At 69.2% G+C, this 54,485-nt stretch carries 49 protein-coding genes; 28 read left to right on the plus strand and 21 right to left on the minus strand.

The window, feature by feature from the left end; all coding sequences use genetic code 11:
• Window positions 1-746 (plus strand): SDR family oxidoreductase (locus tag ON21_RS10030; RefSeq protein ID WP_039797405.1); only part of this gene is annotated, 746 nt, incomplete at its 5' end.
• Window positions 747-756: 10 nt separating this feature from the next.
• On the opposite strand, the gene ON21_RS10035 is transcribed toward ON21_RS10030, so the two are convergent.
• The 4 genes from ON21_RS10035 to ON21_RS10050 form a co-directional block, all read right to left on the minus strand.
• Window positions 757-2,001 (minus strand): RNA polymerase sigma factor, encoded by a 1,245-nt coding sequence (locus ON21_RS10035; protein ID WP_174372157.1) that lies wholly within the window; start codon window positions 1,999-2,001, stop codon window positions 757-759.
• Window positions 2,002-2,340: a YciI family protein gene (locus tag ON21_RS10040; protein ID WP_039797447.1), complete on the minus strand. Its 339-nt coding sequence runs from the start codon at window positions 2,338-2,340 to the stop codon at window positions 2,002-2,004.
• A 14-nt stretch (window positions 2,341-2,354) separates the two neighbouring features.
• Window positions 2,355-2,939 (minus strand): dihydrofolate reductase family protein, encoded by a 585-nt coding sequence (locus tag ON21_RS10045; RefSeq protein ID WP_039797448.1) that lies wholly within the window; start codon window positions 2,937-2,939, stop codon window positions 2,355-2,357.
• A gap of 123 nt (window positions 2,940-3,062) precedes the next feature.
• Window positions 3,063-3,878 (minus strand): isocitrate lyase/PEP mutase family protein, encoded by an 816-nt coding sequence (locus ON21_RS10050; protein ID WP_051020628.1) that lies wholly within the window; start codon window positions 3,876-3,878, stop codon window positions 3,063-3,065.
• 64 nt (window positions 3,879-3,942) lie between these two features.
• Here ON21_RS10050 and ON21_RS10055 point away from each other — a divergent pair, with 64 nt between their 5' ends.
• The 7 genes from ON21_RS10055 (at window position 3,943) to ON21_RS10085 (ending at window position 10,688) form a co-directional block, all read left to right on the plus strand.
• Window positions 3,943-4,650, plus strand: a complete 708-nt coding sequence (locus tag ON21_RS10055) for an ArsR/SmtB family transcription factor (RefSeq protein ID WP_039797452.1) — start codon at window positions 3,943-3,945, stop codon at window positions 4,648-4,650.
• A gap of 137 nt (window positions 4,651-4,787) precedes the next feature.
• Window positions 4,788-5,846, plus strand: coding sequence for an N-acetyl-gamma-glutamyl-phosphate reductase (argC, locus tag ON21_RS10060; protein WP_039797407.1), 1,059 nt, complete (start codon window positions 4,788-4,790; stop codon window positions 5,844-5,846).
• Window positions 5,843-7,060 carry a bifunctional glutamate N-acetyltransferase/amino-acid acetyltransferase ArgJ gene (argJ, locus tag ON21_RS10065; protein WP_039797408.1) on the plus strand — a complete coding sequence of 406 codons (1,218 nt, stop codon included), beginning with the start codon at window positions 5,843-5,845 and terminating at the stop codon, window positions 7,058-7,060. Before argC ends, argJ begins: the two co-directional genes overlap by 4 nt.
• Complete coding sequence (argB, locus tag ON21_RS10070) at window positions 7,057-7,992, plus strand: acetylglutamate kinase (protein WP_039797409.1); 936 nt, start codon at window positions 7,057-7,059, stop codon at window positions 7,990-7,992. Before argJ ends, argB begins: the two co-directional genes overlap by 4 nt.
• A complete protein-coding gene (locus ON21_RS10075; RefSeq protein WP_039797410.1) occupies window positions 7,989-9,191 on the plus strand; it encodes an acetylornithine transaminase in 1,203 nt (400 codons plus the stop codon). The genes argB and ON21_RS10075 overlap by 4 nt, the downstream gene beginning before the upstream one ends.
• Window positions 9,188-10,132, plus strand: a complete 945-nt coding sequence (argF, locus tag ON21_RS10080; protein WP_039797411.1) for an ornithine carbamoyltransferase — start codon at window positions 9,188-9,190, stop codon at window positions 10,130-10,132. Before ON21_RS10075 ends, argF begins: the two co-directional genes overlap by 4 nt.
• 40 nt (window positions 10,133-10,172) lie before the next feature.
• The gene (locus tag ON21_RS10085; RefSeq protein ID WP_051020632.1) at window positions 10,173-10,688 is read left to right on the plus strand and encodes an arginine repressor; all 516 of its coding nucleotides are present in this window, start codon (window positions 10,173-10,175) and stop codon (window positions 10,686-10,688) included.
• 40 nt (window positions 10,689-10,728) lie between these two features.
• Here ON21_RS10085 and ON21_RS10090 read toward each other — a convergent pair whose 3' ends face one another.
• Window positions 10,729-12,633, minus strand: coding sequence for a glycoside hydrolase family 15 protein (locus ON21_RS10090; RefSeq protein WP_174372158.1), 1,905 nt, complete (start codon window positions 12,631-12,633; stop codon window positions 10,729-10,731).
• A gap of 154 nt (window positions 12,634-12,787) precedes the next feature.
• A complete protein-coding gene (locus tag ON21_RS35715; protein WP_051020634.1) occupies window positions 12,788-13,219 on the minus strand; it encodes a hypothetical protein in 432 nt (143 codons plus the stop codon).
• A gap of 456 nt (window positions 13,220-13,675) precedes the next feature.
• On the opposite strand from ON21_RS35715, the gene ON21_RS10100 reads away from it, so the two are divergent.
• Window positions 13,676-14,596, plus strand: coding sequence for a diacylglycerol/lipid kinase family protein (locus tag ON21_RS10100; protein ID WP_157170777.1), 921 nt, complete (start codon window positions 13,676-13,678; stop codon window positions 14,594-14,596).
• On the opposite strand, the gene ON21_RS10105 is transcribed toward ON21_RS10100, so the two are convergent.
• Window positions 14,564-15,259: a phosphatase PAP2 family protein gene (locus ON21_RS10105; protein WP_083880521.1), complete on the minus strand. Its 696-nt coding sequence runs from the start codon at window positions 15,257-15,259 to the stop codon at window positions 14,564-14,566. The genes ON21_RS10100 and ON21_RS10105 overlap by 33 nt on opposite strands.
• A gap of 284 nt (window positions 15,260-15,543) precedes the next feature.
• Between ON21_RS10105 and ON21_RS10110 the strand changes: the two genes are divergently transcribed.
• Window positions 15,544-16,746, plus strand: a complete 1,203-nt coding sequence (locus ON21_RS10110) for an argininosuccinate synthase (RefSeq protein ID WP_039797412.1) — start codon at window positions 15,544-15,546, stop codon at window positions 16,744-16,746.
• Between the two features lie 567 nt (window positions 16,747-17,313).
• Window positions 17,314-18,723 carry an argininosuccinate lyase gene (gene argH, locus ON21_RS10115; protein ID WP_039797413.1) on the plus strand — a complete coding sequence of 470 codons (1,410 nt, stop codon included), beginning with the start codon at window positions 17,314-17,316 and terminating at the stop codon, window positions 18,721-18,723.
• Between the two features lie 33 nt (window positions 18,724-18,756).
• Here the strand turns inward: argH and ON21_RS10120 are convergent, their stop codons facing one another.
• The gene (locus ON21_RS10120) at window positions 18,757-20,022 is read right to left on the minus strand and encodes a cytochrome P450 family protein (protein ID WP_157170778.1); all 1,266 of its coding nucleotides are present in this window, start codon (window positions 20,020-20,022) and stop codon (window positions 18,757-18,759) included.
• A 121-nt stretch (window positions 20,023-20,143) separates the two neighbouring features.
• Here ON21_RS10120 and ON21_RS10125 point away from each other — a divergent pair, with 121 nt between their 5' ends.
• The gene (locus ON21_RS10125; protein WP_039797416.1) at window positions 20,144-20,467 is read left to right on the plus strand and encodes a DMT family transporter; all 324 of its coding nucleotides are present in this window, start codon (window positions 20,144-20,146) and stop codon (window positions 20,465-20,467) included.
• Window positions 20,468-20,491: 24 nt separating this feature from the next.
• Here the strand turns inward: ON21_RS10125 and ilvA are convergent, their stop codons facing one another.
• Window positions 20,492-21,712: a threonine ammonia-lyase gene (ilvA, locus tag ON21_RS10130; RefSeq protein ID WP_039797417.1), complete on the minus strand. Its 1,221-nt coding sequence runs from the start codon at window positions 21,710-21,712 to the stop codon at window positions 20,492-20,494.
• A 30-nt stretch (window positions 21,713-21,742) separates the two neighbouring features.
• Window positions 21,743-22,912, minus strand: coding sequence for a serine hydrolase domain-containing protein (locus ON21_RS10135; RefSeq protein ID WP_039797419.1), 1,170 nt, complete (start codon window positions 22,910-22,912; stop codon window positions 21,743-21,745).
• A 186-nt stretch (window positions 22,913-23,098) separates the two neighbouring features.
• Here ON21_RS10135 and ON21_RS10140 point away from each other — a divergent pair, with 186 nt between their 5' ends.
• The 3 genes from ON21_RS10140 (at window position 23,099) to ON21_RS10150 (ending at window position 26,126) form a co-directional block, all read left to right on the plus strand.
• A complete protein-coding gene (locus tag ON21_RS10140; protein WP_039797421.1) occupies window positions 23,099-23,821 on the plus strand; it encodes a GntR family transcriptional regulator in 723 nt (240 codons plus the stop codon).
• 86 nt (window positions 23,822-23,907) lie between these two features.
• Window positions 23,908-25,398, plus strand: a complete 1,491-nt coding sequence (locus ON21_RS10145; RefSeq protein ID WP_039797460.1) for an NCS1 family nucleobase:cation symporter-1 — start codon at window positions 23,908-23,910, stop codon at window positions 25,396-25,398.
• On the plus strand, window positions 25,398-26,126 hold the full coding sequence (locus ON21_RS10150) for an aspartate/glutamate racemase family protein (RefSeq protein WP_039797422.1): 729 nt from the start codon (window positions 25,398-25,400) through the stop codon (window positions 26,124-26,126). Before ON21_RS10145 ends, ON21_RS10150 begins: the two co-directional genes overlap by 1 nt.
• 8 nt (window positions 26,127-26,134) lie before the next feature.
• Here the strand turns inward: ON21_RS10150 and ON21_RS10155 are convergent, their stop codons facing one another.
• The 5 genes from ON21_RS10155 to ON21_RS10175 all read right to left on the minus strand — a co-directional run bounded on the left by ON21_RS10155 (window position 26,135) and on the right by ON21_RS10175 (window position 31,221).
• Complete coding sequence (locus ON21_RS10155; RefSeq protein ID WP_039797461.1) at window positions 26,135-26,485, minus strand: hypothetical protein; 351 nt, start codon at window positions 26,483-26,485, stop codon at window positions 26,135-26,137.
• A 291-nt stretch (window positions 26,486-26,776) separates the two neighbouring features.
• Complete coding sequence (gene idi / locus ON21_RS10160) at window positions 26,777-27,352, minus strand: isopentenyl-diphosphate Delta-isomerase (RefSeq protein WP_039797425.1); 576 nt, start codon at window positions 27,350-27,352, stop codon at window positions 26,777-26,779.
• Window positions 27,349-28,221, minus strand: a complete 873-nt coding sequence (locus ON21_RS10165) for a geranyl diphosphate 2-C-methyltransferase (protein WP_039797426.1) — start codon at window positions 28,219-28,221, stop codon at window positions 27,349-27,351. The genes idi and ON21_RS10165 overlap by 4 nt, the downstream gene beginning before the upstream one ends.
• 43 nt (window positions 28,222-28,264) lie before the next feature.
• Window positions 28,265-29,836 (minus strand): family 2 encapsulin nanocompartment cargo protein terpene cyclase, encoded by a 1,572-nt coding sequence (locus ON21_RS10170; RefSeq protein ID WP_039797462.1) that lies wholly within the window; start codon window positions 29,834-29,836, stop codon window positions 28,265-28,267.
• Window positions 29,837-29,850: 14 nt separating this feature from the next.
• Window positions 29,851-31,221, minus strand: coding sequence for a family 2B encapsulin nanocompartment shell protein (locus ON21_RS10175; RefSeq protein WP_245562529.1), 1,371 nt, complete (start codon window positions 31,219-31,221; stop codon window positions 29,851-29,853).
• An 823-nt stretch (window positions 31,222-32,044) separates the two neighbouring features.
• Between ON21_RS10175 and ON21_RS10180 the strand changes: the two genes are divergently transcribed.
• Together ON21_RS10180 and ON21_RS10185 are read left to right on the plus strand one after the other, a co-directional pair.
• The gene (locus tag ON21_RS10180) at window positions 32,045-34,996 is read left to right on the plus strand and encodes an acyl-CoA synthetase (RefSeq protein WP_039797430.1); all 2,952 of its coding nucleotides are present in this window, start codon (window positions 32,045-32,047) and stop codon (window positions 34,994-34,996) included.
• A gap of 56 nt (window positions 34,997-35,052) precedes the next feature.
• Entirely contained in the window at window positions 35,053-35,652 is a 600-nt protein-coding gene (locus tag ON21_RS10185; protein WP_039797432.1) for a class I SAM-dependent methyltransferase, read from the plus strand.
• A gap of 18 nt (window positions 35,653-35,670) precedes the next feature.
• On the opposite strand, the gene rffA is transcribed toward ON21_RS10185, so the two are convergent.
• Both rffA and ON21_RS10195 read right to left on the minus strand, forming a co-directional pair.
• A complete protein-coding gene (gene rffA / locus ON21_RS10190) occupies window positions 35,671-36,810 on the minus strand; it encodes a dTDP-4-amino-4,6-dideoxygalactose transaminase (RefSeq protein ID WP_039797434.1) in 1,140 nt (379 codons plus the stop codon).
• A complete protein-coding gene (locus tag ON21_RS10195) occupies window positions 36,800-37,900 on the minus strand; it encodes a glycosyltransferase family 2 protein (protein ID WP_051020639.1) in 1,101 nt (366 codons plus the stop codon). The genes rffA and ON21_RS10195 overlap by 11 nt, the downstream gene beginning before the upstream one ends.
• A gap of 269 nt (window positions 37,901-38,169) precedes the next feature.
• On the opposite strand from ON21_RS10195, the gene ON21_RS10200 reads away from it, so the two are divergent.
• From ON21_RS10200 to ON21_RS10225, 6 genes are all read left to right on the plus strand, one after another.
• A complete protein-coding gene (locus ON21_RS10200) occupies window positions 38,170-40,341 on the plus strand; it encodes a YfhO family protein (protein WP_063821044.1) in 2,172 nt (723 codons plus the stop codon).
• Window positions 40,338-40,826, plus strand: coding sequence for a GtrA family protein (locus tag ON21_RS10205; protein ID WP_245562530.1), 489 nt, complete (start codon window positions 40,338-40,340; stop codon window positions 40,824-40,826). The genes ON21_RS10200 and ON21_RS10205 overlap by 4 nt, the downstream gene beginning before the upstream one ends.
• 71 nt (window positions 40,827-40,897) lie before the next feature.
• Window positions 40,898-43,150, plus strand: a complete 2,253-nt coding sequence (locus ON21_RS10210; protein ID WP_051020640.1) for a hypothetical protein — start codon at window positions 40,898-40,900, stop codon at window positions 43,148-43,150.
• On the plus strand, window positions 43,147-43,704 hold the full coding sequence (locus tag ON21_RS10215) for a GtrA family protein (RefSeq protein ID WP_083880520.1): 558 nt from the start codon (window positions 43,147-43,149) through the stop codon (window positions 43,702-43,704). Before ON21_RS10210 ends, ON21_RS10215 begins: the two co-directional genes overlap by 4 nt.
• A gap of 9 nt (window positions 43,705-43,713) precedes the next feature.
• Window positions 43,714-43,944, plus strand: coding sequence for a Trm112 family protein (locus tag ON21_RS10220; RefSeq protein WP_039797435.1), 231 nt, complete (start codon window positions 43,714-43,716; stop codon window positions 43,942-43,944).
• A 267-nt stretch (window positions 43,945-44,211) separates the two neighbouring features.
• Window positions 44,212-44,673 (plus strand): L,D-transpeptidase, encoded by a 462-nt coding sequence (locus ON21_RS10225; protein WP_245562531.1) that lies wholly within the window; start codon window positions 44,212-44,214, stop codon window positions 44,671-44,673.
• Between the two features lie 31 nt (window positions 44,674-44,704).
• On the opposite strand, the gene ON21_RS10230 is transcribed toward ON21_RS10225, so the two are convergent.
• Genes ON21_RS10230 through ON21_RS10245 form a run of 4 tightly spaced genes read right to left on the minus strand, consistent with a single transcriptional unit; the run spans window position 44,705 to window position 48,468 of the window.
• Complete coding sequence (locus ON21_RS10230) at window positions 44,705-45,340, minus strand: TetR/AcrR family transcriptional regulator (RefSeq protein WP_039797437.1); 636 nt, start codon at window positions 45,338-45,340, stop codon at window positions 44,705-44,707.
• Window positions 45,337-46,131 (minus strand): ABC transporter permease, encoded by a 795-nt coding sequence (locus tag ON21_RS10235; protein WP_051020641.1) that lies wholly within the window; start codon window positions 46,129-46,131, stop codon window positions 45,337-45,339. The genes ON21_RS10230 and ON21_RS10235 overlap by 4 nt, the downstream gene beginning before the upstream one ends.
• Window positions 46,128-46,859, minus strand: a complete 732-nt coding sequence (locus ON21_RS10240; RefSeq protein ID WP_039797439.1) for an ABC transporter ATP-binding protein — start codon at window positions 46,857-46,859, stop codon at window positions 46,128-46,130. Before ON21_RS10240 ends, ON21_RS10235 begins: the two co-directional genes overlap by 4 nt.
• Window positions 46,860-46,887: 28 nt before the next feature.
• Window positions 46,888-48,468, minus strand: a complete 1,581-nt coding sequence (locus ON21_RS10245; protein WP_245562532.1) for a multicopper oxidase family protein — start codon at window positions 48,466-48,468, stop codon at window positions 46,888-46,890.
• A 243-nt stretch (window positions 48,469-48,711) separates the two neighbouring features.
• On the opposite strand from ON21_RS10245, the gene ON21_RS10250 reads away from it, so the two are divergent.
• From ON21_RS10250 to tyrS, 5 genes are all read left to right on the plus strand, one after another.
• Entirely contained in the window at window positions 48,712-49,884 is a 1,173-nt protein-coding gene (locus ON21_RS10250; protein ID WP_039797440.1) for an NAD(P)/FAD-dependent oxidoreductase, read from the plus strand.
• A 2-nt stretch (window positions 49,885-49,886) separates the two neighbouring features.
• Window positions 49,887-50,777: an RNA polymerase sigma-70 factor gene (locus ON21_RS10255; RefSeq protein WP_039797441.1), complete on the plus strand. Its 891-nt coding sequence runs from the start codon at window positions 49,887-49,889 to the stop codon at window positions 50,775-50,777.
• A gap of 23 nt (window positions 50,778-50,800) precedes the next feature.
• On the plus strand, window positions 50,801-51,946 hold the full coding sequence (locus tag ON21_RS10260) for a low temperature requirement protein A (protein ID WP_039797442.1): 1,146 nt from the start codon (window positions 50,801-50,803) through the stop codon (window positions 51,944-51,946).
• A gap of 179 nt (window positions 51,947-52,125) precedes the next feature.
• Entirely contained in the window at window positions 52,126-52,767 is a 642-nt protein-coding gene (locus ON21_RS10265; RefSeq protein ID WP_039797443.1) for a DNA-3-methyladenine glycosylase, read from the plus strand.
• A 102-nt stretch (window positions 52,768-52,869) separates the two neighbouring features.
• On the plus strand, window positions 52,870-54,159 hold the full coding sequence (gene tyrS / locus ON21_RS10270) for a tyrosine--tRNA ligase (protein WP_039797444.1): 1,290 nt from the start codon (window positions 52,870-52,872) through the stop codon (window positions 54,157-54,159).
• Window positions 54,160-54,485: the final 326 nt, after the last annotated feature.

Raw genomic sequence — 54,485 nt, forward strand, 5'->3', positions numbered from 1 at the left:
TGCAGCCGGGCGGCGGCTTCGGTCACCGCAAGAAGCTCGTCGTCGTCGGCGGCGCGTCGGGCATCGCGCGACAGATCGCGCGGGACGCCGCCGCCGAGGGCGCGGACGTGGTGCTCGCGGGCCGGGACGAGCAGGCCATCGCCGCCGCGCGGCGGCAAGTACTGGAAGAGACTCGCGGTCGCGCGGCGGTCGAAGCTCGGCGCATCGATCTCGGCGACGAAGGCTCCATCCGCCGGGCAGCCGAGGAAATCGGTGAACTGGACTATCTGGTGTCGGTGGCGGCGGCACACGCGAACGGTCCCGTGCCCGAGCTGGATCGGGCCGCGGTCGTGCGGGCCTTCGACGCCAAGGTGATCGGTCCGATCCTGCTCGGCAAGCACTTCGGCGCGCGGTTCCGGGCGGGCGGTGCGTTCCTGCTGTTCTCCGGGGTGGCCGCGTGGCGACCGGTGCCGGGTCGGACGGTGATGGCCGCGGCCAATGGCGCGGTGAGTTTCCTCGCCGAGGCGCTTGCGGTGGAGCTGGCGCCGGTGCGGGTGAACGCGCTGTCGCCGGGCATCGTCGACTCGGGCGCCTGGGACGGTTTGGGCGAGCGGAAAGATCGCTTCCTCGCGGAGGTCGCGGCCCGCAATCCGGCGCGCCGGGTGGGCAGCACCGGCGATATCTCGGCCGCGGCGCTGCTGGCATTGACCAACCCGTTCCTGACCGGGACGACCCTGCACGTCGACGGCGGAGGTCGCCTGGCGTGAGTGGAGGCGGTCAATCGCTCCGGCGTGGCTCCCCGCCGAGTTCGTCGCGGCGGCGCGTCAGGAAATCGTGTTCGGCCGCGTTCTCGGTGCGGACGATGGCGGCGTCGTAGGCGGCCGCGGCCTCGTCGGTGCGGCCGAGGCGGGTCAGCAAGTCGGCGCGGATGGCATGGAACAGGTGGTAGCCCGCCAAGGGCAGGGCGTCGACCTGTTCCAGAGCCGTTGCCGGACCGTGTACTTCGGCCACCGCGACCGCGCGGTTGAGGGCGACGATCGGACTCGGCGTGAGCGCGGCGAGCTGGTCGTAGAGCCGCAGGATCTGGGTCCAGTCGGTCGCCGCGGCTTCGGGCGCGTCGGCGTGCACCGCGTTGATCGCCGCTTGCAGCTGATACGGCCCCGGTCGGTTGCGGCGCAGGCACTGCCGGACGAGTGCGTGCCCTTCGGCGACAAGGCCGCGGTCCCACCGGCCGCGATCCTGTTCCGCGAGGGGGACCAGGGAGCCGTCGGCCCCCGTGCGGGAGGCCCGACGGGACTCGCTCAGCAACATCAGTGCGAGCAGGCCGGTCACCTCGGGCTCGTCCGGCATCAACTCCGCCAGCAACCGCCCGAGGCGGATCGCCTCGGCGCAGAGGTCGGCCCGGACCAGCCGTGCGCCGGAGGAGGCGGTGTGGCCCTCGGTGAAGATCAGGTACACGACGGCGAGCACCGACCGCAGCCGGGCGGGCAGCTCGGCGTCGGCGGGCACCCGGTAGGGAATTCGGGCGTCGCGGATCTTGCCTTTGGCGCGCACCAGCCGCTGCGCCATGGTCGTCTCGGAGACGAGGAACGCGCGGGCGATCTCGGCGGTGCCGAGGCCGCCGAGCAGCCGGAGGGTCAGCGCCACCTGCGCTTGTTGCGCCAGCGCGGGGTGGCAGCAGGTGAAGATCAACCGGAGGCGGTCGTCGCGCACGGCGCTCACGGGCTCCTCCGGTTCGTCCTGGGCGTGCAGCAGCGCCGCCTGCGCGTGCCGGTCCGCGCGGGAGGCCTCGCGGCGCAGGCGGTCGATCGCCCGGTTGCGCGCGGTGGTGATGATCCAGCCCGGCGGGCTCGGCGGGAGACCGTCGGCGGGCCAGCGCTGGACAGCGGCGGTGAACGCGTCCTGCACCGCGTCCTCGGCGACGCCGATGTCGCCGAAGACGCGGATCAGGCTCGCGACCGCACGGCCGTAGTGCTCGGCGAACACCGCTTCGATCGCCGAGCCCGTCACGGGTTCGCCCATCTACTCGTCCCGGATCGGCCGGACCTCGACGGGCAGGCCGACCACGGTGGTGAGTTTGCGACCCCACTCCAACGCCTCGTCCAGATCGGCGGCGCGGATGACGGTGAACCCGCCGATGTGCTCCTTGCCCTCGATATACGGGCCGTCGGTGATGAGCACGTCGTCGCCGCGGGCGTGCAGCACCGTCGCGGAGCCGGGCGCGTGCAGGCCCGCGGCGAACACCCAAGCCCCCGCGGCTCGCATCTCGTCGTTCAGAACCGCGAGATCGCGCATGATCTCGTCCAGGTTCGCCGGTTCGCCTTCGTCGGGCTGGTAGATGCCGAGCAGGTAGTGCTTCATCGCGTCGTCCTTCCTCATCCGCGCCGGTAGGTGATGATGACGACGCCGGTGCCCGTCGTCACGGTGTCGACCGGCCGCAGGCCGAACGGTTCCCCACCGTCGAACAGGCGACGGCCGGTGCCGAGCACCAACGGATGGATCAGCAAGAGGTACTCGTCCACGAGATCGTGCCGCATCAGCGAGCGCAACAGGTCACCGCTGCCGAGCACCACCAGATTCCGGTCCGGCTGCCGCCGCCGCAATTCGGGTACCGCTGTCGCGGCGTCGCCGCCGAGCCAGGTCGAGTTCTGCCAGGCCAGCGGCCCGCTTCCGGTACGCGAGGCGATGATCTTCTCGGTCTTGTCCAGCGCGTCGGCCATCGGATCGCCGACCTGTCGCGGCCAGTATCCCGCGAAATCCTCGTAAGTGCGCCTGCCCAGCAGCAGCGCGCCCCGGTTGGCCGCCATGTGCCTGCCCATGACCTCGGCCTGCACCGGGTCGTCGTTCCGGTGCGCCCAGCCGCCGTGGGCGAACCCGTCCCTGGTGTCCTCGTCGGCTCGTCCCGGCGCCTGCATGACGCCGTCCAGGGTCAGGTGCTCCACCGCGATGATCCTGCTCATCTCCGCTCCTTCCGCGACCGGCGCGGCGCCGGTCTCACCACCTACACGAACGGACGACCGACGGATCGACAGCGGCACGGCGAATTCTTTCCGCCCCGCGCGCGACGGGGCCGGATTCGCTGGTCAAGAGTCGGCGGGCGCGGGCAGGAGGCGTTGGATGTCGGAATAGCTCACGATGCCCGGCGCGACGGGGGCGTCGTGCCGCAGCGCGCGGGCGACGTCCATCGCGGCCGACAGCGCCGCGCGGTAGAGCAGCGATCCGGTGCTGATGCGGCGCACGCCCAGGCTCGTCATCGTCCCGATATCGGGACCGGTGGCCGAATAGAGGACATTGACCGGCAACTCGGTCGTCGTCACGATCCGCTCGATGCGGGCCGGGTCGGCCAAGCCGGGAACGAACACACCGTCGGCTCCGGCGGCGGCGTACCGTCGCACGCGCTCGTGCGTGGAGCCGTGATCGAGACCGAGCCAGTAGGTGTCGACGCGAGCGTTGACGAACAGATCCGGCGTGCGGTCCTTGATCGCGCCGATCAGCGCGGCATGGTGGCGCGGGTCGGCCAGAGCGGATCCCCCGCGGCCGTCTTCGAGGTTGACGCCCGCGATCCCACCGGCGGCGAGCTGTTCGGCGAAATCCGCGACCGCTTCGGGCCGCTCGTCGAACCCGCCCTCGATGTCGACGGTGATCGGGACGGGCAGCCGACCCAGGCTGCGGGCAACGGCCGACGTCTCCTCCTTCGTGACGCCCGCGCCGTCGGTGCGCCCGGCCGCGGCGGCCACACCCAGGCTGGTCGTGCCGATCGCCGGGAATCCCTCGGTGGCGAGCAGTGCCGCCGAAGCGAAATCCCAGGCGTTCGGTAGTAGGAGGGGGCGGTCGCCGTGATGCAGGTCGCGGAAGATCTCGAATTTGGTCGGCGTGCCAGCCGGAGCAGATCCAGTCATGCCGTGACCGTAGCCACGGGACGTTTCGGCGCCCGCCGAAACGACCGCGCGCCATGATGAGGTGGTGTCCGACCGAGGAGCCGAACTGGCGGGCCTGGCCGCCCTGCTCGCCCACCGCACCCGCGCCGATATCTGCCTGGCGCTGGTGGACGGCCGGGCCTGGACCGCGGGCGAGCTCGCACGGCACATCGGTATCGCGCCGTCCACCGCCACCGAGCACTTGGACCGGCTGCGCGACGGCGGATTGGTGATCGAGCACCGGCAGGGCAGGCACCGCTACGTCCAACTGGCCGGTCCGCAGGTCGCGGAGCTGCTCGAGGCCATGGTCGCCCAGGTCGATCCGCGCCGCCGCCCGGCGACCGGCTTGCGTGCCGTCACGGTCGCCGCCGCCCTGGCTCGCGGTCGCACTTGCTACGACCATCTCGCGGGACGATTGGGCGTGGCGATCACCGACGCCATGACCGCACGCGGGCTGCTCGACGCGACCGGAGGATTCGCGCTCACCGGACCAGGTCTCGAGTGGCTGACCGGACCGATGGGCGTCGACCCCGCCGCGTTGCGCGCCACGCGGCGGCCGGTGGCCCGGCCCTGTCTCGATTGGACCGAACGCCGCGTGCATCTGGGCGGTGCGGCGGGCGCGCAGCTGTGCAACCGCATGATCGATCTGGCGTGGATCGAGCGCGTCGGTAGCGGACGCGCCGTTCGGGTCACGACCCGGGGCGAGGCCCGGCTGGTGGACACGCTCGGCATCGCCTCTGAACTACTGCGCTGACCTGCGGCGGACCGGGGGGCGACTCGATACCGCGGACCCGCCCGTTTTGTCCCGTGCGGCGGCGGGTATCTGGTGGTCGTGACCGCGTCCGGCGACCAGGCTGTGAATGAGCTTGCATAGTCATGCATAATCATCACATGGTTGATTCCACGGTCGGACCCGTCGTGCGGGTCGCGGTAGCCGGTGCCAGCGGGTACGCGGGCGGCGAAGTGTTGCGTCTGCTGCTGGGGCATCCGGCCTACCGAACCGGGCGCCTCGTCATCGGGGCGCTGACCGCGGGCTCCAATGCGGGCACCACGCTGGGGGAGTTGCAGCCGCATCTGCTGCCGCTGGCCGATCGGGTGCTCGCGCCGACCACGGCAGCCGAGCTGGCCGGGCACGATGTGGTCTTCCTCGGCCTTCCGCACGGCCAGTCCGCGGCCATCGCCGCCGAACTGCCCGAGTCCACCGTGATCATCGACTGCGGCGCCGACTTCCGGCTCACCGACCCCGAGGCTTGGGAGAAATACTACGGCAGCCCGCACGCGGGCAGCTGGCCCTACGGCCTGCCCGAGCTGCCCGGCGGCCGGGAGAAGCTGCGCGCGGCGACCCGGATCGCGGTCCCCGGCTGCTATCCGACCGTCGCCAGCCTCGCGCTGGCCCCCGCCGTCGCCGCGGGCATCGTGGAGCCCACCGTGCACGTGGTCGCGGTGAGCGGCACCTCCGGCGCAGGCCGCAAGCTGGACATCGGGCTGTTGGGCTCGGAGGTGATGGGTTCGGCGCGGGCCTACGGGATCGCGGGCGCGCACCGGCACACGCCGGAGATCGCGCAGAACCTCTCGGCGGCCGGTGGCACGGACGTCACCGTGTCCTTCACCCCGGTGCTCGCGCCGATGCCGCGCGGCATCCTCGCCACCTGCACCGCGCCGACCCGCGTGGACGCCGCGCAGGCCCGCGCGGTCTATGAGAAAGCCTATGCCGACGAGCCTTTCGTGCACCTGCTGCCGGAGGGCGTGCTGCCGCAGACCGGATCGGTGCTCGGCTCCAACGCGGTCACCCTGCAGGTGGCCGTGGACGCCGACGCGGGTCTGCTCGTGGTGATCGGCGCGATCGACAACTTGACCAAGGGCACCGCGGGCGCCGCGGTGCAATCGATGAACCTGGCCCTCGGATTCGAGGAGACCGAAGGACTTTCCACCGTAGGAGTGGCACCGTGACGTCGACCGACACCGCCAGCGGCAAGCTGGTCCGCACCCAGGGCGTGACCGCACCGCTCGGCTTCCGCGCGGCGGGCATCGCCGCGGGCATCAAGGCCAGCGGCAAGCCGGACCTGGCGCTGGTGTTCAACGAGGGGCCGGAGTACCCGGCCGCGGGCGTGTTCACCCGCAACAAGGTGAAGGCGGCTCCGGTGCTGTGGTCGCAGCAGGTGCTGACCGGCAAGCGGCTGCGCGCGGTGATCCTCAACTCCGGCGGCGCCAACGCCTGCACCGGCCCCGGCGGTTTCCAGGACACGCACAAGACCGCCGAGGAACTCGCCGCCGCGCTGAGCAATTGGGGCACCGAGACCGGGGCGGGGGAGATCGCGGTCTGCTCGACCGGGCTGATCGGCGACCGGCTTCCGATGGACAAACTGATTCCCGCCGTCACCGAGATCGTGCACGAGATGGGCGGCGGCCTCTCCGGCGGCTCGGACGCCGCCTGGGCCATCATGACCACCGACACCGTGCCCAAGGAAGCGGCGTTCCATCATCGCGACAAGTGGAACGTCGGCGGCATGGCCAAGGGCGCGGGCATGCTGGCCCCGTCGCTGGCGACCATGCTGGTGGTGCTCACCACCGACGCGGCGGTGACCGCCGATCAGCTCGACCACGCCCTGCGCAACGCCACCGCGCGCACCTTCGACCGGCTCGACGTGGACGGCTCCTGCTCCACCAACGACACCGTGCTGCTGCTGGCCAACGGCGCCAGCGAGGTCAGCCCGAGCCAGGAGGAGCTGGACGCCGCCGTGCTCGCGGTCTGCGACGATCTGGCCGCCCAGCTGATGGCCGACGCCGAGGGCGTCACCAAGCGTGTGCTGGTCACCGTCGCTGGCGCGGCCTCCGAGGACGAGGCCGTGGCCGCGGCGCGCACCGTCGCCCGCGACAGCCTGGTCAAGACGGCGCTGTTCGGGTCGGACCCGAACTGGGGCCGGGTGCTCGCCGCGGTCGGTATGGCGCCGGTGACATTGGACCCCGACCGGATCTCGGTCTCCTTCAACGGCAAGCCGGTGTGCGTCGATGGCGTCGGCGCGCCCGGCGCACGCGAGGTCGATCTGTCCGGCGCCGACATCGAGGTGCTGATCGACCTGAACGTCGGCTCCGCGCGAGCGACCATCCGCACCACCGACCTCTCGCACGGTTACGTCGAAGAGAACTCGGCCTACAGCTCATGACCAGCGAGGTGCTGCACAGGCTTTCGGCGCTGGACAAGGCGCACGTCCTGGCCGATGCCCTGCCGTGGTTGCAGAAGTTCCGGGACAAGATCGTCGTCGTGAAGTACGGCGGCAACGCCATGGTCGACGACGAGCTCAAGCGTGCCTTCGCCGCCGACATGGCGTTCCTGCGCACGGTCGGCGTGCACCCGGTGGTTGTGCACGGCGGCGGCCCGCAGATCAGCGCGATGCTGAAAAAGCTCGGGCTGCAAGGCGAATTCCGCGGCGGCTTCCGGGTGACCACACCCGAGGTGATGGACGTGGTGCGGATGGTGCTGTTCGGTCAGGTCGGCCGCGAGCTGGTCGGCCTGATCAACTCGCACGGCCCGTACGCGGTCGGCATCTCCGGCGAGGACGCCGGGCTGTTCACCGCGACCCGCCGCACCGTGGAGGTGGACGGCGAGCCGACCGATATCGGCCTGGTCGGCGACGTCACCGAGGTGAATCCGGATGCCGTGCTGGACCTGATCGGCGCGGGCCGCATCCCTGTCGTGTCGACCATCGCGCCCGACGCCGACGGCGTGGTGCACAACATCAATGCCGACACCGCCGCCGCGGCCCTGGCCGAGGGCATCGGCGCCGAGAAACTGGTGATGCTCACCGACGTCGAGGGCCTGTACACGAACTGGCCGGACCGGTCCTCGCTCACCTCCAGCATCGATACCGAAGCGCTTGCCGAGTTGCTCCCGCGCCTCGATGCGGGCATGGTGCCGAAGATGGAAGCCTGCCTGCGCGCCGTGACGGCCGGGGTGCCCACCGCGCATGTCATCGACGGCCGGGTCCCGCACGCCGTGCTGCTGGAACTGTTCACCGGAGAAGGAATCGGAACGATGGTGACCCCCGCCCCGCTCATCCCGAACGGGTCCGGCGCACCGAACGGAACGAAACAATGAGCACAGCTGATTTGCAGCAGCGGTGGTCCGCCGCGCTGATGAACAACTACGGCACGCCGAAGGTCGCCCTGGTGCGCGGCGCGGGTGCCGTGGTCTACGACGCGGACGGCAAGCGCTACGTCGATTTCCTCGGCGGCATCGCGGTCAACAGCCTCGGGCACGCGCACCCGGCGATCCTGGAGGCGGTCACCCAGCAGCTGGGCACGCTCGGGCACGTGTCGAATCTGTACGCCAGCGAGCCGGTCGTCGAGCTGGCCGAGCGGTTGCTCGCGCATTTCGGCGACGGTGAGGGCCGGGCGTTCTTCTGCAACTCCGGCACCGAGGCCGTCGAAGCGGCGTTCAAGATCGCCCGGCTCACCGGGCGGCCCAAGCTCGTCGCCTGCGAGGAGGCCTTCCACGGCCGCACCATGGGCGCGCTCGCGCTCACCGGGCAGCCGTCCAAGCGGACCCCGTTCGAACCGATGCCGCCCGGCGTCGTACACGTGCCCTACGGCGACGCCGCGGCGCTGGAGGCGGCGGTCGACGAGGACACCGCGGCGGTGTTCCTGGAGCCGATGATGGGGGAGAGCGGCGTGGTGGTGCCGCCGTTCGACTATCTGGCCAAGGCGCGGGAGATCACCGCCCGCAAGGGTGCGCTGCTGGTGCTGGACGAGGTGCAGACCGGCATCGGCCGCACCGGGAAGTTCTACGCCCACCAGGCCGTCGGCATCGTGCCGGACGTGATCACCCTGGCCAAGGGCCTCGGCGGCGGACTGCCGATCGGCGCGGTGCTGGCCACCGGGCGGGCGGCCGATCTGCTCACCCCCGGCATGCACGGCACCACCTTCGGCGGCAATCCGGTGTGCGCCGCGGCGGCGCTCGCGGTGCTGCGCACCATCGATGAGACCGATCTGCTCTCCCACGTCGAGTCGGTGGGCAAGCGGCTCAGCGACGGCATCGAGCTGCTCGAGCATCCGCTCATCGAACGGGTGCGCGGTGCGGGCCTGCTGCTGGGCATCGTGCTCACCGACGAGGTGTCCGCGCAGGTCGAGGCGCGGGCGCGGGAGGCGGGCTACCTGGTCAACCCGGCCAAGCCCGATGTGATCCGGCTGGCCCCGCCGCTGGTGCTCACCGAGACCCAGGCGGACAATTTCGTCGCCGACCTGCCGGGGATCCTCGATGCCGCGCTCGCGGACGCGAAAGGGGCTGCGGCGCAATGACTTCCGTGCGGCATTTCCTGCGGGACGACGATGTCAGCCCGGCCGAGCAGGCCGAGATCCTCGCCCTCGCGGCCGAACTCAAGAAGTCGCCGTTCGCGCGGCGTCCGCTCGAGGGTCCGCGCGGCGTCGGGGTGATCTTCGAGAAGAACTCCACCCGCACCCGGTTCTCCTTCGAGATGGGCATCGCCCAGCTCGGCGGCCACGCGGTGGTCGTCGACGGCCGCGACACCCAGCTGGGCCGGGAGGAGACGCTCGGCGACACCGGCCGCGTGCTGTCCCGCTACGTGGACGCCATCGTGTGGCGCACATTCGAGCAGTCCCGGCTGGACGAGATGGCTGCCACCGCGACCGTGCCGGTGGTCAACGCGCTGTCCAATGAGTTCCATCCCTGCCAGGTGCTCGCGGACCTGCAAACCCTCGCCGAGCACAAGGGCGACCTGACCGGCCGCGAACTGGCCTACTTCGGCGACGGCGCCAACAACATGGCGCACTCGCTGCTGCTCGGCGGCGTCACGGCGGGTCTGAACGTGACCATCGCCGCGCCCGCCGGGTTCGAACCGCAGCCGTGGGTGGTGGAGGCCGCGCGCAAGCGGGCCGCCGAGACCGGCGCGACCGTCACGGTGACCGGCGATCCGGTCGCCGCCGCGTGGGGCGCCGATGCGCTGGTCACCGACACGTGGACGTCCATGGGGCAGGAGAACGACGGCCTGGACCGGGTTGGTCCGTTCCGGCCGTTCCAGCTCAACGCCGAACTGCTCGCGCACGCCAAATCCGATGCGGTCGTGCTGCACTGTCTGCCCGCGCACCGCGGCGAAGAGGTCACCGACGAGGTGCTCGACGGGCCGCACAGCGTGGTGTGGGACGAGGCGGAGAACCGCCTGCACGCCCAGAAGGCGCTGCTGGCCTGGCTGCTGGAGCGACGATACGGGGGCTCGGTGTGAGCGGTCGGGCCAGGAGGCGGCAGCGGGGCGAGGCGCGGTCGTGAGCGTGTCGCAGTCGGAATCGGGACGAAGCGGCCCGGCCATCGCGCGCACCCGCGCCGGGCGGCAGTCACGCATCATCGAACTGCTGTCGGCGCACGCGGTACGCAGCCAGACCGAACTGGCGGCGCTACTCGCCGCCGAGGGGATCGAGACCACCCAGGCCACGCTGTCACGCGACCTCGACGAACTGGGCGCGGTGAAACTGCGCGCGGCCGACGGCGGCGCGGGCGTCTACGTGGTGCCAGAGGACGGCAGCCCTGTCCGCGGCGTTACCGGCGGCACCGACCGGCTGTCCAAACTGCTCGGCGACCTGCTGGTCTCCACCGACGCCAGCGGCAACATCGCGGTCCTGCGCACCCCGCCCGGCGCGGCCCACTACCTGGCCAGCGCCCTGGACCGCGCGGCCCTGCCGTACATCGTCGGCACCATCGCGGGCGACGACACCATCGCCGTCATCGCGCGCGAACCCCTGACCGGTGCGGAAGTAGCCGCGAAGATCGAACAACTAGCCTGATCCGTCCCCGACTCCGTGATGCGGAAACGCTTCATGTTCCTCACTGCCCGAACTGATCCCTGGGTTGGCGTAGCTGTCCGGCCACCAGGTCGAGGACGGTCGTCGGACGCAGCCCGCCCGGGAGTTGGAAGACCGCTCCAGGTCCGAAGTTGAGGGCGGCGTCGAGGTCGAGGGCCGCCTGGATGAGGGCGAGGTGGGTGAAGGCCTGAGGGAAGTTGCCGATCTGGCGTCCACTCGGGTCGATCTCCTCGGAGTACAGCCCCAGGTGGTTGGCATACGTCAGCATCTTCTCGAAGGCGTACTGGGCCTCCTCCAGGCGGCCTGCGCGGGTCAGGGCGGCGACGTAGAAGAACGAGCACAGCGAGAAGGTCCCTTCCGATCCCCGCAGGCCGTCGGGCGAGGCGCTCGGGTTGTAGCGGTAGACCAGGCTGTCGGTGACCAGTTCTTCGTTCATCGCGTCCAGCGTGGACAGCCAGAGCGGGTCCTTGGGGGCGACGAAGCCGACCAGGGGCATCAGGAGGTTCGAGGCGTCGAGGACCTGGGTGCCCGGGTGCTGGGTGAAGGCGCCTCGCGAAGGGTTCCAGCACTTGCTCATGACCTGGTGGGAGATGGCGTCACGCGTGGATGCCCACCGCCGCACGTCGCCGGGCCGTCCTCGGGACTCCGCCATGCGAATGCCCCGCTCCAGGGCCACCCAGCACATCACCCGGCCGTAGGTGAAGTCCTGTCGTCCGCCGCGTGTCTCCCACACGCCCTCATCGGGCTGGTCCCAGTTCTCACACAACCAGTCCAGGATCTTCGTGAGCTCGAGCCAATCCTCGTAGCCGACCGCCTGGTACGGCTCGGCCAGGGCTATCGCGTCCATCACCTCGCCGTAGATGTCGAGCTGGAGCTGGCCGGCCGCCCCGTTCCCGATCCGTACCGGGCGAGACCCCCGGTAGCCTTCGAAATGGTGCAGGGTCTCCTCGGTCAGATCCGAGGACCCGTCCACTCGGTACATGATCCGGAGCGGCCCGGAGTCCCCGCCGACCTGCTCCGAGACCCGATCGGAAACCCATTTCAGGAACGCCGTCGCCTCATCGATGTACCCAAGGCCCAGCAGCGCGTAGACCGACGCCGAGGCATCCCTGATCCAGGTGTAGCGGTAGTCCCAGTTCCGCTCACCGCCGAGCTGTTCGGGAAGACCGACGGTCGGGGAAGCGACGAGCGCACCTGTCGGCGCGTAGGTCATGAGCTTGAGCGACATGGCTGAGCGATGAACCATCTCCCGCCACCGACCGTGGTAGGTGCACTTGCCGAGCCAGCCCCGCCAGAACCTGACGGTGTCTTCGAACAGCGCCATCGCCTCACCATGGGATACCGGCTGTGGGGCTCGGCTTGCCGCGGTCTCCAACAGGAACCCCCTGATCTCACCGGCCTCGAGGCTGAAGTCGAGTCGGACACCGTCGTCACGCGCGCGCTCCACGCCTGCGGCGCCGTGCAGAACGACGTCCTGCCCGTTCGCGCGAAAGACGGCGCCTTCACTCGTGAGTGACACCTCGTGGAGCTGCCGGGCGAAGTCGAAGCGCGGCTCGCACTCCAACCGGAAGGGCATTTCACCCCGCAGGCACCGCACCACCCGAACGATTTTGTGGTTCTGGCTCACTCTCGTCGGCTGGTCGACGGGCATGAAGTCGATGAGTTCCGCGATCCCGGCGTCGCTCATGAACCGGGTGATCAGGCACGCCGACTGCGGGAAGTACATCTGATTGGTCATGGTGTCGTCACGTGTCGACGTGATCCGGAACCGTCCTCCCTTTCGCGCGTCCAGGAGGGAGGCGAAGATGCTCGGGGAGTCGAAGCGCGGGGCGCAGAAGAAATCGATCGCCCCGTCCTTCGCGACGAGGGCGGCCGTCTGCAGGTCTCCGATGAGGCCGTGATCGCTGATGAGGGCGTAGTCGCTCACGTCGGGCTCCTTTGTCGGCTCGAAGACGACAGGTTGTGTGCCGACCCCACTCCGGGCGACCGGCCTGACGGGCGACCGGCGCGGTCCGCCCACCAGCAGGGTCGTCCCACTGGCCACTCGGACAGCCGGCCGATGGCGGATCGCGCATCCGTGTCTAGGGGTTTCGGGAGGCCGCTTTCGCGCACTCGCCGGCGTACTTGCGGGCGTCCAGAGCATCCAGGACCGCGAGCCGGGCGTTGTCGACGACCCATCCGGCGTAGGCGATCGCGTCGGACGCATCGGCCTCTGCGAAGTCGGCATCCGCCGCGGCCATGTTCGCGTCGATCCGGTCGTTACGTTTGTCGATCTTGGCCTTGACGTCCTCCATCTTCGCGCTGGCGTCGGCTCTTATCTGGGCCCACTTGCCCTGCTTCCGGCCTGCAGTCTCACCGACCTTCCGCTCGGCCGCCGTTCCTTCGAGATCGACCTGCGCCTGCCCGATGCGTTGCTCCAGCTTCTGCCGCGACTCGTTGGCCGCGACCTGCACTTGCGCGAGCCCGGCTGAGGTCCGCTTCTCCAGGCTCTCGAACTGCGTGAGTAGATCCATTGGTCCTCCCTCCCGGGGTTGTGGTACGTCGGCAGGCTTCCGGGCAACTGCTCGACGACTCCTCCTTCCAGCAACTCACACAGCTACGAGCAGCGCATCACCCTCGCCGGATGAGACTGACGAGGTTCGTCCACGAGGTGCACACATGAGCCGAGGTATCCGCTGGTCAGGGGCACATTTCTTTCGTCGTCGTACCGGGTCGCCGTGGACCGGGACGTAAGATACGGAAGTGTCAGGGTCAGCAACCCGCCAAGGGGGGCATGACGTGTCAGTCCGATGCCGACGAGCGGCCGACGATGTTCCGCGGAACCCGACCAGTGGGGTCTGCGAAGGCAACCCGAGGTCGCCATCGGTAGCTGGTGGCAGCCGGGGGAAAGCATCATGACCTTCCCCCCGAGGCCCCGGCCGAGCAGCGGCCCGGCCGAGCAGAGATCGGCCCGTGGTGGCTGGAGTGCCGTGGACCCACCGCTACGGCCGGTGTTGTTTGTCAACCCGAAGTCGGGCGATGGGGCGGCCGGCCGCGCGAGGGTTGCTGAACGGGCACGGGATCTCGGGATAAGGGTGGTCGTTCTCGATCCCGGCCAGAGCCTCACCGAGCGCGTCGAGGAGGCGGTGCGGCAGGGCGCGGACGCGCTGGGGATGGCTGGTGGCGACGGGTCCCTCGCGGTCGTGGCAGCGGCCGCCGCCGCGCAGGGTGTGCCGTTCATCTGCGTCCCAGCCGGGACGCGTAACCACTTCGCGCTCGACCTGGGAGTGAATCGGCAGGACGTGGCAGGTGCGCTCGACGCGTTCACCGATGGGGTCGAGCGCCGGATCGACCTGGCAGAAGTGAACGGCCGCGCATTCGTGAACAACGTTTCACTCGGGATCTACGGTGAGGCGGTCCGCCATCCGGCCTATCGCGACGCCAAGGTCCGCACTCTGATGGAGACGGCCGATCGGGTGGCAGGCCCCGGTGGAAGGACACCGGCGCTGCACCTCGTCGACGACGTAGGCCGGCAGCACGCTCAGCTGGCCGTTGTGCTGGTTTCGAACAATCCCTACGCGTTGGGCCCTCCTGTCCCGGGCAGTCGCCCGTCGCTCGAGAGCGGCCTACTGGGCATCGTCGTTCTCGACGCGCCGGATGCCAGGCGGCATCCGCCAGGGCGCGCTTGGAGCGCACCGGACTTCGAGGTCTTCGCCCCCGCGCCCGTGCACGCAGGTATCGACGGCGAGCCAGTGGTGCTGAACGCGCCGCTCAGGTTCGCCATTCGCCCGGCAGTGCTCCGCGTGCGCATCTCGTCGCGGCATCCTGGCGCAACACCCTCCGCTCGTCTGCGACCCACAAGGGCTCGGAACAGCGCTTCACCGTCCGTCCGCCGGCAGGCGGCGGAGTAGTCGGCCGGGGACGACGCCTTCGCGCCCTGGCGACCGATATCTGCGGTCGCGGACGCCCGCCATCATGGCCGACGTTCCGGCTCCGACGACCGAGCCGAGCACCACGTCACCGGGGTAGTGCACGCCAGTGTGAACCCTCGAATACGCCACCCCACCGGCGAGCAACCGGATCGGCACTGCCAGCGCCGGGTAGTGCCGGCCCACCGTATAGGCGAACGCGAAAGCCGAGGCGGCGTGACCGGACGGGAAGGACGCGGACTTCGGCATGGGAACGAGACGGGTTTCGAACGGCTCCGGGTCGGGTCGCTCCGGACGCCGCCGATGGGCGAGAGGCTTGAGGCCGAGATTCACGGTCGCTGACGTCGCACCGATCGCGAGCACACCTTCGAGCGCCACCCGGCGGCCACGTCCACCTCCGAGGGCGGCGATCACCGCGGCGATACCGAGCCACAGACGTGAGTAGTTCGCCGCCTTCGAAAGCCGGCGAAAGGCATCGTCCAACTGAGGCGTGGGAGTCAGCGCCACGGCTCGGTACGCCGCTCGGTCGACCGCTCCCAGCTCGCGCAACGCTTCCGCCCACGGGGACCTCGCACCCCGCTGGTCCTCGACCTTCCTCGCGATGGCGTCCCCGACCGTCTGCTGCTCGTCGATCCGCTCCGGCATACGGTGATAGTAGATCGGCCCGCTCATTGCAGCGCGTGCGTGGCCGAGCGCTGGTGGGCAGCGGCGACCTGCCCGCACCACCGAATCTCACACTCGGTGTGTCAGGTCGACCCCGTGGACACCGACCCCAATTGTGAATGGCCTTGCATCATCGTGCATAATCATTTGCAGAACGACGCGAGCCGGTCCAGGCTGGTCTCGAGGCGTCGGGGCCGGGCTTCCCACCGCTCGGACACCCGCCATACTGCTGATACACCTATCGAACATCGAGGAGCACACAGAACATGTCCGAGCGCGTCGTACTCGCCTACTCCGGTGGTCTGGACACCTCCGTCGCGATCAGCTGGATCGGCAAGGAGACCGGCGCCGAAGTGGTGGCCGTGGCCATCGACCTCGGCCAGGGCGGCGAGGACATGAACGTGGTGCGCCAGCGCGCCCTGGACTGTGGCGCCGTCGAGGCGATCGTGGTCGACGCCCGCGACGAGTTCGCCGACCAGTACTGCCTGCCCACCATCCAGGCCAACGCGCTGTACATGGGCCAGTACCCGCTGGTGTCGGCGATCAGCCGTCCGCTGATCGTCAAGCACCTGGTCGAGGCCGCCAAGTTCCACGGCGCGAGCACCGTCGCGCACGGCTGCACCGGCAAGGGCAACGACCAGGTCCGCTTCGAGGTCGGCATCGGCGCGCTCGCGCCCGACCTGAACGTGATCGCCCCGGTTCGCGACTACGCCTGGACCCGGGAGAAGGCCATCGCCTTCGCCGAGGAGAACGCGCTGCCGATCAACGTCACCAAGAAGTCGCCGTTCTCCATCGATCAGAACGTCTGGGGCCGCGCGGTGGAGACCGGGTTCCTCGAGGACCTGTGGAATGCCCCGACCAAGGACGTCTACGACTACACCTCCGACCCGACGGTCAACTTCGAGGCTCCCGACGAACTCATCGTCACCTTCGACAAGGGCGTGCCGGTGGCCATCGACGGCCGCCAGGTCAGCGTGCTCGAGGCGATCGTCGAGCTGAACCACCGCGCGGGCCGCCAGGGCGTCGGCCGGCTGGACATGGTGGAGGACCGCCTGGTCGGCATCAAGAGCCGGGAGATCTACGAGGCCCCGGGCGCCATCGCGCTGATCACCGCGCACCAGGCCTTGGAGCACGTCACCATCGAGCGCGAGCTCGGCCGCTACAAGCGGCAGGTCGAGCAGCGCTGGGGCGAGCTGGCCTACGACGGCCTGTGGTTCTCCCCGCTCAAGCGCGCGCTGGACGCCTTCATCCTGGACACCCAGCAGCACGTCTCCGGCGACATCCGGATGGTGCTGCACGGCGGCTCCGCCGTGGTCAACGGCCGCCGCTCGGAGCAGTCGCTCTACGACTTCAACCTGGCCACCTACGACGAGGGCGACACCTTCGACCAGTCCCTGGCCAAGGGCTTCGTCCAGATCCACGGCCTGTCCTCCAAGGTCGCCGCCCGCCGCGACCTGAACCAGAAGTAGGCCTCCAGGCGTGCCGGTGCCGCAACGAGCACCGGCCCCGCCGACAGCTCCCGCGAAGGGTGGCCTCGAACCAGAATTCGCGCTGCACCGCCTCGACTTCGGCGGCGGTGGGGTAGGTAGGAGTGTGGCTTCCCGTGGTCTCGAATCGCGTTCGGAGTGTGCTGACAGGGCGACAGTGCGCCCCGAAAGCATCGCCCCGGCGCGCGAGGCCGCTCTCGGCAGCTGGTGTCGAGCAACCACCGAAGCTGTGTCGAGCAGGAACGACTCGACCCGCGCGCCGACACAACAACTGGTTCCTCGGGCCAACGCAACGACTGAGTCGCGAGTCAACACACCAGTTGATCCCGCAAACCAACGCACAACTGATCTCGCGAATCAACGCACCAACTGATCTCGCGAATCAACGCACCAACTGATCTCGCGAATCAACGCACCAACTGATCTCGCAAGAACATGGGTAACTCACCGGGTACGCCCAAACCCGACCGACACCCAACGCAAGACCTGAACGCAAACCGACCACCCACCCAACTGGTACGGCCTGAATACCCGGAGAGGCGGAACAGCATGAGCACGAACCAAGGTGCGCTCTGGGGCGGGCGATTCGCCTCCGGACCGGCCGAGGCCATGGCCGCGCTGAGCAAGTCGACCCATTTCGACTGGGCGCTGGCCCCCTACGACATCCGCGCGTCGAAGGCGCACGCGCGGGTGCTGCACAAGGCCGGGCTGCTCTCCGACGCCGACCTGTCCGGCATGTTGGACGGGCTGGACCGCCTCGCGGCGGACGTGGCGTCCGGCGCGTTCGGCCCCGCCGAGTCGGACGAGGACGTGCACGGCGCGCTGGAACGCGGTCTGATCGAACGGGTCGGCGCCGAGCTCGGCGGCCGGTTGCGGGCGGGGCGTTCGCGCAACGACCAGGTGGCCACACTGTTCCGGATGTGGCTGCGCGACGGCGTGCGCCGGGTGGCCGCGGGCGTGCTGGCCGTGGTCGACGCGCTGGTGGAGCAGGCTGCCGCCCATCCGGACGCGGTGATGCCCGGCAAGACCCACTTGCAGGCGGCGCAGCCGGTGCTGCTGGCTCACCATCTGCTCGCGCACGCCCATCCGCTGCTGCGCGACCTCGACCGGCTGCGCGACTTCGATCGCCGCGCGGCGGTGTCGCCCTATGGTTCCGGCGCGCTGGCGGGCTCCTCGCTCGGTCTCGACCCGGATGCGATCGCGGCGGAACTGGATTTCGACGCGGCCGCCGCCAACTCGATCGACGCCACCTCGGCGCGGGACTTCGCCGCCGAGGCCGCGTTCGTGCTGGCCATGATCGGCGTCGACCTGAGCCGGATGGCCGAAGAGGTGATCCTCTGGAGCACACCGGAGTTCGGCTATGTCACGCTGGCCGATGCCTGGTCCACCGGCTCGTCGATCATGCCGCAGAAGAAGAACCCGGACGTCTCCGAGCTGACCCGCGGCAAGGCGGGCAGGCTGATCGGTAATCTCACCGGCCTGCTGGCCACCCTCAAGGCGCAACCGCTTGCCTACAACCGCGACCTGCAGGAGGACAAGGAACCCCTGTTCGACTCGGTCGCGCAGCTGGAACTGCTGCTCCCGGCCATCGCGGGGCTGGTCTCGACGCTGACCTTCCACACCGATCGCATGGCCGAACTCGCGCCCGCGGGTTTCACGCTGGCCACGGATATCGCCGAATGGCTTGTCCGCCAGGGCGTTCCGTTCCGGGTCGCGCACGAGGCCGCGGGCGCCTGCGTGCGCGCCGCCGAGGCCCGCGTCGTCGGTCTGGACGAACTGACCGACGAGGAGTTCGCCGCGATCGACCCGGCGCTGACCGGGAAGGTGCGCGAGGTGCTCACCGTGCAGGGCTCCATCGCGTCCCGCAACGCCCGGGGCGGCACGGCCGGTGTCCAGGTCGCGGCGCAGCTCGCGGAGGTGCGCGAGGCGGCGGGTGCGGCGCGGGCCTGGCTGGACTGAACCCGGGCTGCGCCTGCTGTCGCGCGCCTCGGCCTATCCGACGACGGTGATGTCGGCTCCGCTGAACAGCAGATCGCTACGGCGCCGGGTGCCCGCACCGAACCGCGGCGCCGGTTCGGCCTGCGGCGTCAGCTCGCGCAACTGCCGGAGAAACACCTCGACCGCCAGCGTGGCCATGCTCTTGCCGGGACAGACATGTCTGCCGAACCCGAAGGTCAACGGCAACTTGCCGGTCCTGTCCAGCGCCAGGCAGTCGGGGAACGCCTCCGGGTCGCGGTTCGCCGCGGCGAACATCACGAGCAACGGCCCTGCGGGCAGCCGCGTGCCGCTGGACAGCACGACCGGCGTTCTGGCCTGACGTTTCCATGCCACCAGTCCCGGATCGAGTTGGAGGATCTTCGCCGCGACGCGTGTGCCGCCGTTCGGCTCGGCGAGCAGATCCCACCAGACGCGGTCCGGGTCGCCGAGCAGTCGCTGGACGCCTTGCTGAATGCTGCCGCTCACCGTGTGCACTCCTGCGGCCAGTGAGTTCGCCATGGCCGACACCGCGATCCGATGGGAGAGCCCGGCGTCACGCAATGTGCGGGCGAACCCGGTCGCCTCGCTGCCACGGCCCTCCCGCACCGCTCTGCCGCTCACGGTGAACAGCCAACCGAGCGCGCTCACCGCGTCGGCCAGTTCGCGTCCGCGCATCATCCGGCCGAGCAGTCCCGATTGCGCTCCGCTCCAAGCGGCCACGTTCGGCCAGTCCGATGCGGGCAATCCGACCGCCGCGCCGACGGTCCGGGCGGCATAGCCGATCGACAACGCGGTCACGTCCAACGGCGAGCCGGGCCGGAATCCCGCGTCGCGCACCGCCGCGTGGAAGTGCTCGACCATCGTGGCGGCCCGGGCGGGCCGATCGGCGGGGGAGATGGTGAAATGCCCGGCAGGCCCCGCCATGGTGTTCCACACCCGCTTGTGCAACAGGTCGTCGGACAGATTGGCGGTCGCCTTCGCCGGTGGCGGAACCAGGTGGCGGATGAAATGCGGGATGGCGCGGGGCGTCGCCGCGATGCGCGCGTAACCGACCAGGGGGTCCAGCGAATTCGCGTTGGAGATGCCCGGCGTCGTCGCGTCCAGAACCTCGCGCACGTCGTCGTACTTCCAGATCATCCGAAGCCCGGACCGGTGCGCGTAGCTCGGTTCCGGCCACTCGTGCAAGCGCCGGTACCTCTCGTCGCGCTCGGCGTACGGCAACTCGTTGCAGGTCACTTCGTCGAAGGGAAAACCGGTCACCGCAACGTTCGAGCTACGCATCGGCCGAGCGTATCGCCACGTCGACTCCGGGCGCCGGTCCGCGAATCCCCGGCACTGGGAGGGCCGGTGCCCACCGCTGCCGGGGCCGAGGCCGCGTCGCGGCGGTGACTAGGCTGCGAAAATGACCTTGTTGCTGCTCGCCTTGGCCATCGCCTCCGAGGTGACCGCGACCGTTTCACTGAAACTGTCCGACGGATTCACGAAACTCGTCCCCTCGATCTTGGTGGTCGTCGGCTATTGCGCGGCGTTCTTGTTCCTCGCCCAGGCATTGAAGCGGGGCATGCCGATCGGGGTGGCCTACGGCATCTGGTCGGCGGTCGGCGTCGCCGCGATCGCGCTGATCGGCGTGCTGTTCCTGAACGAGCGGCTCACCCTCGTCCAGGTCGGCGGCATCGGGCTGGTGATACTCGGCGTGCTGGCCCTGGAACTCGGCGGCGCGCACTGACCTCCGGTCCGATGGCTCGCCGCGTCATTCCGATACTCGGACGCCGTATCCCGCGTTCGCCAGGGCGGTGAGCACGTCGTCGCGATGATCGGAACCTCGTGTCTCCAATGTGAGCGCCACTTCGACCTCGTCCACCGCCAGCCACGTCCCGGTTCGGGAATGCGCCACGTCGACCACACTGGCGCCCGTCTTACCCACCACCGCCAGCAGCGCCCCCAGGGCACCGGGGCGATCGGAAATCGTCACGCGTACCGCGAGATAGCGACCTGCCGCGCTCAGGCCGTGCCCGATCACCCGGGTCAGCAGCAACGGGTCGATATTGCCGCCGGACAGGATCGCGCAGACCGGCCCGCGCAGGTCGAGTTCCTCCGGCGCGCGGCTCATCAGAGCGGCGACCGCCGCGGCGCCCGCGGGCTCGACGATCAGCTTCGCGCGTTCCAGGCACAGCAGCAGCGCCTGCGACAGCGCTTCCTCGTCCACCGTCACGATCTGCGAAACATGCTGGGCCACATGATCGAACGGCACTCGGCCGGGCTGTCCGACCGCGATGCCGTCGGCCATCGTCGACATCCGCTCGACCCGGACCGGGCGGCCCGCCGCCAGTGAGTCCGGCCAGGCGGCCGCTTCGGCCGCCTGTACCCCGATGACGCGGACCTCCGGCGCCAGATGCCGCAGCGCGACCGCGACCCCCGCCAGCAGCCCTCCGCCGCCGGTGGGCACGAGCACCGTGCCGACCTGCGGCAGCTGTTCGGCGATCTCCCGGCCGACGGTGGCCTGGCCTGCCACGATATCGGGATGGTCGAACGGATGGATCAGCGTCGCGCCCGACCGGTCGGCGAAATCCAGGGCGGCCTCCAGTGATTCGTCGATCGTCTCGCCCACCTGGCGGACTTGCGCGCCATACGCCTTGGTCGCCGTCACTTTGGGCAGCGACGCACCGACCGGCATGAACACCGTCGACGCGATGCCGAGCGAAGCCGCCGACCACGCGACGCCTTGCGCGTGGTTACCCGCGCTCGCGGCCACGACGCCGCGCTCGCGCGCCTCCGGTGGCAGATTCGCGATCCGGTTGTAGGCCCCGCGCGGCTTGAACGAACCGGTGCGCTGCAAGTTCTCGCACTTCAGCCACACCTGAGCGCCCACACGCTCGGACAACACTCGCGAGGCCAGCAGCGGCGTGCGCCGGATCACCGGGTCCAGCAGCCGTGCGGCCGCCGCGATCCGCGGCATGTCGACCGTCTCCATATCGCCATGCTGCCACTCGGGCGGGCGAGATCAGGCGGCTGCGGCGAGGTTGTGGGCCAGCGCGCCCAACCGCGCCAGGCGCGCGTCGCCGAGCGGGGTGATCCGGCTGCCGAGGCGATTGGTGACGAAGCCGAGCGACATCCCGGTCGCCGGGTCGGCGAAACCGCCGGAGCCGCCGAGGCCGAAATGGCCGAAGGCCGAGATCGGTTCGGCCTTGGACGGCTTCATCGGCACGCCGTGGTAACCCAGGGCCCACGGAATGCGGAAGGCCAGCACGTAGTCGGGGGTGAACACTTGCCGCCGGGTGATCTGCTCGATGGTGTCCGGGCGCAGCAGCTGGTAGCCGTCCAGTTGTCCGCCGTTGGCGAGCGCGCCGTACACGCGGGCCAGCGCGCGGGCGGAGAAGACGCCGTTGAGGCCGGGCATCACCGAATCGTGCAGGCGCGGATCGGCCACCAGCTCGGCGAAACCCACCGGGGTGGTGTCGGCCGCGGCCGCGAAACGGGTGCGGGCGAGCATCCGGGAACCGCGCTCCCAGCTCATACCGGCGACCGTCAGGCGCGGGAAATTGGTGGCGATGCGCCCGCGCTCGGAAGCCGGGACGCGAAACCAGAGTTCCTCGGCCGCGATCGGTTGCGCGATCTCGCTGCGCAGCACTTCGGTGAAGTCCGCTCGGGTCACCCGGCGCACCAGCTCCGCGGCGAGGTGCCCGTAGGTGATGCCGTGGTAGCCGCTGGTGATCTTGTGCCGCGGATCGGGCGCGGCGGCCGCGAGCGCCGCGGTGACCGCGGCGTCGTCGAAGAATCGCTCGACCGGGCCGGGCAGCAGCCCGCGCAAGCGATGCAGCCCGGCCCGGTGGGTCAGCATGGCCCGGACGCTGATGCGCTCTTTGCCCGCCGCCGCGAACTCCGGCCAGTAGGTCGCGAGCGGCTCGTCGTAATCGATCAGGCCGCGCTCGGCCAGACGATGCACCAGCGTGCTGGCGATCCCCTTGCCGGTCGAGAACGCCATCGCCACGGTGTCGTGCGCCCACGGGACATCGGGATGCGCGTATCCGGCCCAGACGTCGACCACCGGCTCGCCGTGCAAGTAGACCGCCAGCGCGCCGCCGCCGTCGGACGGACGCCGGAACAACCGGTCGAACTCCGCCACCAATCGCGCGAAGCGGCGATCTACGAACTGCCCTGCCGAAACTGTCATCGGAACCCTGTGTCTGTCTCTCAGCGCCTACGGCGTCGCGAACAATCCAATGCTAGGTGCCGTCGCGCCCGAGACCGGTGGGCGGGACCGTTCCCCACCACGCGACCGGTCGGTTCTGTGAGAAGACGTTTCCTGACCGTCACACGGTTGACCGGAAACGCAACACGCTTCTCCTAGCGTGTTGTCATGCCCCCGAGACGACGTTCGGCGCTGCTCGCGAGGTTGGTCGTCGATACACCCGGCCGCCCACAGATCATCCTCGGCGAATTACGCCGGGTGATCCTCGACGGAGCGGTGCCGCCCCGCACGGTCATCCCGCTGCGCGAGGTGGCGGAACTGTTCGGGGTGAGCCATATTCCGGTGCGCGAGGCGCTCAAGACGCTGATCGGAGAAGGGCTTGTCATGCACGAGCCGCACGCCGGCTACACGGTGGCGCAACTGACCGCCGCGGAATTGCGCGAAATGTACATCGTGCGGGAGACCCTGGAGACGGCCTCGCTCGCCGCGGCCGCCAGGAACCACTCCGCCGACGACCGCGCGGAGCTGCTGGAGGTGAACGCGAGCCTGGAAGAGGCGATTCGCGAGGACGACCCCGCCGCCTACCATCGCAGGTCGCGCACCTTCCACGTGGCGCTGACCCGCCCGTCGCGCATGTTCCGGCTGCTGCACATGCTCGAATCGGCATGGAACGTCACCGAGCCCGTGCAGTCGATGGTGCACATCGGCCGGGCCGACCGGGTGCGGCTGCACACCGATCACGCGTTGATGCTGGACGCGTTCCTGGCCCGGGACGTCGAACGCCTGCTGCTCGTCGCCGAACAGCACCATCGCAGGCTGGAATCGGTGATCGCGACCTTGCCCACGGATACCGGGCTGCTCGCGCCGGAAGATATATCTGCCGCGCAATAGCCGGGCAATAACCGCGCAATGGACGGGCAATAGCCGATTCCTACCGTCGTTTCGATCACAGTTTCACCCTTCGGATGGGAAACGCCATGACCGAAACCATCGCTCCACCCGCGCCCGTGCGGAGCACGACCGCTCCCGTCGACTACGACCCGCGGCTCACCAACGACGACCTCGCGCCGCTGCGCAAGCAGAACTGGGGCTCCTACAACATCTTCGCGTTCTGGATGTCCGACGTGCACAGCGTCGGCGGCTATGTCACCGCGGGCAGCCTGTTCGCGCTCGGTCTGGCCGGCTGGCAGGTGCTTGTGGCCCTGCTGATCGGCATCACCCTGGTGTATTTCTTCTGCAACCTGGTGGCCAAGCCCAGTCAGGTGACCGGCGTGCCGTATCCGGTGATCTGCCGCAGCGCGTTCGGCGTGCTGGGTGCCAACATCCCGGCGATCATCCGCGGGCTGATCGCGGTGGCCTGGTACGGCATTCAGACGTTCCTCGCCTCGGCGGCACTGGATGTCGTGCTGGTGAAGTTGTTCCCGTCGCTCGCGCCCTACGCGGTGGCGAGCGATTACGGGTTCCTCGGCCTGTCGCTGCTCGGCTGGGGCAGCTACCTGACGCTGTGGGTGGTGCAAGCCTGCGTCTTCTGGCGGGGAATGGAGTCCATCCGCCGATTCATCGACTTCTGCGGACCCGCGGTGTACGTGGTGATGTTCGTGCTGTGCGGTTACCTGATCGCGAAAGCCGGTTGGGGCGCCATAGATCTGAACCTCAGCGCCGTGCGATACACCGGATGGGACTCGGTGCCGGTGATGCTCGGCGCAATCGCGCTCGTGGTGTCCTACTTCTCCGGGCCGATGCTGAACTTCGGGGACTTCTCCCGGTACGGAAAGTCCTTCGCGGCGGTGCGCCGGGGCAACCTGCTCGGTCTCCCGCTGAACTTCCTGTTGTTCTCGTTGCTGGTGGTGATCACCGCCTCGCTGACGGTGCCGGTCTACGGTGAGCTGATCACCGACCCGGTCGCCACGGTGGCGCGCATCGACAGCACCTTCGCGATCATGCTCGGCGCGCTCACCTTCACCGTCGCCACCATCGGCATCAACATCGTCGCGAACTTCATCTCGCCCGCCTTCGACTTCTCGCACGTGAGCCCGCAGCGCATCAGCTGGCGCGCGGGCGGCATGATCGCCGCGGTGGGCTCGGTGCTGATCACGCCGTGGAACCTCTACAACAACCCGGAGGTCATCCACTACACGCTGGAGGTGCTCGGCGCCTTCATCGGCCCGCTGTTCGGCGTGCTCATCGCCGACTACTACCTGGTACGCAAGCAGCGCGTGGTGGTGGACGACCTGTTCACCATGTCCAGCGGCGGCCGCTATTGGTATCGCGGGGGATACCACCCGGCGGCGGTGATCGCGACGGCGATCGGTGCGCTGGTCGCCGTCGTACCGGTGCTGGCGAAGGACGTCACCGGGATGTACACCGCGGCGCAGTACAGCTGGTTCATCGGCTGCGGTCTCGGCTTCGCGGCGTACTACCCGCTGGCCACCCGGACCGGGCGGGCAGAGCGGGAGAGCGCGGCCTGATGCGCATCCGTGTGGTCAATCCGAATACCACCCGGGCGATGACCGACACGATCGAGCAGTGTGCCAGGGCCGTCGCGGGTCCTGGCACACTGCTCGACGCGGTGACCTCGGAGATGGGACCGGCTTCGATCGAGAGTCATTACGACGAAGCGCTGAGCGTCCCCGGCCTGCTCGCCGCGATCCGGCGGGGCGAGGCCGAGGGCGTCGACGGCTACGTGCTGGCCTGCTTCGGCGACCCGGGTCTGGACGCCGCGCGCGAACTGGCCGGGGGACCGGTGATCGGGATCGCCGAGGCCGCCATGCATACCGCCGCCCATCTCGGTCGCGGGTTCAGCGTGGTCACCACGCTGGGCCGGACCGTCGGCCGGGCGGCCGATCTGGCGGAACGTTACGGGATGCGGCGCTTCTGCCGCGGCATCCACGCCTGCGAGATCCCGGTCCTCGCTCTCGACACCGATCCGGACGCGCGCAAGATCGTCATCGAAGCGTGCCGGGAAGCGGTCGAGGCGGACGGGTCCGACGTGATCGTGCTGGGCTGCGCGGGGATGGCCGATCTGTGTGCCCAGGTACGCGCCGAGGTCGGCGTGCCGGTGGTGGACGGTGTGGCCGCGGCGACGCTGACCGTCCAATCGCTGCTCACGCTGGGTCTGCGCAAGTCGGGTCGGGGCGAGTTCGCCGCACCGCCGCCCAAGCCGTACACCGGCGCGCTGCGATCCTTCGGCGCCTGAGCGGGAGGTCAGGCGGCCACGGCGGTGGCGAGCTTGCGCAACTCGGCGTCGGGGTCGGCCACGTCCACCACGAGCCGTGTGACATCGGCGCCCGCCAAGTCGATACGGATGGCGTGTCCGTCGAATCGGGTGTCCCAGAATTCCTTGCGGCCCTTGCCGCGAAACGTTCCAGCCGCGATCACACCGGGGAAGAACGTGCCGGGGGCACGCACCCACGGCGGGCGGCGGTCGACGCCGGCCATGCCGAGGGCGGTGACGGCGGACAAGTCGAAGGTCAGCTGGTCGCGCAGCGCCAGCAGTTGATGCGCACCGAGCACGTGGACCTTCACCGTCGTTCCGGTGACCTCGAATTCGACCATCACGCACCTCATTTTCACCGCGAACTCGTACAACTCCAACGATGCAGAACGGTTCTGGTCACAGCCTGTGCCGTTCCTATGAGTTCTCTCAGTTTCGGTCCATGTTGTTACAACGATATGCGCATCTATGGATGTGATCACGCAGGCCGACCGCGCCCACCAGCGTGAATGTCGCGCTACAGACCGGCCTGGAAAGGGAAACCGCACGAGTTCACGGGCTGGATCGAGGCAGCCGCGCAGTCGGCGAGATGCGTTGGGCTGCCTCGGGCCAGGACCGGATCTCAGCGGCGATCAGGGCGCCGAAATCCCCGTGACGTGCGCGCGCTCCGCGACGTCGAGGACACCGGCCAGCCATGGGGTGTAGGCGCCGGGGTTGTCGGCCAGCGCGTCGCGCAGCGCGTCCGGTTGAATCCAGGCGAAGTCGGCGACCTCGGCCGGGTCCGGCCGAGGGGTGCCGATGTCGAGCCGCCCGATCAGAACGTGATCCCATTCCGATTCGACGCGGCCGGTGCGCGGGTCCGCCGCGTGGTAGCGGTAGATCCCTGCCTCGGTGAGCGCGATCGTCAGGCCCATCTCCTCGGCCAGCCGCAGCCCCGCCGCGGTAGCGACGGGTTCGCCGGGTGCGGGGTGGCCACAGCAGGTGTTGGCCCACAGCGAGGGGAACCTGGTCTTGACCGCCGCGCGTTGCTGCAGGAGCACCCGGCCCGCCGAGTCGAACAGCAAGACGGAGAACGCGCGGTGCAGTCGTCCCGGGGCCAGGTGGGCCTCGGCGACCGTGCACGCGCCGACCGCGCGGCCCGCGTCGTCGACGAGCTCGACGGGCAGGGCCTCGCGGTCGGTGTACGGCTGGGCGAGCGTGTCGGTCACCTGCCCACCTTATCGGCGGCGATGAGCAGATAGTGGAAGCTCCCCTCCCGGTACGCGGTCAGGAACGGCTTCTCGACCCCCGTGGCGAGCTCGGATTTCGTGCGCAACTCCCAGTACGGGATGGTCGCCGTGGTGAGTTCGGTCACGGCGATGGGCACCAGGTTGTTCGCGGCCAGGGCGCGGAAGTACTCGCCGCGCGGATGGATCATGCAGCCGTAGTGCGCGTCGATCCAGCTGACCGAGGACGAGCGGCCGCCGGTCACGTCGTTGGAGCAGCCGGTGATGCACACGTAGCGTCCGCCCGGCTCCAGCAGCCGGGAGAACTCGCTGAACAGATCGAACAGGTCCACGTACATCGTGGTCTCGTTGGTCCAGATCCCACGCATGGAGCCGGTCTCGAAGCCGGTGTCGAGCATGTTGCGGAAGTGGAACCGCACCTTGTCCGCCACGCCGCGGTGGACGGCCTGGTCATTGGCGAAGCCGACCTGGTATTCGGAAATGGTCACGCCGTCGACCTGGCAGCCGAACCGTTGATTGGCCATGAAGCTGGTGCCGCCGCGGCCCGAGCCGCCGTCCAGCAGCCGGTCGCCGGGCCGGACGTCGCCGAGGTGGTCGAGCAGGAAGTCCGCCTGCGCGGTCTCCAGCCGGTGCAATTCGGCGACGATGCGTTCCTCGCGGGTGTCCTCCGGGCCGGTCAGCACCGACGGGTCCGGATCACCGATGCCGTAGTGGTGGTGGTAGAGCCCGTCGACCTCACCGAGTTTGGTGTTGACCCGGTCGTCGTTCGGGTTGTTGTTCCAGTACGCGGCGACGGACTTCTGGTAGCTGGTACGCAGAACGGTCCCGGTCTCCGGGTTGAGCATGGTCATGCGCGATCATCCTCTCTCGGTGCGGTACTGCTTCGTTGCTCTCTTACGGGTGGCTCTGGTGCGGGTCGCGATAGCGTTTGCTGTCGGCGTGCCAGGCGCGGTTGCCTCCCATCCAGGCCCACAGGCCCGCGAGGAAGCGGCGTAGTTCCGGGGAGCCCAGCGCGGCGAGGGGGGCCGCTTCCCGTTCGAACCGGTGCACCAGTTCGTCGTGCACCTCTGCGGTGCGCAGCACGGCCTCCCGGCGCGAGCAGCGCTCCTCGGCGGCGAGGACGGTCGGCAGATTGAACTCCCTGCCGTTGGAGAGGTCCTCGCGCGCCATCGAGTACAGGTCGTTCACCATCTGGCTGGCCAGCGCCGCGGTGGTGACCACGCGGCGCACCGCGGGATCGGTGTACTCGGCCGCCTGCAACTCGTAGCCGCCGACCACATCGGTGGGCGCCATGCACGGCAGGAAGCTGTGCGGTTGCCGATTGGTGAGGTACTCCCATACCGGCGGCATCCGTCCCGCCGCGCGCCAGCCCGCTTCGGCTCCGAGCGCGATGAACCACCCCGCTATCTCGGTGCGCAACCGGGCCAGTTGCGCCGGGCGCGCGTAGTGCGCCAAGTGCTCGAAGGACGTGCGGAACGCGCGCAGGATCGGATCGGCTTCGAGTGCCGCCTCGAGCTGGGCCACGTAACGCGCGGGAAGGTGGACCGGATCCATGGCGGCGGCCGCCAATTCGAGCCGGGGTCCCAACTCCGCCTCGGCGCTGGAGGGCGTGCCGTCCGGAGCCCGGTCGTCGGCATCCTCCTCGCAGTAGTAGTCGTCGACGGACCATTCCGAGACCGCGCACTTCGCCGCCGCCAGCAGCCGGTCGGCATCGTCGCAGTCCGGATGGGCGAGCATGATCAACCGGCCGAAATCGGCGTCGCGCAATTCGCCCAGCCGGCCCTCGTACAACCCGATGTTCCTGGCCCAGTCGACGATGCCGGTGTTGACGGCCTCGGCGAGAGCCGGATCGTCACGCAACGGCGGCGGGCAGTACAGCGGCGGAATCGGATCCTGCCGATCGCGATCCACCGTGGCGGTGTCGGATCCGGTCGGCCCGCGGGGGATACGCGCGGGCCCGCCGCCGTCCGATCCGGTTCGCGGCTGCGTCGTCAGCGTGGCCGTGCGCGGTGACGACGCGAGACCGTGTATTCCGAGTGACGCCGACGCCGTGCCGAGCCCGGTGGGTCCGGTGGGAATGCGTGGCGCCGCAGGTAACAGTGCTCGTCCCGCCGGGAGCGGCCCCGGCGCGGTAGGGCGGGCTGCCGCTGCCTCCACGCCGGTTGCGGCCTCCGGCACGCCGGCGTGTACCCCGGCGGAGGAGGCCGGCGGCACGGAGGACGTGGCAGGCGCCGTGCCGGTCCGGGGGAGCAGTAGGGCGGCGGCGCCCAGGCCGGATGGACCGAGTAGCGCGTGCGGTGCCACACTCTTCTGCACCGCCGGGGGCGAGATATCCGCCGGGTCAGCCGTTTTCGTCGACAACAGTTCGGCCGGAGCGGCGGTCCGGGTATTGGTGAGCAGCGCGACGACGGTGGCGGCCACCTCATCGGTGGCGTGCGCCGCCGCGGCGCGGGAGAGCACGGACATGCCCATCACCCCGGTCAGTCGGCTTGCCGGGCGACCGAGACGTTGTCGAGCACGCCGAGGGCGTCGGGCACCAGCACGGCCGCCGAGTAATAGCAGCTGATCAGGTAGGAGATGATCGACTGGTCGTCGATGCCCTTGAAGCGCACGTTGAGGCTCGGCTCGTATTCGTCCGGAATCCCGGTCTGGTGCAGACCGATCACGCCCTGGTCCTTCTCTCCGGTACGCATGGCCAGGATCGAGGTGGTCTGGGTGTCGCTGATCGGGATCTTGCCGCACGGGAGGATCGGCACGCCTCGCCACGCCGGAACACGGTGCCCGTCCACCTCGACCGGATCCGGATAGAGTCCGCGCTTGGTGCATTCGCGTCCGAACGCGGCGATCGCCTTCGGATGAGCCAGAAACAATTTCGTGCTGCGGCGCATGCTGAGCAGTTCGTCGAAGTCGTCGGGCGTGGGCGCGCCGGACTCGGTATAGATGCGCTGCTTCAGATCGCAGTTGTGCAGCAGACCGAAGTCGGGGTTGTTGACCAGGTCGTATTCGCGGCGTTCGTAGAGGGCTTCGATGGTCAGGCGCAGCTGCTGCTCGACCTGATTCATCGGGTCGTTGAACAGGTCGGCGACTCGGGTGTGCACCCGCAGGACGCTCTGCGCCAGGCTGAGCTCGTATTGGCGCGGGGAGGCGTCGTAGTCGACGAACGTGCCTTCCAACAGCGGCTCGCCCGCGTGGCCCGAGGAGATCGCGATGTCCGCCTCGCCCTTGTTGTTCTGCGGGTGGGCGGGCGCGGAAGCCACGCGAGAAAGTTGCTCGCGCAATGCCGAAGTCCTGTCGATGAACTCCGTCAGCGATCGCCGCGGAAGCACCAACATGGTCGTCCGCGTGACCGTCTTGAGTGTGACCGGCCAGATCGCCGACGGTTCGGTCAGTAACGCGTCGCCGAAGAAGTCACCGCCGCCGAGGATGCCGAGCTTCGTCTGCTCGCCGTATTCGCCCGAACCTATTTTGCTCACTTTGCCGTGGACGATCAGCAGAATCTGATCCATCGGATTGCCGAATTCCGCTACCACAATGCCGGGTTCGAGATCGCGCTGTTCGAAACGGTCTGCGAGGGCGCGCAGCACGTCCTCGTCATCGAATCCGCGCAGTGCCGGAAGCTCTTGCAATTCCAGGGGAATGACGCGTGCGGTGGAGCCGTCGATGACGAATTCCACCTCGCCATTGCCCACGGTGTGGGTCAGGCGGCGGTTCACTCGGTAGACACCGCCGTCGACCTGCGTCCACGGCAGCGCGCGAGTGAGCCATCGCGAGCTGATGCCCTGCATCTGCGGTTCGGATTTGGTGGTGTGCGCGAGCAGGCCCGCCGTGCTGGTGCTCAGGCTCTTGCGCATGTTGTTTTCCGTTTGGACTGGCATTTCAATGGTCATGCGTGGTCCTCACCTCGAGACGCCACCGAGACGTGGTGACGGGTTTTGGGGCAGGGGGATTCAGGATCGTCGATAGTTCAGAGTCGCCGGGTGTTCACATCAAACAGCAGCGGGGCATGCCCGCGGAGAGCTCATCGAACGAAATTGCCTACGCGCCAGGGCGTTCCAGACGTGATCGATGGTAGACGGCGAAAGCCGCTGTGCACAGAAAAATTTCGAAGATCGTTCCACCGCCCGCCGGATGGTCACGACACGCGGTCGATTCCGGCAACGGAGGGTTGCCGCATGGGCCGAGCCGAATTGCCTTCGGGTAGCGGAAAATCAGCTACCTGAGCGTCGGCGGCCTGTCCGCGCGTCGAGCCCGGCGCTCTATGTCGGCGGTCGGCTGTCCGAGCGGGTATCGCAACGCGCCGCGACATCCGGCGGTCTCGAGTGGTGTTCGTACCCGGGATGCGGCCGCATGGAAGACTCGCTTCGAAGCCTGGGGCTTGTGTGCCGTCGGCATCCGTCCGGCCGCGCAACCCCGGATCGCTGTGCGCCCGGACCGGCGCGGGAACGGGTGCCGGGCGGCCGGGCACACTGGTGGCGCAGAACTGTCCGCTGCCGGAGGCCGGGGCCTACCGTCATGGGGTGTTCCCTGGTCGATACGTGACCGCCGGAGCGCCGACCGCGGCAACCTGGCATGTGACGTGTCACAGCGGACACATAATGGACAGGTGGTGTGGGAAGCTCGTCTGAACACGTCGCCGTGTGTGATGCGGGTCACGTTAGGGTAGGGCCAGGAGCGATGGTGAAGTTGAATGCGAAGGTTGTGGTCGGCTCGGTACAGCGGTTGATGGCGACCGCGCAGAACGGCCTGGAGGTCATCCGCTTCGGCGGACTGACCCCTGACGTCGCGTCCTCGCCGTTCGAGGTCGTGGAACGCAGACGCATGTACCGGCTGCGGCATTACTTCCCCGACGACACCACCCCGGGCCGCCCGGTGGCCGTGCTGGTCCCGCCGCTCATGGTGAACGCCGACATCTGGGATGTGAACGCCGAAGAGGGCGCCGTCGGGATCCTGCACCGCGGGGGCGTCGACTGCTGGGTGGTGGACTTCGGCTCGCCCGCCAGCGAGGAGGGCGGCTGGCAGCGCGACCTCGCCGACCACGTGCTGGCCGTCAACAGCGCGATCGACACCGTCAACGAGGCCACCGGCAGCGGCGTGCACCTGATGGGCTACTCGCAGGGCGGCATGTTCGCCTACCAGACCGCCGCCTACCGATACGGCAAGGGCGTGGACAGCATCGTGACCTTCGGCAGCCCGGTCGACATCGTCGCGGGCATGCCGTTCGGGCTGCCCTACGGCATGGTCTCCGACGTCGCGGACTTCCTGGCCGATCATGTGGTCACCCGGTTGCCGATCACCGACTCCATGGTGCGCATCGGCTTCCAGTTGCTCGATCCGGTGAAGACGGCCAAGTCGAGGATCGACTTCCTGCTTCAGCTGCACGACCGCGAGGCGTTGTTGCCGAAGGAGCGCCAGCGCCGATTCCTCAACAGTGAAGGCTGGGTCGGTTACGCGGGCCCGGCCGCGGCGGATCTGCTCAAGCAGTTCGTCGCGCACAACCGGCTGATGCTCGGCGGCTTCGTGATCCGCGATCACCCGATCTCGCTGGCCGAGCTGAAATGCCCGATCCTGGCGTTCGTCGGTGAGGTCGACGACATCGGGCAGCCCGCCGCGGTGCGCGGCATCGTGCGGGCCGCGCCGAACGCGGAGGTCTACGAGGCGACCTTGGTCGCGGGCCACTTCGGCCTGGTGGCCGGAAGCATGGCCAGCAAACACACCTGGCCGCTGGTGCGGCAGTGGGTGGAATGGATGAACGGCGACCAGCCGCTGCCGCCTGAGATCGTGCCGATGACCGAGCACGTGGCGAGCAATCGCCCCCGCTCGGCGGCCACCCGGGTGGTGCACACCGCCGCGACGCTGGCCGAGGCGGGCACCGGCGTCGGCAAAGCCCTCGAAGGCATCGCGAACAACACGGTGCGCGGATCGATCGAACTGGCAGGCGAGGCGGCGCGGGCGCTGCCGAGGCTGACCCGCCTCGGCATGATCCAGCCGCACACCCGGATATCGCTCGGCCGGTTGCTGGCCGAGCAGACGCGGCGCGCGCCGCAGCGGGACCTGTTCCTGTTCGACGACCGCGTGCACACCAACGCGGCGGTCAACGAGCGCATCGACAACGTGGTGCGCGGCCTCATCTCGGTGGGCGTGCGCCCGGCCATGCGGGTCGGCGTGGTGATGGAGACCCGGCCGAGCGCGCTGGCCTCGGTCGCGGCGCTGTCGCGGCTGGGCGCGGTGGCGGTACTGCTGGCCCCGCACAGCGACCTGCGCCGCGCGATCGAGCTCACCGGCGTGGAGACTCTGATCTCCGACCCGGAGAACCTGCGGCAGGCCGCCGCGACCGGCGCCAAAGTGCTGGTGCTCGGCGGTGGTAACACGCGCGAGCTGGCGCTGCCCACGAGCGACCGCTTGATCGACCTCGAGCAGATCGACCCGGCGCGGGTGCGGGTGCCCGCCTGGTACCGGCCCGACCCCGGCCTGGCGCGGGAGCTGGCCTTCGTGCTCGTCACCGGCACCGGCGAGCGGCTGGAGACGAAGTACATCACCAACCACCGCTGGGCGGTGTCGGCGTTCGGCACCGCGACCACGGCCGATCTGAATCGCAGGGACACGGTGTACTGCCTTGCCCCGCTGCATCATTCGTCCGGGCTGCTGGTCAGTCTCGGCGGGGCGGTCGCGGGCGGAAGCCGGGTCTCGCTGGCCCGGTCGCTGGACCCACAGCGCTTCGCCGAGGAGGTGCACCGCTACGGCGTCACCGTGGTCACCTACACCTGGACCATGCTGCGCGACATCCTCGACGCGGAGGTGTTCCCGGACGGCCACAGCCACCCGATCCGCTTGTTCATCGGCTCCGGAATGCCCGCCGGGCTGTGGCGGCGCACCCTCGAGCAGTTCGAGCCGGCCCGCGTGGTCGAGTACTACGCCTCCATCGAGGGCGATGTGGTGCTGGCCAATGTGGCCGGGGTCAAGCGCGGATGCAAGGGCAGGCCGGTTCCCGGCACCGCCAAGGTGGAGCTGGTCGCCTACGATCCGCTCACCGAACGCATCCTGGTCGACGGATCCGGCTTCGCCCGTCGTTGCGCGGACAACGAAGTGGGCCTGCTGATCGGCAAGGCGTCCGACGGCGTCGACATCTCCGCCGGCGGTCTGCGCGGGGTCTTCACGGCGGGCGACTCCTGGATGCCGACGGAGAATCTGTTCCGCCGCGACGGCGACGGCGACTACTGGCTGATGGACCGCACGGACACGGTGATCCACACCCGGCGCGGACCGGTCTTCGGACAGCCCATCGTCGACGTGCTCAACGACATCACCGCCGTGGACATGGAAGTCACCTACGGGCTCAACGTCGGCGACCACTGCGTAGCCGTGGCCGCGGTGAGCGTGCGCCACGGCTTCCGCCTGGACCCCAAGGACGTCACCGAGGCATTGCGGGTACTGGAACCGGACCAGCGGCCCGACCTGGTGTACGTGGTGGACGACATCCCGCGCAGCCCGTCGTACCGTCCGTCCGCCCGCGCGGTGCAGGAGGCAGGCCGCCCGGAGCCTGGTCCGGACACCTGGTGGTACAACCGGGCCTCGGACGCCTACGAGGTCCTCACCGAGGACCAGGCGCGCACGCTGCTGGGCCAGTGACGCGATTCATGTTGCCGAAGAGCCGCATTCACCGACCGATGGCATAGTGAGTGCCTGTGGGAACGAGCCTCATTTACCGCAGCGGGACCGTCTACGAGGTCCTGATGCGCGGGTTGTACGGCAAGCACTACACGGCTCGGTATCGCGCTATCGCTGAGCTCGTCCCCGAGGGGGCGAGCGTGGTCGATCTGTGCTGCGGCCCCGCGACGCTCTACACCCGCTACTTGCGCCACAAGTCGGTCGACTACACCGGACTCGATCTGAACGAGCGCTTCGTCGCGCGCGTGAACGAAGCAGGCGGGCGGGGGAAGGTGTGGAACCTGCGTTCCGGCGACGCGCTTCCCGCGGCCGACTACGTCATCATGCAGGCCAGCCTCTACCACTTCCTCCCCGAGCCGCGTCCGCTGCTCGATCGGATGCTCGCGGCGGCCAGCGAGCGGGTGATCGTGGCCGAGCCGGTCCGCAACCTGGCCACCAGCGACAATCCGGTTCTCGCCACGATCGGCAAGCGTTTCACCGACGCGGGCGACGGCGAGCAGGCGCACCGCTTCACCGAGCGCACGCTGGACGAGTTCTTCACGGCGTACGGTCCGCGGGTGGCCCGCAAGTCCCTCATCGCGGGGGGACGGGAGAAGCTCTACGTACTCACCGCGTGAGCCGGCGTCGCGGCCGGTTCAGACGGTGAACGCGGTGACCGCGTCCACCACGCGCGCCACCTGCGCGTCGGTGAGATCCGGCCAGAGCGGCAGGCGCACGACGGTCGCGGAGAACTCCGCGCTGCGGGCGCAGGCTCGCGGCGTGCGGCCGAGCTTGAACCCGGCCGGGCTGGAATCCAGCGGGATGTAGTGGAACGGCGCGGAGATACCCCGCGCGGCGAGATGCGCGATGAGGTCGTCGCGGCGGCGCTCGTTCGGGGTCCGCAGGTAGTACAGGTGCGCGGTGTGCCCGCGATCGGCGGGCACGGACATCAAGCGCACGTCGTTGCGCTCGGCCCAATCCGGCAGGGCGGCGGCGTAGGCGTCCCACACCCGGTGGCGTCCGGCCTGGATGATGTCGAACTCGTCCAGTTGCGCGTCGAGCACGGCCGCGTTCAGCTCGCTGGGCAAATAACTGGAGCCGATGTCCTGCCAGGAGTACTTGTCCACGGCGCCACGCAGGAACCGGGCCCGGTCGGTGCCCTTCTCCCGGATGATCTCCGCGCGCGCCATCAGGATCTCGTCGGTGAGCAGCAGCGCGCCGCCCTCGCCGCAGTGCACGTTCTTGGTGTCGTGGAAGCTGAGCGTGCCCATCGTGCCGATGGTGCCCAGCTTCCGGTCGCGCCAGGTGCCGCCGAGCCCGTGCGCGTTGTCCTCCACGACGGCGAAGCCGTGTGTGTTCGCCAGGTCGAGCAGTCCGGCCATGTCGGCGGCGACGCCACCGTAATGGATGACCACCACGGCCTTCGTCCGCTCGGTGACCACGGCCGCCACCGACTCCGGATCCAGGTTCCCGGTGTCCGGATCGATGTCGGCGAAGACGCAGGTCGCGCCGCGCAGCGCCATCGAGGTCGCGGTGGAGGTGAAGGCGAAGCTGGGCACGATCACTTCGTCGTCGGGGCCCAGCTCCAGCAGCAGGCCCGCCATTTCCAGCGCGGACGTGCAGGAGGTGGTGAGCAGGGCGTGCGGCGCGCCCGTGATCGCCTTCAGCTTCTCGGTGGCCGACGCGGTGAACTGTCCGTCGCCGTGGCTGTGGTCGGAGGCCAGCACGGCCTCCAGGTTCGCAAGTTCCCGGCGCGCCCGGTACGGGCGGCTGAAGATGACGCGGTCAGTGCTCAACCCGGTCGGTCCCCCTGCTGATGGTTGTCGTGGTCGGTTCCGAAGGCTCCGCCGGACGCGGAGTCGGCGTCTCGACGGTGAGATAGAGCGGTTTGCCCACCAGGATGTGCAGGGCCACGCCCAGGTACTCGGCGATCAGGCCGAGTGAGAACAGGATGGCGCCCGAGCACAGCAGCAGCACCACGATGGTGGAGGCCCAGCCTTCCGGCGCCCAGTCGTCGGTGGTCAGCGCTTCGACCACGACGACAGCGGCCATCACGCCGCCGGCCAGCGCCAGGGTGACACCGAGCAGGCTGACCAACCGCAGCCCGCGAGTTCCGCTGCACAGCACCATCTTCCAGAACAGCGAGAACAAGCGGCGGTAGTTGTAGCCGGAATCCTCCCTGCCCTCGGCGCGCAGCACCACCGGCGCCTGTGCGACGGCGCCGACCACCCAGGTCAGCGCGACGTCCAGGTAGACGCCGTTGGACGCGACCTCGGCCAGCTGCCTGCCGATGTCCCCGCGGATCAGCCGGTAGCTTTCGAACCGGGTGGAATCCGGGAACGCGAACAGCGTCGCGAGCACCAGCTTGGCTCCGCGCGAGGTCAGATTGCGCAGGAATCCGTGCGGCCTGGTGTTGCTGGGCTTGGAGTAGACCAGATCGGCCCGCTGCGCCAGCGCCGTGTCCAGGAACGCGCTGATGAAGCGGGGGTCGTGCTGGCCGTCCTCGTCCATGGTGACGATCCAGTCACCGGCCGCGGCCGACATCCCGGCGATCGTCGCGGCGTCCTGGCCGAAGTTGCGGCTGAGCCAGACGGTGCGCACGGTGGGATAGGTCCGTTGCAGTTCCTGCAGGACCACGTCGGAGCGGTCCGGGCCGTGGTCGTGCACCAGGATGATCTCGGAGACGGTGAACGCGGTGCCGCCGGGAGTCCGGGCGGTGCCCGTGAGATCGTGCAATTCGGCGACCAGACCGGCGATCGTCTCCTCGCCCCGGTACACCGGTACGACCACCGACACGGTGTGCGGCCGGTCCACGCCGGGCCGTGCCGGGTCACCGTTCGTCGCGGGGGCGCCGGAACGGAGTGTGCGGGCGGGGGTGATCGGCATCAGCTGGATCGACTTTCGATGACGGTGCGTGCCGGTACTCGTGGCAGAACTGCGGAGCCCGAACCGGTGTGGACTCTAGCACGGTGGGCAGCGCGGCCACCGGAGCAGCTGATCATGCCCTCATCTTGGCGGCGTCCGCGACCGATGCCAAGCCGGGAGCCGCCCTGTAGGGTTTGGAACTCGTGACGGACAGTGCAGTGCTCGATTCGCGGCCGGATGCCTATTCGCGGCGAGATGTCTACCGGTGGGGGGTCATCACCGCGCTCGGAGTGGTCGCGGGTTACCTCGCTGTCCTGCTCGCCAACGCCAGGCATTTCTTCACCGACGACACCGAGTCCCAGTACACGTCGCTGTGGGTCGGTCTGGGCCGTGCGCTGCGCGCGGGCGATTTCCCGGTCATGGTGCCCGAGCAGTGGATGGCGGGCAACAACACCATGGACGACGCGGGCCTGTTCAACCCGCCCCAGCTGCTGATCGATCTGATCGCGCCCTCGGTGGACAACGTCGCGCTGTACGCCACCGTCGTGAAGCTGATCTTCTCGATCATCGCCGCGCTCGGCGTGTACCGCGTCTGCCTCGCCTACGGCGGGCGGCCCGCCTGGTCGGCGGTGGCGGGAATCGCGCTGCCGCTGTCGGGCTTCTTCTTGTTCTTCGACGAAGCCAGCTGGATGACCGCGCTCACCGGTACCGCGTGGATGGTGCACGCCTGGGCGGCCTCGGTGCGCTACACGCGAGGTCTCGGCGGGCCCGTCCCCGTCTTCGTCTACCTGTATCTGACCATCTCGACGCAGTACATCTTCCCTGCGGTCGAAGCGGTGCTGATGCTGCTGGCCGTGGCCGTTGGCGAGCTGGTGTACCAGCGCAAGTGGCAGCCGGTGCTGCGGCTGACGCTCGCGGCGGGCTGCGCCGGGCTCGCGGGCCTGCTGACCTTCCTGCCGAGCATGCTGTCGGCGAAGGTGACCTGGCGCGGCACCGCGCAGATCAACAACGACCAGTTCCTCACGGTGCCGTGGTCGGAGTCGCTGAACGCCAGCCTGCCCAGTTCGCTGCCCGCCTTCACGTCGTGGTGGGGTTACGTGCAGCCGCTGCCGGTCACCTACATCGCCTGGTTCCTGATCCCCGCCCTCGCGTTCGTCGACTGGCGGCGGGCCAAGGAGGCCTGGCGGGAACTGAGCGCGATCGCGATCTTCGCGATCATGATGCTGATGTGGACCGCGGGCCCCGGTTCCGTCGGACCGCTGCGCTGGCCCGCGCGCGTGCTGCCGATGCTGGCCATCGGCCTGCTGGTCCTGGTGTGCGTACTGCTGGGGCGCTACGGGACGTTCCGCGATCCGAAGAACCGCGGGATCGCGGCGGGCGTGCTGATCCTGCTGCTGTGGGTGCGTTCCTTCTCGGCCGATCCGCACGACGTGATCTGGCACGTGATCGCGGCCGTGGCGCTGGCGGCACTGGTGGCGGGCGCGGTGTGGCTCGGGCGCACCAAGGGCACCGCGGCGGCCTGCGCCCTGACCATCGTCGCGATGTTCCCGATCGCCTATTTCCAGGTCGATGCCGCGCAACCCACGCCGATGTCGTGGAACCTGCCCGCGAAGCGCTCGGAGGCCAAAGCCGCGTTCCCTGACTTCACCGGCAACACCATCCAGCTGGGCGACCGCGGACTGTTGCAGCCGCAGGACAAGAGCATCGAGGCCGCCTACGGCTCGCTCGTCTTCGGGAACTACGCCCGCGGACTCGAACGGAATTACGTCAACGGTTACACGCCCAGCGGCCATTTCTACTTCGGTGAGCTGCTGTGCATGCGCTGGGACGGCAGCGTGTGCCCGGACGCCTACCGGCGCATGTTCGCGCCGGAGCCGACCACCGGGCGGCCGCTGGTCGACCTGATGAACCTGGACCGCGTGGTGGTGCAGCGGGCGCTGTTCCCCGACGTGCCCGGCCAGCCCGCACCCGAGGGCTGGAAGTGGGTCGACTACCCCGAGCACGAGCGCTACATCGCGGTGCTGGAACGCGTCGGCGGACCGATCTCGACGACGAACGGTCGCGTGACGGCAGCCCAGAAGGCGAGCGCCACCTCGATCTCCGAGACCGATACCACCAGCCGGGTGCGCGTGTCCTCGGCCGAAGGCGGCCGGATCGTGTTCGCCAGGCTCGGCTGGCCCGGTTATCGAGTCACGTTGGACGGCAAGTCGATTCCGATCACGACGGTCGCCAAGTCCTTCATCGCGGTCGATGTTCCCGCGGGCACCCAGAACGCCGAACTGGTGCTGACCTGGCGTCCGCCGGGTTGGAAGATCGGCATCGCCACAGCGGTGGCGGGTCTGCTCGGCATCGGCGTCCTGCAGTGGTTGTACGTCCGGTCCCGGCGCCGCGAGGAGCCGCAGGAGAGCGCCGCCGCCGAGACCGCCGAACCGGATCGCGAGCTGGCGGACGTCGTCTCGTGACGACGAATCCGCCTCCGGTCGCCGTGGGTTCCGACGCGGTCGGCGAGCCCGCGGCCGGACTTCTGGTGCGGGTGGTCCGGCGACAGGAGGTCGCCTTCGCCCTGGTCGGCGCGTGCAACACCGTGCTCGGCATCGCGCTGACCGTGGTGTGGCTCGCGGTGCTCGGTGACGCGTGGCCGCCCGCCGTGGCGGTCGTGCTGGCCTACGCCGTGGGCATCGTCGTCGCTTTCGTCCTGCACCGGACGCTCGTGTTCCGGGTGCGCGGCCGGGTGCTGCGCGATTTCGCGGGCTTCGTCGTGGTGAATTCCGGCGGTCTGCTGATGAACACGGTGCTGCTGTCGCTGGCGGTCTCGGTGCTGCACCTGCCGCGGATTCCGTCGGCCGTCGTGGTGATGGGGCTGGTCGCGGTCGCCAGTTTCTTCGGCCATCGCTACATCTCGTTCCGCCGCAAGCCGGAGGTGCGGACCGAGAACGCGGCCGGATGACGCGTTCCGGGACGGCATCCCGGCACTGGCTTGCCGGAGCGGCAGCGCGGGGACGGTAGGGTCTGGGACTCGTGGCCGAACGTAGCACCTTTCCTTCGCGCGAAGTCTGCACATGGGGCGTCATCACAGCGCTCGGGGTCGTCGCGGGATACGGTGCGGTGCTACTCGCGAACATCCGGCATTTCTATACCGACGACACCGAATCGCAGTACGCGCCGCTGTGGGTGATGCTCGGCCGGTATCTGCGCGAGGGGCGGTTGCCCGCGATGATCCCCGAGCACTGGATGGCGGGCAACTACGCCATCGAAGAGGCGGGGCTGCTCAATCCGCCGCAGCTGCTCATCGATCTGATCGCGCCTTCGGTCGACAACCTCGCGCTGTACGCCACCGTGGTGAAGCTGATCTTCGCGATCATCCTGGCGCTCGGCGTGTTCCGGATCTGCCTGGCCTACGGAGCGAAGGCGCCTTGGGCGGCGGCCGCGGGCGCCGCCATTCCGTTCACCGGATGGCTGCTGTTCTTCGACGAGTCCAGCTGGATGACCGCGTTCACCGGCACCGCGTGGATGGCCCACGCCTGGGCGTCCGGGGTGCGCTACGCCCGTGGGCGCAGCGGGCCGATCCCCACGTTCGTCTTCTTGTATCTGGCCATCTCGGTGCAGTACATCTTCCCCGCGGTCGAGGCCGGTCTGATGGTGGGCGCCGTGGCCGTCGGGGAACTCGTGTACCAGAAGACGTGGCGTCCGTCGCTGCGCCTGCTCACCGTCGCCGCCGCCGCGGCGCTGGCCGGATTGGCGACCTATCTGCCGAGCATGCTCTCGGCGAAGGTGACCTGGCGCGGCACCGCGCAGATCAACAACGACCAGTTCCTCACAGTGCCGTGGTCGGAGTCGCTGAACGCCAGTCTGCCCAGCACACTGCCCGCGTTCAGTTCCTGGTGGGGCTACGTGCAGCCGATGCCGGTGGTCTATATCGCGTGGTTCCTGGTTCCGGCGCTGGCTTTCGTGGACTGGCGCAAGGCGCTCGGCGCGGCGCGTGAGTTCGTCGCGCCCGCGCTGTTCGCGGTGATGGCGCTGATGTGGACGGCCGGTCCCGGCGCGGTCGGACCGCTGCGCTGGCCCGCGCGGGTGCTGCCGATGGTCGCGCTCGGCCTGCTGGTGCTGGTGTGCGCGCTGCTCGGTCGTTTCGCGACCGTGCAGGACTGGCGGCGGCGTGGCATCGCGGCGGCGGTGCTCATCGGTCTGCTGTGGGTGCGCACGTTCTCGGCCGCGCCGCACGAGGTGATCCGGCACGTGGTCGCGGCGCTCGGCGTGGCCGCGCTCGGCGCCGTCGTGGTGTGGCTCGGGCGCCGCCACGGCGCGGTCGCCGCGTGCGCGTTGATCGTCGTCTCGGTCTCCCCGATCGCGTACCTCCAGGTGTGGGATGCGCAGCCGACGCCGATGGGCTGGAACCTGCCGGAGAATCGATCGGAGATGAAGGCCGCCTTCCCCGATTTCCCCGGCACCACACTGCAACTCGGCGATCGCATGCTCATCCCGCCGCAGGAACGGAATCTGCCCGGCGCGTACGGATCGCTGGTATTCGGTAACTACGCCAAGGATCTGGAGCTCACCTACGTCAGCGGATACACCCCCAACGGGCACTACTGGTTCGGCGAGACGCTGTGCATGCGATGGGACACCAGCGTCTGCCCCGACGCCTACCGCCGCGCGTTCGCGACCGAGCCGACCACCGGCCGGACCATCGTCGACCTGATGAAAGTCGACCGGGTGGTGCTGCATCGCGCCTTGTACCCGGACGCGCGCGACCAGCCCGCGCCGCCCGGCTGGCGCTGGGTCGACTATCCCGGGCACGAGAAGTACATCTCGGTGCTGGAGCGCACCGACGGCCTGATCTCGGCGCGTGACGGCCGGGTCGCCGCCGCCCAGGGCGTGACGGCCACCTCGGTCGGCGAGTCGGACACGACCAGCCGAGTGCGGGTGAGTTCCCCGGAGGGCGGCCGGATCGTGTTCGCGCGGCTGGGCTGGCCCGGTTACCGGGTGACGCTGGACGGCCGTGAGATCCCTTCCACTCTGGTGGCGAAAACCTTTGTCGCCGTGGATCTCCCGGCGGGCAGCTCCGGTGAGCTGGTGGTCTCCTGGCAGCCGCCGGGCCGGCGGATCGGCGTCGCGGCGGCACTGCTCGGCCTGCTCGTCGTCGGCCTGCTGCAATGGGCCTACCTGCGTGGCAGGCGGCGGCGGGACGGATCGGCCGAAGTCGGTGCCGAGCCGTCCCCGCTCGACGCGGCCGCGTCGCCGGAAACCGACTTGGCCGACGCCGCCCGATGAGCACGGGCGCGGCGGACGGAGTCGGGGCTCCGGCAGCGGATGCGCGGCACTCGGACGCCGCACGCGCGCCGGATGCGGCCCCGGCCGGAATGGATGCCACCGCCGATCCCGGCCCCCTGCTGCGCTTGGTGCGTCGCCAGGAGATCGCGTTCGCCGTCGTGGGCATGGTGAACACCGGCCTGGGCATGGCGCTGACGGTGCTGTGGCTGGCGATACTCGGCGACCGTGCGCCCGCCGCGCTCGCGCCCGCCCTGGCCTACGCGATCAGCGTGTTCGTTGCCTTCGTCCTGCATCGAACCCTGGTGTTCCGGGTGCGCGGGCGCCCGGTGCGGGATTTCCTCGCGTTCGTCGCGGTGAACTCCGGCGGACTGGTGCTGAACATGGTGCTGCTCCAACTGGGCGTCTCGGTGCTGCACCTGCCGAGCATTCCGTCGGCGGTCGGGGTGATGGCGCTGGTGGCGGGCGCCAGCTTCTTCGGTCACCGCCACATCTCGTTCCGCCGGACACCCGCTCCCGAAGCGGACGGTTCTCGCTCCGGCACGGCCGGAAGGTAGGTTCCTGGTATGCCTGAGCACACCACCTTGGACGCCACACTGCTGAGCCTGCTGGCCTGCCCGCAGGACAAGGGCCCGCTGCGGCTGGTCCGTGCCGCCGACGGCAGCGCGTTGCTCTACAACCCGCGCCTGCGCCGGGCATACCCCATCGAGAACGGCATCCCGGTGCTGCTCGTCGACGAAGCCAGGGACGTCACCGACGCCGAGCACGACGAGTTCACCGCGCAGACCGACGCCTGACCCTCCGCACCGCCGTCCCGTTCCGCTCACGACTCGCGCGCCGCCCGGCAACGGATGCGTCACGGTCGATTTGCCTCCATTGACCGTTCGAAGCCGGGTCCGCCATGATCATTTGCACCTCGCGACGGTCCACTCGCTCCAGCCAAAGGGCGATGCGACCAGCCTGATCAGCGGCACGTCCGGCGTACGGGTAGAGAGGTCGGGAACGTCATGAGCGCTGCGCGTTTACGTAACTGGACAGCTCGATGCGCGATTGCCTGTGGAGTCGTGGCGGCGGGATTCACCATGGTGGCGCCCGCCCAGTCCGAACCGCTCTGGCCGGGTGGCCCGGATATCCCCGGTATGCCCGCACTGATTCCGCCACTACCGCCACCGACCCCGGTGGCGCCGTGTTCGACGGCGGCGCGGGCATGCATGCGGTTGTCGACGAACGAAGCCTGGTTGATGGACGACGGCAAGGTGACCTACGGCCCGACCCCGATCTCGCACGGGATGCCGGGATATGAGACGCCGCCCGGAGTCTTCCACGTCTCGTTCAAGAAGGAATTCCATTGGAGCACCATGCACAACGCTCCGATGGAGTACGCGACCTTCTTCAACGGCGACATCGCCTTCCATGTCGGCCCCATCGAGAAGAAGTCGCACGGCTGCGTCCGGATGACCTACGAGGGGGCCAAGGCGTTCTACGAGTACCTGTGGCCCGGTGACGTCGTCGAAGTCGTGGAGTGACGGCTCCGGCGTCCCACGGTGATCGTCGCGGTCACCCGGACGCCGGTCGCTGCCCGATGTCGCCGGTCAGATAGCGCTGCAGCGTCGGGCCCACCGCGGCGACGAGATCGGCGGCGGGCATCGAGGACAGCGGTTCGACTCCGATGATCTTGCGGCCCACCAGCACGCCGATCATCTGCGAGGCGACCAGGCTGATCCGGGTGCGGCCGTCGTCCTCCGGCGTGGCGATCCGCCTGCGGACGCGTTCCAGCACGACCTCCAAGAGGAATGCCCTGGCCAGGGACGGATCGTGGCTGCCGGACAGGATGCTGCGCACCATCGCGACCACTCCGGGACCCGCGGGCGAATCCCACACGCCGACCACCGCGCGAAGGATGGTCTCGCCCAACCGGTCCAGCGGAGCGGCCTCGATGATGCGCAAGGTCGACTCGGGATCCACCGGCAACTCCACCACCGCGGCGAAGAGTTGCTGTTTGGTGCCGAAGTAGTGGTGGACGAGGGCCGGATCGACCCCGGCCTCGGTGGCGACCGCCCGCACGGAGGTCTTGTCGAAGCCGACCTCGGCGAACCGTGCGCGGGCGGCCGCGAGGATGGCCTCGCGGGCGCCCGACTGCCCCGGTCGGCGGCCGGTGCGAGCCGGCCGCTCGGCGCCGTTGCCTGCCGTCACGCGGTCCGCCGTCGTAGCGTGGCCGCGCCGAGGCACAGGGCGACGATCGAGAATCCGGTCACGATGGCCAGATCGCGCCACATCTGGCCGGTGGCCTCCGGATGCGTCGAAACCTGTTGCAGGGCGTCGACCGCGTAGCTCAACGGCATCACGTTGCTGATCACCTCCAGCCAGTCGGGCAGCTGGCCGCGGGGAACGAGCAAGCCGCACAGGAAGATCTGCGGGGCGACCACGACCGGCATGAACTGTACGGCTTGGAATTCGGTGCGGGCGAACGCGCTGGCCAGCAGGCCGAGCGCCACCCCGCACACCGCGTCGACCACCGCGATCAGCACCACCCACGCCGGGCTGCCCGCCGAGCCGAGCCCGAGCAGACCGAAGGAGACCAGGCAGGCGATGGTCGCCTGAGCGGCGGCGGCCAGGGAGAAGGCGGTGCCGTATCCGGCGAGCAGGTCGAGTTTCGTCAGCGGCGTCGACAGCAGTCGCTCCAGCGTGCCCGAGGTGCGTTCGCGCTGCATGGCGATCGCGGTGATCAGGAACATCACGATGAACGGCAGGATGCCGAGCATGCTGATACCGACCCGGTCGAACAGCGGGACCGGGTTCAGCGGGTTGGTGGGAGTGTCCTTGTAGATGAAATACAGCAGCGTCATCAGCAGGGCGGGGACCACCAGGATCATCGCGACCGTGCGGTGGTCGTTGCGCAACTGCCGCAGGATGCGGCCGGTGGTGGCGGCGTAGGGGCGCAGCGTGGGCGTCCGCCGGGGCGAGGCTGCCGAGATGGCGGTCATGCGTTCTGTCCCATCGTGATAAGGGTGAGGAAGGCGGTCTCCAGGTTCTGTTCACCGGTCTGCGCGCGCAGCTCATCGGGGCTGAGCTGGGCGAGCAACCGGCCCTCGCGCATCAGCAGCAGCCGGTCGCAGTGCTCGGCCTCGTCCATGACGTGGCTGGACACCAGCAGTGTCGTGCCGTTCGCGGCCAGTTCGTGGAACTGCTTCCACAGCTCGACCCGCAGCACGGGATCCAGGCCGACCGTCGGTTCGTCCAGTACCAGCAATTGGGGTCCGGCGACGAGCGCGCAGGCGAGGGACGCCCGCGTCATCTGGCCGCCCGAGAGTTCGTCGCCGCGCTGCTGAGCGTGGTCGGCCAGGCCCACCGCCGTGATCGCGTCGTCCACGTCGGCGCGGTCGCGGCCGTAGAGCGCGGCGAAGTACGCGACGTTCTCCCGGACGCTGATGTCGGGGTAGATGCTCGGCGCCTGGGTGACATACCCGATCAGGTGGCGCAGCGCCGGGGAGCCCGCCGGGTGTCCGAGCGCGGTGACCTCGCCCGATTCGATGATCTGAGTGCCGACGATGCTGCGCATCAGCGTGGTCTTGCCGCATCCGGACGGACCGAGCAGCCCGGTGATCGTGCCTTGCGGGATGGTCAGCGAGACGTCGTGCAGAACTTCGCGGCCGCCGCGGGGGACCCGCAGATCTCGAACCTCGACGGCGGGGGAGGGGCTGGCTTGCGACACGGTCGCCTCAATTCATCGAGTGTTGAATTCACTGTACGATGAATTTAGCTCTGTCGCGCCGAAGCGGCAAGAGCGAATAGGAAAGAATCAGTGGCCGTGGTGCCGCGGGGGTGTCCCCGCCGACTGGCCCGGGTCCACGACCACGAACTGACCCATCATTCCGAGGTCTTCGTGCCAGAGCAGGTGGCAGTGGTACATGTACGGCGTGTCCGGATCGGCCGGACCGTGCGAAGCGCACTGCCAGGCGCACCGTGCTGTTCGGCGGTAGGAAGACGGTGTCCTTCGGGCCGGTCAGCGTCGGGGGCGGAGGCTCGTCGTCCACCGCGAGCACGCGGAATCGCACGTCGTGGATGTGGAAGTTGTGCGGCATGCCGTCGTTGTTGCGCACCACCCAGGTCTCCGCGGTGCCGCGCGTGACCGCGAAATCGATGCGGTCCATGGCCATCGGCGTGCCGTTGATCCCGGCGAGGTTCAAGTCGAACTGTCGTTCCCGCACCGAATCGCCGCCGTCCGGGGTGGTGGGAGACGCGAGGACCGCGGGGAGTTCCGGCGCGGGCCGCAGCGTCTCGGCCGCGCGCAGCTCGAGAATGTCGAAGGTGTCGTCGCCGCCGGAGAACCGCTGGGTCCAGAAATCGAGCCCGGCGTCGAGTCGGCCGCTGCGCAGCACGGTGCGCTCGCCCGGCCGTATCCGCACCACGATCTCGGCGCGCTCGCCCGGTGACAGCCGCAGCCGGTCCACGGTGCTCGGTCGTTCCATCAGGCCGCCATCGGTGGCGATGAGCGAGAACGGCCGCCCGTCGGCGAAGACGAAGGTGTAGATCCGCGCGGTCGAGGCGTTGAGCAGACGCAATCGGACGAGTTCGTCGCCGACGTCACGGTACGGCGCGAGCGTGCCGTTGACCATCGTCCGATCCCCGAGGGATCCGACATCGCGGAACATCCCGTGCGCCGAGTCGAACTCCGCGCCGTTGAACCGCACGTCTTGGACGATCAACGGCAGATCGTTCACGCCGTACTCGGAAGGGAGGGGCAGCGCGGTGGAAACCTCGTCGTCGAGCAGGAACATACCCGCCAGCCCCCGGCGCACGTGGGCTTCGGTCGCGCCGTGCGGATGGGGGTGATACCAGAGCGTCGCCGCCGGTTGATCGACGGTCCATTGCGGCGTCCACGCCGCGCCGGGCGCCACCATCTGGTGCGGCCCGCCGTCCATGGCGGCGGGTAGATGCATGCCGTGCCAGTGCACCGTGGAGGCCTCCGGCAACGTGTTGCGCACCGCGACCGCCACCTTCTCCCCGCGTCGCGCCCGCAGCGTCGGCCCGAGGAATTCGCCGTCGAACCCCCACGTCTCCGTCGCCAGGCCGGGACGGAATTCCTTTCGCCCGGCGCGCATATCGAGTTCGAACGTCCGAGTTCCGTCGGCGCCGACCCGCGACGGAGCCAGCGGAGGAATGGCGAGCTCGTTCCGGAATTCCGTCTTCCCGGCGGTGGACACGTCCGCCCCGGCGTACACCAACGCGACGCCACCGAGGATCAGGACCGGTAATGCCGCGACGCAGACGAGAACGATGCGCAACCATCGCCGCCTGCGCGGCCGGGATTCCGAAGACATGGTCCGACGGTAGAAATCGCAAGGGCCCCAATACATCCGGGAGCGTCCCCATTTGCTCCCCGGTTCGCCCCTGAGGCCCGCGCCCGGAGGTTCAGGGTGCGAGATCTACGTACCGACCGGAAGTGGCCGACCGTTGTGATCCAGAACACAGAAGGAGGTGTCACGTTGGGGCCCGGTCATTTGTCCCATGGTCGTCACCATCCGCTACCCATTCTCCGGTGACCCGACCAATGGAGCACTGCCATGAACACCGAACATCGCATCGTCATCCTCGGCGGCGGCTACACCGGCATGCTCGCCGCCGTGCGGCTGGCTCGGCGCACCCGCGCGCTCGCTGTCCGGATCACGCTGGTCAACCCGTCGGCCCGATTCACCGAGCGTCTGCGCATGCACCAGGTGGCCGCCGGTCAACAGCTCGCGGACCACCGGATTCCCGCCCTGCTGGAGGGCACCGGCGTCGAATTCGTCCAGGGCTGGGCCACGGCCATCGATCCGGTGAAGCAAGAGGTGACCGTCGACGACACGACTCGCCTTCCCTACGACGAATTGATCTACGCCCTGGGCAGCACCGCCGACACGAGCATCGTGCCCGGCGCCGCCGACCACGCGTGGACCCTCGACAACCCCGCCACCGCCCACCGGTTCGCCGAGCGTCTCGCCGAGGTGGCGGCGCGCGGCGGCACCGTCGCGATCTGCGGCGGCGGCCTGACCGGCATCGAGGCGGCGGCCGAGATCGCCGACAGCCACCCCGGCGCGCGCGTCACCCTGATCAGCACCGGCGAGCCCGGGGCCATGATGGGTAGGAAAGCCCGCGCCTACCTGCACCGGACGCTCGATCGTCTCGGCGTCACCCGCGCGACCGGCCGGGCCGTGGTGAAGGTGCTGCCGGACGCGATCGAACTGGCCGGCGGTGAACTCGTGCCCACGGACCTGACGCTGTGGACGGCGGGTGTTCGCGTGTCGCCGCTGGCCACCGAGGCGGGCATCGAGACCGACGCGCACGGGCTGATCGTGGTCGACCCGACCCTGCGGTCGGTGTCGCACCCGAACGTCCACGCCATCGGCGACGCGGCCGCCGTCAGGCAGGCGTGGGGGCAGATCCACGGCACGTGCCAGAGCGGTATGCCGACCGCCGCCTACACCGCCGACATCATCGCGCGGCAACTGCGCGGCAAGCGGGTGCGTCCGTTCCGCTTCGGGTACTTCCACCAGCCGGTCAGCCTCGGTCGCAAGGACGCGGTCATCCAGTTCACCAAAGCCGACGACACCCCACGCCGTGGTTACCTGACCGGTCGCGCCGCGGTCTTGTACAAGGAGACCGTCAGCAGCAGCCCGATCCCGGCCTTCGCGCTGAGCAAGCGGATGACGGTGTCGGTCACGCTGTCGAAAGGTGGCCGCGCCACCAGGAGAATCTAGCCATGACCGACCGGACAACCGAGCAGGACCCGTTTCTCGAACACCGGCGGCTGCTGTTCGCCACCGCATACCGGATGCTGGGAACCGTCACCGACGCGGAGGACGTCCTCCAGGACGCCTGGCTCAAGTGGAACGACACCGATCGGTCGACGGTGCGGCAACCCAAGTCCTACCTGGTACGCACCGTCACCAACCTGTCACTCAACCGGCTCACCTCGGCCAAGGCCACCCGCGAGAACTATGTCGGCCCCTGGCTACCCGAGCCCTTGCTCACCGCACCGAACATCGCCGAGGAGACCGACTTGGCCGACACCGTCTCCACGGCGATGCTCGTGGTCCTCGAAACGCTCAGCCCCGTCGAACGCGCGGTATTCCTGCTGCGTGAGGTCTTCGGCTACACGCACGCCGAGATCGCCGAGACCCTGGACCGTCCGGAACCGGCGATCCGCCAGATCGCGCACCGCGCCAAGCGGCATGTGCAATCCCGCAGGCCGCGTTTCGACACCGACAAGGCACAGCGCGACCACATCACCGCCCGATTCATGGCCGCGTGCTCCGGCGGTGATCTCAACGCGCTGATGGACCTGCTCGCCCCGGATGTCACGTCGTGGTCGGACGGCGGCGGCGTGGTCACCGCGGCGCGCCGCCCGTTGTACGGACCCGATCATGTGGCCCGCTGGATTCTCGGCGTGCTGGCCAAGCCGATCGTCGCCGGGTTCGTGTTCGAATCCGCCTACATCAACGGCGAACTCGGCGCACTCGTATTCATCGGCGGCTCTCCGGTGGCCGCGTTCACCTACGACATCGTCGATGGACGAATTCGAAACCTCAGGTTCCAGGTCAACCCGTACAAGCTGAAGGGCCTCTCCATGGGCACCGACACGCTCGGATGACGTCTGCTCGTTAGGCTCCAGCCGTGACCAACCAGAGTGCCCTGTCCGCCGACGGCGGGCAGGTACGGGCCTCGACGCTCGAGCTGTTCTTCGATCTCGTCTTCGTGCTCACCATCACCCAGCTGTCGCACGTCTACACGCACCATCCGGGCTGGCAGGCGCTCGGGCAGGTGGCGCTGCTGTTCGGGGTGATCTGGTGGATGTATTCCGGCTATGTGTGGCTCACCAACGAGGTCGCGCCGAACAGCTCCACCCGGCGGACCTGGCTGCTGGTCGGCATGTTCGCCTTCTTCGTCCTGGCCTTGGCGATCCCGGATGCGTTCCACGGCACCGGCATCGCCTTCGGGTTCGGGTACGTCCTGGTCACCGCGGTACACACCGCGCTGTTCGCCTCGGCGGGCGGCACGTCGGCGGCCACCGCGATCCGCCGGATCGCCCCGCTCAACGCTCTGGCCGCGGCGCTCGTGCTGGCGGGTGGGTTCGTGCACGGCTGGCCGCAATACGTGTGCTGGGCATCGGCTTTCGCGGTGCAGGTGATCAGCCCCTATCTGGTCGACACGGGCGATTTCGTGGTCCGAGCCAGTCATTTCTGCGAGCGGCACGGGCTGGTCGTCATCGTCGCGATCGGCGAATCCATCGTCGCCATCGGCGCAGGGCTGGCCGGAGAGCGGATCACACCGGAGTTGATCGCCACCGTCGGCCTCGGCCTCTGCCTGGCCTACGTCCTGTGGTGGGCGTATTTCGGCGTCGACGACGAGCGCGGCGAGCACGCGCTGGCCGCGGTGCCGGACCGGGAACGGTCCCGGCCTGCCGTGCTGGCCTACGGCTACGCCCTGTATCCGCTGTTGATCGGCGTCATCGTGGCCGCGGCGGGCATCCAGATGAGCATCGCCCGCGGTGGTGAAGCGAGCCCGGTCGCCGTGGCCGCCGCGCTCTCCGGCGGCGTCACGCTGTACTTCCTCGGCCAGTTCTTCTTCCGCCTGGCACTGCGGTTGCCGCGCCCCTGGGCGCGCCTGCTCGCGGCGCTCGCGGTCGCGGCCACGACTCCGATCGGCGTCTTCTGGGTCTCCTGGGCGCAATTGGCCGCCATCGTGGTCGTGGGTTATGCCGCGGTGATCGCCGACGACTTGCTCACACTGCGGTCGGGCGAGCACAGCGCGTACTTCTGAGTACGGCCACGGCCGGTCCGGTCGGCCGGGCCAACGATTTGCACTGGTCATCGCGGGTCCTGGTCGGCGCATGAGCGTCGGTGATCACGCCACACATCGCGCCGCCGTGTCGTCGGCGGGACCGATCGCGAAGAAGGGACGGTCGCCGAGCCGCCGGGCCGTTATCGCTGTCGAGGACAATGGCGGCTGTGTGTGCCCAGCCTGTCGAGGAACTTGCCGTCGAACCTCCCGCCGCCGCCCGCCGTCTGCTCGGGGCGACCTTGTGGTCGGGCCCGGTCGGTGTACGGATCGTCGAAGTCGAGGCCTACGGGGGAGACCCGGCCGGCCCCTGGCCTGATCCGGCTTCGCATTCCGGTCGTGGCCGGACCAAGCGCAACGGCGTGATGTTCGGCCCCGCCGGTGTGCTGTACGTCTATCTCAGCTACGGCATGCACACCTGCATCAACGTGACGAGCGGACCGGACGGTATCGCCAGTGCCGCGCTCATCCGTTCGGGCGAGGTCGTCGCGGGACTGGAGACGGCGCGCGCCCGGCGTTCCGGCGCTCGCTCCGATCCGGACTTGGCCCGTGGTCCGGGCAATCTCGGCAGTGCGCTGGGAATCACGTTGGGCGACTACGGGACCCCACTGCTCGATCCGTCGTCGCCGATCCGGCTGGAACTGAACAGCCCCGTCGACGATGCCGAGATCGCGAGTGGCCCGAGAGTCGGCGTCAGCAGCGCGGCGGATGTGCCGTGGCGTTTCTGGCTTCCGGATTCGCGGGCGGTGTCGGTCTACCGGCGCAGTCCGCGCGCTCCACTGCCCGTCGAGCAGTCGGCCTGAGGACTCGTCGAAAAGCCTTCACCGCGGGCCGGAGGTTTCGCGCGCGGCACGACACTGAGGTGCACACGTGGGCCTGAACCTCGTGCGGAAAGATAGGACACCGTGAGCGGCGACATCATCGACGAACTGACCTGGCGCGGTCTGATCGCGCAGTCCACCGACCTGGATGCCTTGCGCGCGGCGGCGGCCGCCGGGCCGCTGACCTTGTACGCCGGCTTCGATCCCACCGCGGCCAGCCTGCACGCGGGGCATCTGGTCCCGTTGCTCGCGCTGAAGCGTTTCCAGCGCGCCGGACATCGCCCGATCGTGCTGGCCGGTGGCGCCACCGGGCTGATCGGTGACCCGCGCGACGTCGGCGAGCGGACCATGAACTCCACCGACACCGTCGCGAGCTGGGCCGAACGGATCCGCTCGCAGCTGGAGCGCTTCGTCGACCTGGACGATTCCCCGACCGGAGCGATCATCGCCGACAACATGGAGTGGACCGGGCGGCTGACCGCCGTCGACTTCCTGCGCGATATCGGCAAGCATTTCTCGGTGAACGTCATGCTGGCGCGCGACACCATCAAGCGACGACTGGACGGCGAGGGCATCTCCTACACCGAGTTCAGCTACATGCTCCTGCAGGCCAACGACTACCTGCAGCTGCGTCGGAACTACGGCTGCACGCTGCAGGTGGGCGGCTCCGACCAGTGGGGCAACATCATCGCGGGCGTGGAGCTCAACCGCCGGGTCGACGGCGCGGCCGTGCACGCTCTGACCGTCCCGTTGGTGACCTCCGCGGACGGCAAGAAGTTCGGCAAGTCCACCGGCGGCGGCAGCCTGTGGCTCGATCCCGAGATGACCAGCCCCTACGCCTGGTACCAGTACTTCGTGAACACGGCCGACGCCGACGTGGTGCGCTACCTGCGCTGGTTCACCTTCCTGTCGCGCGAGGAACTCGACGAGCTCGAGCGTGCGACCGCCGAGCGCCCGCACGCGAGGGAGGCCCAGCGCAGGCTGGCCGCCGAGATGACCAACCTGGTACACGGCGAGGCCCACACTCGCGCGGTACAGCTGGCCAGCCAGGCACTGTTCGGCCGAGGCGAACTGCGCGATCTCGACGAGGCGACGCTCGGCGCCGCTTTGCGGGAAGCCGCCGTCGACGGCGAAGTCGCGCAGATCAAGGCGGGTGAGCCGAACACCATCGTGGATCTGCTCGTCGCGACCGGCCTGTGCGAGAGCCGCGGCGCCGCCCGGCGCGCGGTGAACGAGGGCGGTGCCGCCGTGAACAACACGAAGGTCTCCGACATCGAATGGACCCCCGCCGACGCCGACTACCTGCACGGACGCTGGCTTGTGCTGCGGCGCGGCAAGAAGAACCTCGCGGGGATTCTGTGGGCAGGTGCATGACGATCCCGGTGGCTTGAATCACATCCGTGTGATTCAAGCCTTCGATCACTCCGATCGCACGCCCTTGACCTGCGGAAACGCCAAGTTGTTCAGGCGATTTGACGTAGCGTTATCCGCCGCGTAACTTAGTCCAGGTCAGAGCGACACGGACTCCGACCCGGAGCCGAGCGAGGCGGAAACGCCGAGCGGGACCGGGAAACGAGGTAGGACGAGGAGCGCCTGTCAGCCCAGTATGACGCAGATCGACCGATGGTCTTGACTTCGGTTGGTTGCTTGGCTAGGCTGGGAAAGTTGCCTCACAGAAGGCCCGGTCGAGACTGGCCCGG

Origin of the sequence: Nocardia araoensis NBRC 100135, assembly GCF_000308435.1 — a bacterium.
Taxonomy (GTDB): Bacteria; Actinomycetota; Actinomycetes; order Mycobacteriales; family Mycobacteriaceae; genus Nocardia; species Nocardia araoensis.

Coding starts and splice junctions, on each gene's coding strand:
- ON21_RS10120 (WP_157170778.1), bottom strand. CDS start 20,022: ATGCGTAGCTCGAACGTTGCGGTGACCGGTTTTCCCTTCGACGAAGTG.
- ON21_RS10125 (WP_039797416.1), top strand. CDS start 20,144: ATGACCTTGTTGCTGCTCGCCTTGGCCATCGCCTCCGAGGTGACCGCG.
- ON21_RS10250 (WP_039797440.1), top strand. CDS start 48,712: ATGAACACCGAACATCGCATCGTCATCCTCGGCGGCGGCTACACCGGC.
- ON21_RS10155 (WP_039797461.1), bottom strand. CDS start 26,485: ATGGTCGAATTCGAGGTCACCGGAACGACGGTGAAGGTCCACGTGCTC.
- argH (WP_039797413.1), top strand. CDS start 17,314: ATGAGCACGAACCAAGGTGCGCTCTGGGGCGGGCGATTCGCCTCCGGA.
- ON21_RS10170 (WP_039797462.1), bottom strand. CDS start 29,836: ATGTCCGTGCTCTCCCGCGCCGCGGCGGCGCACGCCACCGATGAGGTG.
- ilvA (WP_039797417.1), bottom strand. CDS start 21,712: ATGGAGACGGTCGACATGCCGCGGATCGCGGCGGCCGCACGGCTGCTG.
- ON21_RS10195 (WP_051020639.1), bottom strand. CDS start 37,900: ATGCCGATCACCCCCGCCCGCACACTCCGTTCCGGCGCCCCCGCGACG.
- ON21_RS10165 (WP_039797426.1), bottom strand. CDS start 28,221: ATGACCATGCTCAACCCGGAGACCGGGACCGTTCTGCGTACCAGCTAC.
- ON21_RS10180 (WP_039797430.1), top strand. CDS start 32,045: ATGGTGAAGTTGAATGCGAAGGTTGTGGTCGGCTCGGTACAGCGGTTG.
- ON21_RS10265 (WP_039797443.1), top strand. CDS start 52,126: ATGGCGGCTGTGTGTGCCCAGCCTGTCGAGGAACTTGCCGTCGAACCT.
- ON21_RS10220 (WP_039797435.1), top strand. CDS start 43,714: ATGCCTGAGCACACCACCTTGGACGCCACACTGCTGAGCCTGCTGGCC.
- ON21_RS10215 (WP_083880520.1), top strand. CDS start 43,147: ATGAGCACGGGCGCGGCGGACGGAGTCGGGGCTCCGGCAGCGGATGCG.
- ON21_RS10245 (WP_245562532.1), bottom strand. CDS start 48,468: ATGTCTTCGGAATCCCGGCCGCGCAGGCGGCGATGGTTGCGCATCGTT.
- argF (WP_039797411.1), top strand. CDS start 9,188: ATGACTTCCGTGCGGCATTTCCTGCGGGACGACGATGTCAGCCCGGCC.
- ON21_RS10145 (WP_039797460.1), top strand. CDS start 23,908: ATGACCGAAACCATCGCTCCACCCGCGCCCGTGCGGAGCACGACCGCT.
- ON21_RS10050 (WP_051020628.1), bottom strand. CDS start 3,878: ATGACTGGATCTGCTCCGGCTGGCACGCCGACCAAATTCGAGATCTTC.
- ON21_RS10045 (WP_039797448.1), bottom strand. CDS start 2,939: ATGAGCAGGATCATCGCGGTGGAGCACCTGACCCTGGACGGCGTCATG.
- ON21_RS10150 (WP_039797422.1), top strand. CDS start 25,398: ATGCGCATCCGTGTGGTCAATCCGAATACCACCCGGGCGATGACCGAC.
- ON21_RS10035 (WP_174372157.1), bottom strand. CDS start 2,001: ATGGGCGAACCCGTGACGGGCTCGGCGATCGAAGCGGTGTTCGCCGAG.
- ON21_RS10110 (WP_039797412.1), top strand. CDS start 15,544: ATGTCCGAGCGCGTCGTACTCGCCTACTCCGGTGGTCTGGACACCTCC.
- ON21_RS10075 (WP_039797410.1), top strand. CDS start 7,989: ATGAGCACAGCTGATTTGCAGCAGCGGTGGTCCGCCGCGCTGATGAAC.
- ON21_RS10040 (WP_039797447.1), bottom strand. CDS start 2,340: ATGAAGCACTACCTGCTCGGCATCTACCAGCCCGACGAAGGCGAACCG.
- ON21_RS10175 (WP_245562529.1), bottom strand. CDS start 31,221: ATGCGCAAGAGCCTGAGCACCAGCACGGCGGGCCTGCTCGCGCACACC.
- ON21_RS10135 (WP_039797419.1), bottom strand. CDS start 22,912: ATGACAGTTTCGGCAGGGCAGTTCGTAGATCGCCGCTTCGCGCGATTG.
- ON21_RS10235 (WP_051020641.1), bottom strand. CDS start 46,131: ATGACCGCCATCTCGGCAGCCTCGCCCCGGCGGACGCCCACGCTGCGC.
- ON21_RS10105 (WP_083880521.1), bottom strand. CDS start 15,259: ATGCCGGAGCGGATCGACGAGCAGCAGACGGTCGGGGACGCCATCGCG.
- ON21_RS10255 (WP_039797441.1), top strand. CDS start 49,887: ATGACCGACCGGACAACCGAGCAGGACCCGTTTCTCGAACACCGGCGG.
- ON21_RS35715 (WP_051020634.1), bottom strand. CDS start 13,219: ATGGATCTACTCACGCAGTTCGAGAGCCTGGAGAAGCGGACCTCAGCC.
- argB (WP_039797409.1), top strand. CDS start 7,057: ATGACCAGCGAGGTGCTGCACAGGCTTTCGGCGCTGGACAAGGCGCAC.
- ON21_RS10140 (WP_039797421.1), top strand. CDS start 23,099: ATGCCCCCGAGACGACGTTCGGCGCTGCTCGCGAGGTTGGTCGTCGAT.
- argC (WP_039797407.1), top strand. CDS start 4,788: ATGGTTGATTCCACGGTCGGACCCGTCGTGCGGGTCGCGGTAGCCGGT.